This is a genomic window from Nitratireductor sp. GCM10026969 (genome assembly GCF_042660605.1).
In the GTDB taxonomy this organism is placed as follows: Bacteria; Pseudomonadota; Alphaproteobacteria; order Rhizobiales; family Rhizobiaceae; genus Chelativorans.
Genome location: NZ_JBHSUM010000007.1, coordinates 1 through 56,841, shown reverse-complemented (window position 1 = coordinate 56,841; position 56,841 = coordinate 1). Strand labels below are relative to the sequence as shown.

Genomic DNA, 56,841 nt, shown 5'->3' with positions numbered 1-56,841 from the left:
CCGCGGCCATCAAGCTCTTCGACAAGTCGGTGACGGAAGGCTGGTCGCCCGAGAATGGCGGCTTCTATTTCACGGTGGGCTGGGACGGAAAACCCGTCGACAAGGACCGCTACTGGTGGCCGTGCACCGAAGGCATCGGCGCCGCCGCCTTCCTCGCCGACATCACCGGGGAAGCCCGGTTCGAGGGATGGTACAGGCGTATATGGGATTGGTGCGAACAGCACCTGATCGATCGGCAGAACGGGAGTTGGCACCACCAACTCAATGACGATCTCAAGCCGACCAACGACCCCTGGTACGGAAAACCCGACCTTTACCATTCTTTGCAGGCGACATTGATCCCCTTGCTCCCGACATCGGGAAGCGTGGCGCATGGCCTGCTGCATTCCGGCCTGAAGCTTTAGGACGTACCAGATATGACGATCAAGATAGCTCCGCTTTCCAATCCGGACATCGACCTCGATGAGCTTGCCCGCCTCACCTACAGCGCGGTCCACTCCGATATATGCGACAAGCTCGGACACAGAAATCAGACCGCTGACCCCGGCATTCTCCCTTTGACGGGATCCGGTGTCCTTGTTGGATGGGCGCGCACTGCCATCAGCCGTCCCGTCGAGGCCCCGCCCGAACGCCATTACGGTGCAGAGATCGATTTCCTGGACAGTCTTCGTCCGGGTGACGTGCCCATTATCGATTGTTCCAAACGGCCTGCAGCTGCCTGGGGCGAACTGTTTTCGACGGCCTCCGTTGGACGCGGCGCAAGGGGCGCCCTGATCGACGGGTATATTCGCGACAGTGCCAAGATCGACGAGATGGGCTTTCTGGTGTTCGGACGCGGAAGCCGGCCCACCGACAGTCTGGGACGGGTTTCGACATGCTCGATCGATGAGGAGATCGAATTTGCCGGCGTTACCGTGCGCACTGGCGATCTTCTGATTGCCGATCAGGATGGCCTGACTGTTGTGCCCCGCGACCTGGCCGAGGAGGTCGTCGCACTCGCGATCGAGAAGGCTACGACGGAAACAAGTGCGCGCGGCCTGCTTCTGGCTGGCGGAACCATGGCGACCGTGTGGGAGAAATACCGCGTTCTCTAGCTACAGGTGAGGAAGATGAACGATCGTATTGAATGCGTCGTACCTGCAGGCGATACCTGCGGTGAAGGCGCCGTATGGTGCGGCGAGGAAAGCGCCGTCTACTGGACGGACATCAACCGGTTTCTCATCCACCGCTACGACACACGGACACAATCGACCAGAAGCTGGTTTTTCGATGAACCGGTGGTGGCCCTGTCTTTGACCAGCGAGCAAGGTCGCTGGCTTGTTGCGCTTGGCTCCCGACTGATCTGGTGGTGGCCTGCAGACGACAGTCGTCAGGATCACGGGTTCGTCTTGCCCGGTGCGCCGGCGGTACGGCTCAATGATGGGCGCGCCGACCCGCTTGGCAATTTCTGGGTCGGGTCCATGCGCAACAATGTCCTGCCGAACGGCGAAGCCTCAGAGGCGGGGGGCAATGAAGGCATTCTCTACCGGATCGCGCCCGATGGCGCGGTGACGGAGTGGATGCATGGCCTGGCGATCTCCAACACCATTTGCTGGAGCCCTGATGGCGGCACTTTCTATACAGCCGATACGCTAGCCAACGAGTTCTACGCCTGCGATTTCGACCCTGAAGATGCAAGTATTTCAAATCGCCGGACGATATTCTCTGGATTTGAAAAAGGCATGCCGGATGGCTCGGCGATCGATGCGGACGGCTATATCTGGAACTGCCGCTTTTTCGGCAGGTCGATTGTCAGGCTGGCACCTGACGGGACTGTCGACCGGGTTATCGACATGCCAGTCAAGAACATCACCACGGCGACTTTTGGCGGCTCCGATCTCAAGACACTTTACGTGACGTCAGCCTCCGCCGCGCGCGACGAGGGCGACCGGCTGGCCGGTTCGCTCTGGGCGATCAGAACCGAAGTTCCAGGTCTTCCGGAAAACAGGGTGCGCATTCCAGGCTGAAGTGGAGGCTGCTGTGTTTCCGCAGCCCCCTCACTTCAGGGCCTCTTGGCGACTCTACAGATCAGACGGCTTCTCCTGCTTCCGCATAGCGCAGAAGCGTCTCGCGGGTGCCGTGCATCCATATGCTGGAGAGGGCAGCGGAGAAAGCGTCCACATAGGCGGAGTAGGTGGCGACCTCGCCGAAAATGTCCGTCATTGAGAGAAAGATGCTCGGGTCGTCCCGGGCGGCAAGCGCGGTCTCGCGCATGCGCTCCCAATTTGGATCGTTGCTTTCGATCCGGGCGCCGCTTTCGGTCTCTCCGGCGCAATAGCGGCACCAGAATGCTGAAATAAGGGCCAAGCCCTCCACTGGACGTCCTTGCCGGAGCGCATCAAGCACGGTCGGCAGGACGTATTTTGGTTGCCGGTTGGAGCCGTCGAAGCATACCCGGCGATTGGTGTCGGCCATTCTCGCATTCCCGAAACGTTCCGAGATCTTGTCGACATAGGCGTTGATATCAGTGTCCGGTACGGGCGGGACCAGAGGCACGATCTCTTGCTTTTGGAGACGCCGAAAGTACTTGAGGATCAGTTCGTCGCCCATGGCCTGATGAACGAACTCCATATCGAGCAAGGCGGCCGGATAGGCGATGGCGGCGTGGCCGCCATTGAGGATGCGGATCTTCATCAATTCGAAGGGTGCCACGTCCTCCACAAGCGTCACGCCTGCCTCTTCCAGTGGCGGGCGACCTGCACTGAAATGGTCCTCCAGCACCCATTGCTTGAAGCCTTCGCAAAAGACGGGGCTCCCGTCATCGATGCCGTACGTCTCGCGCATCTGTGCGCGTTCCCGGTCTCCGGTCGCCGGGGTAATCCTGTCCACCATGCCATTTGGGCAAGCCAGGTTGTCCTGGAGCCAGTCGTGCAATTGCGCAGAAACCATCGCGGCGATGCCCAGGATCGTCGCTCTTGTCACTTCGCCGTTTGAAGGGATGTTGTCGCAGGACATCACGGTGAAGGGCTTAAGGTCTGCGCTGCGCCGCAGGTCAAGTGCCTTGACGATCATGCCGAAAACCGAGACTGGCGCGTCGAAATTGGCGACATCACGCACTACTTCGGGATCTGCGGGATTGAAGCGGCCGGATCCCGGATCGATGTTGTAGCCCCCTTCCGTCACGGTCAGCGAGACTATGCGAATGGACGGATCGGCGAGACGGGCGACAATCTGGTCCGGATGACTGGGATCGAGGAAATCTACCATCGAGCCGGTCACGCGCAGGCTGGTGCTGTCATTGCCCTGTTCTGCGACGGTAGTCAGAAAGTCCTGAGCTGCCAGGCGCTCTCTCATCGCGAGGTCGGTAGGCCGGGTGCCAGCGCCTACAATGGCCCAATCCAGCGCGAGTCCCTTATTGAACAAGGTGTCGAGATAGATCGCCATATGAGCCCGGTGAAAATTTCCTACGCCGAAATGGACGATGCCGGGGCTCAGCCTCGAACGATCGTAACAGGGAACCTTGGCCTTATCGGCCAAATCCGGCAGCGTACTGCTGCTTAGGGCAGTGGGCATAAAATAACCTCCGAGCGCTTGGAGGTGTCACAAATCGCCACCTCCCAAACATCTATTGTTTGTCATTAACAAACTTCTGACAACATCAACAAACGATAGAAATTGCGACTGGGCTCGTCAATGGCTTTAGCGACGGTCCACTTGACAGCAATGTCGCGCTTGTGTTTGTCTTTATCGAATATCGCTTGTTAATCTCAAACGAGCGTGAACATGGGAGGGCGGTATGCGACAGAATCGCGCGGCGGTTTTGACGGACCGCGAAGAAATAACCATCATGGATTGGCCCATGCCGGCGTGCGGTTCGGACCAGGTGGTCATCGAGGTTGCAGCATGCGGTGTGTGCGGTTCCGACATGCATTTCTTCCATCACGGCCGCATCGGCAGCCTGATTGTCACTGCGCCGTTGGTTCTGGGTCACGAAGCATCGGGGACAATCGTTGAGGCAGGCGAGAACGTCGATCCTTCGCGCCTCGGTCAGCGCGTGGCCATCGAACCCCAGATGACCTGTGGCACATGCGCGTCCTGCCTTTCCGGGCGTCAAAACCTTTGTCCCGACGTCCGGTATTTTTCCGCTTTCCCGGTCCATGGGGCCTTCCAGCGCTACGTCTCAATTCCAAGCCCCCTCGCCCATCCGCTGCCTGAAACCGAGTCCTTCGAGGCGGGCGGATTGATGGAGCCAGTTTCGGTGGTCCTATGGGCTGCCGAGCGCGCGCGGATCATGGCGGGCGATCGGGTTTTGATCACGGGTGCCGGGCCCATAGGCAATCTGGCGGTGCAGATTGCGCGGTTGAACGGGGCTGTCGAGATCACCGCTGTCGACATTGTCCGGTCAAGACTGGACTATGCCCTCTCGGTTGGCGCGAGTGCGGTTTGCGAAAACAGCAACAATGGTCTGACGGATCTCGATCGTGACTTCGATGTCTTGATCGAATGCACCGGACATCCAGCCACAGTCAGCGAAGCGCTGCTGCACGTGCGGCCGGCTGGGCGCGCCGTTCTAGTCGGCATGGCTCCGACCGAAACCCAGCAAATGCCACTCCCGGCCATTCAGGTCCGCGAGATCGAGATCAGCGGCACCTTCCGCTTTGCCAATTGCTACCTACGCGCCATCCGCATCGCCGCGTCCGGACGGCTGATGCTGGATGAAATCGTCAACGCCCGCTTCACCTTGGACGAGACTTCGGCCGCACTCAGTTCGCCGCGTACAAACGCGGCCACGCTCAAGCCGATGGTTTATCCGGACTGACTTTCGCACGCGACAAACTGGTCGCGTGCCGCACACCAGCCCGGGGCTGGTTCTCGCGGAACTCAAACCCCGGGATTTTTGAGGAGGAGTGATATGAGAACACTATTTTATGGCGCGACAGCCATAGCTGGCGTGGCGCTGGGGCTGGCCCCCGTTCAGGCGAGTGCCCAGGTTGGCGACAGCAGCACCTGTATCGGAGAAGTGCAGAACTTGCGCTTGCTGGTTCAGCCAACGTCTTCGGTAGGGCTTATGGAAGAGCTCAAAGGGGAGTTCGAGGCAGAATGGCAAACCCAAGTCGACTTCACGCGGCTGGGTGAAAACGAGCGCAGGGCGCAGCAGCGACTTGATGCCTCGACAGGTGCCGGTGCATACCACATCTACTATCTCGACGAAGCCAACGTCCCCGAGTTTGCGGCCGCAGGCTGGATCCTGCCCATTCTCGACTATTATCCTGAACACTATGATTTCGAGGACTTCCTCGGCAGCCGCCGAGCCGTCGGATCCTGGGAGGGCGTCGACTATTTCGCGCCCACCATGGGCGGCGGAGACATTCTGTTCTACCGCAAGGATCTGCTGGACGAAGCTGGCATCGACGTTCCAACCACGCTCGATGAAATGATCGCGGCGGCAGAGGCACTGAACAATCCGCCCGAATACTATGGCTGGGCAAATCGCGGCCAGCGCGGATCAGGCATGAATGTATGGACGTGGATTCCGTTCTTCCTCGCCAATGGCGGTGAATGGACTGATGATGACGGCGTTCCGCAGCTCAACTCCGCAGCAGCTGTAAAGGGCACAGAACAGTTTGTCGGTTTGTTTGACTATGCTCCTCCGGGTGGACGTACTGCCACCTTTGCCGAACAGGTCGAAGGCTTCCGTTCCGGCCATGTCGCGATGATCTACGCCAATGAGATCTTCGCGCCCCAGATGGAGGACGAGGATATCTCGTCTGTCGTGGGCAAGGTCGGCTATGCCGGGCCGCCCACGCCATTGCCCTCTGCAGGATTCGGCCATGGCCTTGGAATCGCGGCGGCAGGTGCAACCAGCGAATGCGAGCGTCTGATCGCAGGCGAGTTCATCGGCTGGGCCACCAGCAAGGAGATGGAACTGGAGCGCATCAACCGCAGCCTGACATCCGACTTCGGACGCCAAAGCTCTCTCGACAACCCGGATCTGACGGCATCAATGCCCCCCGATTTCCTGGAGGCCCTGCAAAGTTCATCCGAAGTGACCTCGGTTCTGTTCTGGCGTGTTCCGGAGTGGCCCACGATCGGCGACGAACTCGGACTGGCCATCGAGGAACTGACGACCGGCACGCGGGATGACGTCCAGTCAGCTCTGGACGAAGTCAACGAGTTCGCAAAGCAGTATCTGGCGCGCTCCAACCGCTAGTCTCAACCTCCCATGCCGGAGGGCTCAGTCCCTCCGGCACCCTCGCTGTGGACAGAGCGATGAACCGGAAACTCTTTGTTGCGGCGTGTCTTGCGCCAGCGATGATGCTGCTGCTCCTGCTGGCTCTGGCGCCCACGATCGGCGCCATCGACCTGGCCCTTCAGGACCGCACCCTTCGCTTTCCAGAACGCTACTATGTGGGGCTCGCAAATTTTGAACGCCTGTTTGCCGACCGCCGGTTCGCAAATGCCTTGCGCATATCCCTGGTCTGGGAAGTGATCACGGTCGCCGGCACCATGACATCCGCCGTATTGCTGGCCATGTTACTGCATGAAAAGACCAAGGGACATGGCCGCAACATAGCCTGCCTGCTCCTGTTGCTGCCCATCCTGTTACCCCGCGTTTCGGCTGGCCTGATCTGGCGATTCCTGCTGTCTCCCACGATGGGTCTCGTTAATTACCCCATCACCGTCGTGGGCCTGCCCCCGGTCGACTTCCTTGCCAATCCAGATACGGCCCTCTGGTCGGTGGCGTTCGTCGACATCTGGCAATGGGCACCATTCTTCGCTGTCATCATTCTCAAGCTCATGGAGACCCTGCCACAGAGCCCCCTGGAGGCCGCGCGGCTGGATCATGCCAAGGCCTGGGAAGTCCATTGGCACGTGGTCCTCCCCATGCTGCGAGGCCCGATCATCATGCTTGGATTTGTGAAGGCGGTGGAGTCGCTACGATCGTTCGATCTCATCTACACCATGACGAACGGTGGGCCTGGCACAACCACCGAAACGCTGGACATGTACGCCTACAAGCAGGGTATCGGCATTTCCGGTGAAACCTCATACGCCTCGGCGATGAGCGTGTTGCTGATGCTGGTCACGATCGTTGTCTTCTCCATCATCTGGAACAGGATGCGGCAATGGTCAGAATAATCTCACGCTTCACATCCACGGCGCTTCTCCTGCTGGTCCTGGCGCTCACCGTCCTGCCGATCGTCTGGACGCTCCTTGGATCCTTCAAGTCGATGCGCGACATCACGTCCCGCGTGCCGACGTTCTTCTTCACGCCGACGATGGAGCATTTCCAGGATGTGCTGAGCACGTCCTCGGTCCAGGCAGGGATCATCAACTCGCTCATAATCGTGGGCGCGGCACTGGCGATTGGCATCGTGCTCGGCATCCCTGCTGCTTACGCGCTGGCCAAATTCAATCCGCCGGGCAAGAACCACATCCAATTCTTTGTGCTGTCGCTGCGATTTCTTCCCCCGGTGGCGATCGCCATTCCTCTCATGGCGATCTTTTTGGACCTGCACCTCTACGACACGCATCTGGCGGTCATTCTGGTCTACTCGCTCATCACGACGTCGACGATCATCTGGTTGAGCGTGCCGGCCTTTCAGCAAGTCCCCCCTGAGCTTGCCGAAGCTGCGGCGCTCGAAGGATATTCCGACGCACAGGTCTTCACCAAGGTCGTGCTTCCGGTGGCGGCGCCGTCGCTCATCGGCGGCATTCTCTTTGCCTTCATTGTCAGCTGGAACGAATTGCTGATCGCTCTGACGCTCACATCGCGTAACAGCACGCTCCCGGTGGTCGCAGCCAGCTTCTCGACGCTCGGCATGGAAGTGCCGTGGGGATTGATCAACGCGTCGGCAATCCTTTTGGCGCTGCCCCCTCTGTTTCTGCTCGGCGCAATTCTCAGCTTCATGAATCGCATGCTGCGCCAGATGGCCAGCTGACAAGTTCGGAGAACAACACTGTGACGGCCATACAACTTCATTCGCTTGGAAAAGCCTATGGCGCCGCCGAGGTGATGCGCGACGTAAATCTGTCCATCGAGCCTGGTGAATTTGTCGTGCTTCTGGGACCTTCGGGCTGCGGGAAGTCAACGATCCTGCGCATGGTGGCCGGACTGGAATCCGTAAGTTCGGGCGAAATACGCATCGGCGATCGCGTTGTGAACGACCTGCCGCCGGGAGACCGCGAGATCGCGCTCGTGTTCCAGAACTACGCGCTCTATCCGCACATGACGGCATTCGAGAATATTGCCTTTGGACTCCGCCGACTGAAGGTGCCGAAACCCGAGATAGAGGAGCGGGTCGCAAAGGTCAGCGAGATCCTGGGCATAACGCCCTTGCTGCAGCGCAGGCCCCGGCAGATGTCAGGCGGACAGCAGCAACGCATTGCCATCGCACGCGCCATGATCAAGCAGCCCAAGGTGTTTCTCTTCGATGAGCCCCTGTCAAATCTCGACGCAAAGCTGCGAGATCAGATGCGGATCGAGCTGAAGAAGCTGCATCGGATGCAAACCGCCACGACTGTGTTCGTCACCCATGACCAGCTTGAGGCAATGACTCTTGCCGATCGCATCGTTATAATGAACGCCGGTATCATCGAACAAGTCGGAACCCCCGAGGAGATTTACTATTCTCCGCGCACCCTGTTCGTGGCCAAGTTCGTCGGTACGCCCAATATCAATCTCTTCCCGATGAACGTGGACTCCGCTGCAGACGGGTTGCGGCTCCGATCGGAAGGCTTTTCGATACCGCTCGGTTCCCAATGGAACGCAACGGTTTCAAAGGGTCAGAAGCTGATTGCCGCCTATCGGCCCAAGGACTTCGTACTCGCAAAGCCCGATACCCCCGACGTTCTCGCGATGACAGTGGAACTCACCGAAATGATGGGCGACGAAACGCTCATACAGGGGACTTTGGGAGGTCAGCAGATCCAGGTCCTGGTGCCGTATTCATCACAGATCAAAGAGGGTCAGACCGCGCACCTCACCCTGCGAGACGACAGGCTCAAACTTTTCGATGAAAAGACGGGTCTCGCGATGATGTTGCCTAGTGACCAACGCCATTCCCTATAACCGGGTTTAGCTCATATGGACGGCCTTGGCCGGCTACTACCCCCCAAGGTGATGTTGATGGCAAGGATAATGATCATCACCGCCGCGCCGGTCTCCTGCCCCGCGTCTAACAGCTTTTCGCAAGTCTTGAACAAACATAGGTCCTAGTCAGGATTTAACGTTCCCCTTTTTGCGGCGGGCGTCGGCGGCATGCTGATGGGCGCGGATAACGGTGGCATCGAGCCTCTCGAAGTCGGCATCCTCGTTCAACGCCTTGAAGATGGCGGCAAAGGACCCGCGCGCGAGACCCAATCATAGTACCGCTGCTTGACCGTCCCGGCCCGTCCGTACCGGGCCGGCAGATAGCTCCATTTGGCGCCCGAGCGCGCCATCCAGAGGACCGCATTCATGAAACGCCGGTTGTCTGTGCGCGGGCCGCGCTTTCCCTTGCAGCCGCCGGGGATTAAGGGCGCAAGGCGCGCCCATTGGGCATCGCTCAAAACATCGGCGCAGAACGAATCTGGAGGATTCTGTGAGATCCGCGTGCACGACGGAGCGGCCGGGCTGGTTGTCGGACCTCATTGCAAGCCGGATTGAACGGAGCCTCGGGCAGGACTGGCGCTATGGGGATTGTGGCTTGGCGGGGCGTTTGGGATCAACTTCGCCAGGTTGATGAAGAGCGTGTGTGATGCGGCGCCGGCGAAGGATGCCATGGTAGAAGGCGGAACCTTGATGGCGCGTGCCGTCGGACAGGCTGCTGTGTCTTCTATCACCCTGCTGGCTGCGACCAGCCTTGCGCGGCGGGTCGCGGGTTGGCGTGCCGGCGTACATGGCGCCGGATGGGGCCATTGGGTGATGTGGACGCGCCCGGCATGATCATGAGGTATCGTTCCAGAAGGGGCTCGGCGACGCTTGTCCGCACCGCCAGATGGCGAGCGTGATTATCGGCTCTCCGCGGAATGGGCAGCGATGTGTTGCCGCGAGGCGCTCGGCGATGACAGAAGCGCTTTCGGCCTCCGGTTCGATATCGTCTTGCTGCGGACTGGCCAGCAACCTGCGGCTGCAGAGGAGCAAGTGTTTGACGAAGGTGGATTCCGGGATGAGTGCTCCGTCATTCTCCGCCGTCAACATCGCCGGGCTTGGCGATATTGGGACGACGGCATGGAAAGGCCTCACTCGAGCGCGCACCGGCCGGCTCACCGAGGATCCCTGATCGTGCAATCGGTGCGATCACCTTGCGACCTTGACCTCCCGCGGATTACGCGATGGGCTCAAACGTCGAGTGTATGGTCGAGCTCCCACTGGGTGAAATGCGAGGCATAGGAGTTCCACTCCTCGCGCTTGAGCTTCAGATAGGCTGCGGAGACCTCCTTGCCCATGGCTTCCTTCAGCGCCTTGTCCTTGTCGTATTCGCGCAGCGCATCCAGAAGGTTGAGCGGCAGTTTCGGCGCGCCCCTTACCTTGTGGCCGTCCTGATACATGTCGATGTCATAGCGCCTGCCCGGCTCCGCCTTGTTTCGGATGCCGTTCAGGCCCGCGGCAATGATGACGGCCTGCATCAGATAGGGATTGGCCGCGCCATCGGGTAACCGGAGTTCGAAGCGGCCAGGCCCCGGCACGCGCACCATATGCGTGCGGTTGTTGCCGGTCCAGGTGACGCTGTTCGGCGCCCACGTGGCACCTGAAACCGTGCGCGGCGCGTTGATGCGCTTATAGGAATTCACCGTCGGGTTGGTGATGGCGGCGAGTGCGGAGGCGTGCTTCATGATGCCGCCGAGGAAGTGCCGGCCCTGTTCGGAGATGCCGAGTTCCATTCCGCTGTCGGCAAATGCGTTGGTTTTGCCGGTCTTGTCCCACACGGAAATATGCATATGGCAACCATTGCCGGTGAGGCCTGCAAAAGGCTTCGGCATGAAGGTCGCGCGAAGCCCGTGCTTCTCCGCGATCGACCGCACCATGAACTTGAAGAAGGAATGCTTGTCGGCTGTCGCCAACACGTCGTCGAAGGCCCAGTTCATCTCGAACTGGCCGTTCGCGTCCTCGTGGTCGTTCTGATAGGGGCCCCAGCCGAGGGCGAGCATGTGATCGCAGATCTCGGCGATAACGTCATAGCGACGCATCACCGCCTGCTGGTCATAACAGGGCTTTGCGGCGGTGTCGGCTTCGTCGGAGATTCGCCTGCCGTCTGGGGTTATCAGAAAGAACTCCGCCTCGACCCCGGTCTTGACGTGGTAGCCCTCGCTGGCGGCGTCGGCGACAAGCCGCTTCAGCGTGTTTCGCGGCGCTTGCGCCACCAGCTTTCCGTCCATGACGCAGTCGCTGGCAATCCAAGCCACCTCCGGTTTCCAGGGAAGCTGGATTACCGACGCCGGGTCCGGAACCGCAAGCATGTCGGGATGCGCCGGCGTCAAATCCAGCCAGGTGGCGAAGCCGGCAAACCCCGCGCCGTCCTTTTGCATATCACCGATCGCCTGGGCGGGCACCAGCTTCGCACGCTGCCCACCGAAGAGATCGGTATAAGAGATCATGAAGTATTTGACGTTCTTCTGCTTCGCGAACTCCACCAGATCGTCCCTGACCCGACGGTCCAACGCGCTCTCGAATACGGTCCCCATTTAGTTCTCCCATTCTGTCCTGCAGGTTCCGCCCTCGTTCTTGTTATTGATCAGAAGCTGCCTTTACCCGGTATCCAATCCGTTCCTGCCAGCGGAACGCCGGCCATAGCTGCCGCCTCGATCGTCAACGCGCAGAGGTCTTCCGGCTCGAGATTGTGAAGGTGCGACTTGCCGCAGGCGCGGGCAATCGTCTGCGCCTCGAGCGTCATCACCTTGAGGTAGTTCGCCAACCGCCTTCCGGCGGCGATCGGGTCGAGCCGCTTGGCGAGTTCCGGATCCTGTGTCGTGACGCCGGCCGGGTCCTTTCCTTCGTGCCAGTCGTCATAGGCGCCGGCGGTCGTTCCGAGCTTTCGGTATTCGTCTTCCCAGCGCGGATCGTTGTCGCCAAGCGCCACCAGTGCCGCCGTGCCGATCGAAACGGCGTCCGCGCCGAGGGCGAGCGCCTTGGCGACGTCGGCGCCGTTTCGGATCCCGCCCGAGACGATGAGCTGCACCTTGCGGTGCATGCCGAGATCCTGCAGCGCCTTCACGGCGGGGCGGATGCAGGCGAGCGTCGGCTGTCCGACATGCTCGATGAAGACCTCCTGGGTGGCCGCCGTGCCGCCCTGCATACCGTCCAGCACCAGGACGTCCGCTCCGGCCTTCACCGCCAGCGCGGCGTCGTAGTAGGGTCTGGCGCCGCCGACCTTGACGAAGATCGGCTTTTCCCAATCGGTAATCTCGCGCAGTTCGAGAATCTTGATCTCCAGGTCGTCCGGCCCCGTCCAATCCGGATGCCGGCAGGCGGAGCGCTGGTCGATGCCCTTGGGGAGCGTCCGCATCTCGGCCACGCGGTCGGATATCTTCTGGCCGAGCAGCATGCCCCCGCCGCCGGGCTTGGCACCCTGGCCGACAACCACCTCGATGGCGTCGGCGCGGCGCAGGTCGCGCGGGTTCATCCCGTAGCGGGAGGGCAGATACTGATAGACCAGGATCTTGGAATGCCCCCTCTCCTCTTCCGTCATGCCACCGTCGCCGGTGGTCGTCGAGGTCCCCGCGAGGGTGGCCCCGCGGCCGAGCGCCTCCTTGGCAGGTCCGGAGAGAGAGCCGAAGCTCATGCCGGCGATGGTGATCGGGATCTTGAGGTGGATCGGCTTCCTGGCGTTCCGCGCGCCGAGCACGACGCTCGTCTCGCATTTCTCACGATAGCCCTCCAGCGGGTATCGGGAAATGGAGGCGCCAAGGAACAGGAGATCGTCGAAATTGGGGACCTTGCGCTTCGCGCCGGCGCCGCGAATGTCATAGATGCCGGTCGCCGCGGCCCGGCGGATTTCCGACAGCGTGTACTCGTCGAAGGTGGCCGAGCGGCGGGGGGTCGTCGGAGGGTTGTGATATGTCATTGTTCGGCCCCCTCAATATGCATCGGCGTTGTCGATGTCGAAATTGTACAGCGTGCGCGCCGAGCCGTATCGCGTGAATTCTTCCGGCTTCACGCCCGTAACCCCCGCGCGGTCAAGCAGCCCCTGCAACAGCTTCAGGTGCTCCGGGCGCATTTCCTTGGCGACGCAGTCGGCACCGAGGCTTTTCACATTTCCGCGCACGAAGAGCCGCGCCTCGTAAATGGAATCGCCGAGCGCGTCCCCCGCGTCACCGAGCACGACGAGATTGCCCGATTGCGCCATGAAGGCCGACATATGGCCGACATTGCCGTGCACAACGATTTCGATTCCCTTCATCGAAATCCCGCATCGGGACGAGGCATTGCCTTCGATGACCAGCAATCCCCCGCGACCGGTTGCGCCGGCATACTGGCTGGCGTCGCCTTTGACCCTGATCGTCCCCGACATCATGTTCTCGCCGAGCCCGGGTCCCGCCGATCCGTGGATGGTGAGCGTGGCGTTCTGGTTCATGCCGCCACAGTAATACCCGACGCTGCCCCGCACATCGACGGTGACCGGTCTCTCGACCCCCACCGCGACCGCATGGCTGCCGGCGGGGTTGAGAATCTCCCAATTCGAACCGTCCGAGTCCGCTTCGATCTCGTGCAGCGCCTGATTGAGTTCGCGCAGAGGGACCTGCGCAAGGTCGACGACCTTTGCCGTCGATGCTTCGGCAAGATTCAATGCGTGCATGAATCAGTGCTCCCAGAAATAGACGGTGGAGGGTTCGGGCTCCCACACCTTGGCATCCTCGACCCCTGGCAGTTTCGCCAGGGCCCGGTACTCGGATCCGAAGGCGACATAGCGTTCGGTTTCGGCGAGCACGGCAGGCTTGCAGGCGATCGGATCACGCACGACGCCGAAGCCCGACTTGGTTCCAACGACGAAGGTGAAGAAACCGTCCAGTTCATCGAGGCTCGCTTCCAGTGCGCTGCCGAGATCCATTCCGCGGGCGATCCTCCAGGAGAGACAGGCCGCGGCGACCTCGGTGTCGTTCTCGGTCTCGAACGTCATTCCTTCACGCGTGAGCTCGCGGCGGAGATTGTTGTGGTTCGACAACGAGCCGTTGTGAACCAGGCACTGATCAGGCCCGGTCGAGAACGGGTGCGCGCCCAGCGTGGTGACGGCGGATTCCGTTGCCATCCGGGTATGGCCGATCCCGTGGGTCCCGCCCATGCCGGGAATTCCGAAGCGTTCGACGACCTTTTCAGGCAACCCGACCTCCTTGTAGATCTCCACGGCACCACCCGCGCCCATGAGGCGCATGCGGGGGCGAAGCCTGGCGATGGCCGCCTTTGCTTCCTCCATCTTGGTGAGGGGCACGGAAATGACGGCGTGAGTCGACCGTTCTGAAAGGTTGACGTCTCGACCGATCGCGGCCGCAAGCTCCCTGTCCAGTCCGGGAAAATCCTCGTCCGGCGCGGGAGACTGGACCGTTATCTTGCCCGCCTCCTCCTTAGCCGAGCCGTAGATCGCGATCCCCGCGCTGTCCGGTCCCCTGTCGCTGAGCGAAACGAGCATCTCAGAGAGCAACGAACCCAACTGGGGCTCCATCGAACGGTCTTTCAGGAAGAGACCAACAATGCCGCACATGGCGCTCACCTCACCACAATTGATGGTGGAGTGAGGCTAGCAGTCTCCCCATCGAAATTCAACTGGCATGAATGTTTTTTTCATCTCAGAGAACAAATGACCAAGCTGGCCCACGCTCCGTTGTGGGGTTGGCAGGGGCGTTGAGCGTCTCTTTCGCAGTGACTGTCGCGAGGCGTTCAGTCGGGAATGCTGCTTTGCGGATAGGAAATGATGGAGAGATAGCGGATGGGCCGGGAGGTGAGCTCCACGGGGCCATGAGGCGCATCCGCATCGAAGAAGAGGCTGTCCCCCGGCCTCATGGAAAACAGATTGTCGCCATGACGATAAGTGAGTTCGCCCTCCAGCATGTAAAGGAATTCAAGCCCGCCATGCTGAAAGGTCGGGAACACATCCGACTCCTCGGTGAGCGTTATAAGGTACGGCTCGACGACCACACCGCTCGTGTTGGCGCCGATGTGCCCGAGCAGGGTGTACTGATGGCCGGCGCGGGTGCCGCGGCGTTCGACGTCGACCCCTTCGCCGCGCCTGACGAACACGGCGTTTCGCTCTTCCTCGAACCGCCTCAGGAATGCGGTAAGAGGCATGCCGAGCGCGCGCGACAGCGCCTGCAGCGTCGTGAGCGAAGGCGAGGTGTTGCCGTTCTCGATCTTCGACAGCATCCCGAGCGAGATGTTCGTGGCCGAGGCAAGATCGGCCACCGTCAGGCCAAGCTGTTTCCGGCGGGCGCGAACTTCACGGCCGATTGCGATCTCGAGCACATTCTCCCGAGGTTCGCGGACGGCATGCGGATCCTGCTTCAGCACTGGCGAATGCGCATCGGCAGCGGTCTTCGCCCCCTCGGGCAGCCCGGATGAGCTACGCTCCGAAGCCCGCCTTTTCGGCCTCTTGCCAGCCGTTGCTTCGGATGACGACATTTTCTTTCCTCATGCTGCTTTGCTTCACTGCAAGTGAACATTCTAGTAGTGTAGGGAAAGAAAATCAAATTGCGCGTCCGGCGGAAACCGGCTGCCCGAATGGGCTTTTCTTTCACCGCGCGCACGCTCACAATTCCCGATTTCACTTCGGCCATGCTCCCCCTCCGGCCGGAAACTTGGTCCGTCCAAAGCGACGAGAACTTCAGATCCTTGCATCAAGCAGAGCAAGAGATTGTCTCTATTCAGGAAGGACAAGTGCATTCGAAGGCACCACTTTTTTGACCGAAAGCAGCAGAAGTATTGGTGCAGTGCAGCACAGCCTATTCTTGACATGCGCACCTTTTAGGCGATCATATTCCTCACAGGCAAATAGTTTGCCTAAAAAGCAACGCTAGACAGGTCTGGGAGGAGACATGGAAGCGACCATCCAGGAACGGGCCAGCCCGCCTACAATCGAACAGCGTATTGACAGGATGCACCACCGGGACCGCGTCGGCGCGGTCGCTTTTGTGGTCGCTCTATGGGCGGCGGTCCTCTTCGTGCTCTTCAACGTCTGGCCCGATATCGGGAACGGGGCCATTCGGGTAATCCTGATCGTCGCAGGTGGGCTGGTTCTTGCCTTCAACACTGCGGCCATTGCCGCCATGCTGCGTCACTACCACAACGACAAGACTTTCATCTACACGCTCGACATCACGCATCTGGACGAGATGCGCCGACGCCGCAGACGTTGAGGAGGAAGGAACATGGCTTATCGGCCTCCGAAACAAAGCTTCGTCGGGCAGATCTTCGACGTCCTGGTCCTCTTGGTCCTCACGATCGGCGCGCTTTATCTACCGCTTTATCTCGGGCTTGCGGGTGCCGACAAGGTGCCCGACCCGATCGAGAATCCGACCTGGGAGGCGCTTGGGCAGAATCCCGTCGAACAGCAGCAATGGGCAGCGCTTGGCGTTGTTGATCCGGCCGCTGCCAACGAGATCGTCACGGCACGTTTCGATTACAGTTTCAGTTGGCTTGCACTTATCACCATGGCGATCTTCGTGATCGGCTATTTCGTTCTCGTCGTCCGGCTTTCCGACAGGGAGTATCGGGAGGTCATTGAAGAGCGCTTCGGGCAGAAGCGCTAGGGAGAGCTTCATGGACATCTGGAACTATCTGGAATACGGCGCCTGGGCGCTGTCGATCTTCTTCGCCGCTCGAATGCTCATCGACCTCGCGCGCGTTGATTCCACCTATGACAACGAGCTCCTCACCTCCTCTCGCGAAGGCGAACTGGAGCTGACGCAAGAGAAGCACGAGCTCTGAGGAGGGCGAGATGAGCAACATTTCCACAACGTCGACTGAACGACTGAGCCTGCTGCGCGTGCTCGGGCCGGGCCATGTCTGGGCTCTCGGCGTGGGCATCGTCCTCGTCGGCGAGTATATGGGCTGGAACTTCTCCGTCGGAAAGGGCGGGATGATCGCCGGCCTGGTCGCCTGCTGGGTCGCCGGCCTGCTCTATACCTGCGTGGCCATGATCGATTCGGAAGTGACCTCCACGGTCGCGGCGGCGGGCGGGCAGTACGCCCAGGCCAAGCATATCGTCGGTCCACTGATGGCGTTCAATGTGGGCCTGTTCCTGGTCATGGCCTACACCATGCTGGAGGCGGCCAATGCGATCACGATCGGCTTCCTGCTGGAAACGGTCGCCGGCATGCAGGGGCACGAAGGACTGAACCAGCAGCCCTTCATCATCCTCACCATCCTGGCGCTCGCCTGGCTCAACTACCGTGGCGTCCTCGCCTCGCTCAGCTTCAACTTCGTCATCACCGCGGTCGCCTTCGCCGCGATCATCATGCTGTTCTTCTCGGTGCAGTTCGGAGCCTCGGCGGTACCGCTCGACTTTTCGGCGATCAACACCGAACCGCTGCCCTACGGCTGGCTCGGCATCGTCGCGGCGCTGCATTTCGGCCTCTGGTACTATCTGGGGATCGAGGGCACCTGCCAGGCGGCAGAGGAAGTCCGCTCTCCGGCACGTTCGCTACCCTACGGCACCATGGCGGGCATCATGACCCTGCTGATTGCGGCAACGCTCACCTGGTATGTCTGCTCGGGTCTGATCCCTTGGGAGTATCTGGGCGAATCGGGCACGCCGCTGTTCGACGCCGCTCGTGTCACCGGCAGCACGAGCCTGATGGTGCTGCTCTTCGTCGGCACCGCCTTCGCCACCACGGCATCTGCAAACGGCTGCATCAACGACGCCTCGCGCGCCTGGTTCTCGATGGGCCGCGACCGCTATCTGCCGAGCTGGTTCGGTGCGGTGCACCCGAAATACCGGACCCCCTACAGGTCGATCGTTTTTCTGGTCCCCATCGCGCTCATCTTCGCTCTTGGGGCACCACTCGACCAGGTGATCACATTCTCCATCCTGTCGGGTCTGCTCGGCTACACCTTCATGACCTTCAATATGCTGATGTTCCGGAAGAAGTGGCCGCTGGGCACGATCAAGCGTGGCTATGTTCATCCGTGGCATCCGCTGCCGGCGATCGTGCTGCTTCTGCTTTGCGGCACAACATACTTCGCCGTCTTTCTGGGCTATGGCACACAGCTGATCGCGATGATGAGCTTCTACATCATCGCTTCCTTGTGGTTCCATTTCTGGCGTTACCGCTTCGTCAAGCGCGGCGACCAGTTCACCATGCCCTGGCCGAGACCAATAGGCTATTGAAGAGGTGGATGGGCGGCGCCAAAAGGCGCCGCCGCCATCCCGCCCTGGAGCATCGATGACCCTTACGAACCTGGCCTTCTTGTTGTTCGTTGCAGCCGGATCAGGCGGGCTTTTTGCCAAGGCATGGTCGGACTATCGGGGCATGATGCGCCGGCGCTCCGGCCTGCTGGACGGCGCCGCAGGTCTCCTGTTCAATCCATCGATCACAATCGGCCAGGACGGCTTTCCTGTTTTGTCCGGCACCGTTTCCGACGGGCGTCGGGTCAGGATCGAGATCATTGCCGACACGCTGGTTCCGCGCAGGCTGCCTCAGCTCTGGCTCAAGGTGACGGTCCATGAGCCCTCCCCTTCCCCGAGACCTTCGCTCGGCGTTCTCGCGAGGCCGACGGGCGCCGAATTCTACTCTCTTGTGCCGGGCTTGCCGGAATGGGTCGCTCCGCCCTTCGAGGCCGAGATTCCGCTTCTGATGCGGGGGCGCTGCGCGAACGCGCGTGACGTCGAGCGCATGGGTGCGGCCTTCCGGAGCCTGTTCACGGACGTGACCCTGAAGGAAGCTACCATTACGCCGGGAGGCGTCCGCATAGTACGTCAGATCGCACAGGGCGACCGGGGCGCGCACATGCTCTACCGGCAGATCCGCTTTCCGGTGGAAGCGGTCCGGCCCGCGCTCGTGCGCAAAGCTCTTCAGGATGCGGAACTGCTGCGGTCGGCTATGGACTATGCATCCGAACACCACCTGCCGGAAGTTGCCTGAGACAAGCCCATGACGAGACGACCGCTCAACCCTTATTTCGTACTGGCGCTGGCAATCATGCTTCCGGGAGCCGGGCATGTGGCGATCGGCCGTGCCCCGCGCGGGCTCGTCTTCGCCTTCTTCACACTGCTCTTCATGGTGTTGACCTATATGACGACAACGCCTGACCAGTCCTTCATCGGCAGGCACGCGGGCGGGCTGTTCATCTGGGCCCTGTCTCTGCCGGACGTATACCGCCGTGCGCGGATGGATTATCTTGCGGCGACGTTCGCGCGCCGCTGAGCGAAGCGGGCATTCCGGCCGGGCGATGCACTCGGCGTCATCCCATTCGTTCCGAAGCATGGGAGCCCGGTGAGGCAGGGAAGACGACCGTTTTGTTTCCGTTGAGGACGACGCGGCGGTGGATATGCGCGTGGATGTCACGTGCGAGGACCTGACTTTCGACATCACGGCCGAGCGACACATAGTCGGAGGGACTCTGGGCGTGCGTCACGCGCACGAAATCCTGCTCGATGATCGGCCCCTTATCCAAGTCGGCGGTGACATAGTGCGACGTCGCACCGATCAGCTTCACCCCGCGCTCAAAAGCCTGCTTGTAGGGATTTGCCCCTTTGAACGAGGGCAGGAAAGAGTGATGGATGGATGTTGATGATGCGGCCGGACATTTTCCGGCACATGTCATCCGACAAGACCTGCATGTAGCGGGCGAGAACGATCAGTTCTGCGCCGGTCTCCTCGATGATGCGCATCTGCTGCGCCTCGGCTTCGGGCTTGGTCTCCTTCGTGACCTTGATGCCGTGAAAGCGAATGTCGTGGTTCACGACGAGTTTCTGATAATCCATATGGTTCGAGATAACGGCTACGATGTCGATCGGCAGAGCTCCGATGCGCCAACGATACAATACGTCGTTAAGACAATGGCCGAAGCGCGAGACCATGATGATGACCTTCATCTTTTTGCTTTCGTTATGGAAGGCGAAGTCCATCCCGAGCGCCTTGGCAGTATCGGCTATTGCGTAAAGACGACCGTGGTTAGCCCGTTCAGCATCACCCGGCCTTCCAAATGCAGCTTCACAGCCCTAGCGAGAACCCGGCTTTCGATGTCGCGCCCAGTCGCCACGAAATCGTCAGCACTCATGGCGTGACTGACACGCTCGGTCTCCTGCTCGATGATCGGCCCCTCGTCGAGGTCCGGCGTAACGTAGTGCGCCGTTGCACCAATAAGCTTGACCCCGCGCTCATGCGCCTGATGGTAGGGCTTGGCGCCCTTGAAGGATGGAAGAAACGAATGATGGATATTGATGACCTTGCCGTACAGGCGCTTTGATAGACCGTCTGACAGCACTTGCATGTAGCGTGCGAGCACAACGAGGTCCGCACCCGTTTCTCGGACCAGGTTGAGGAGTTTCTCTTCCTGCTCAGCCTTGTTCTCCTTCTCGACGGGCCAGCAATGATACTGGACACCCTCGAGTTCCGCGCTATGCCGGCTGTCCTCATGGTTCGAAACAATGGAGACAACCTCGGCATTGAGCCAGCCGACCTTGACCTGGTAAAGCAGATGAAGCATCGCGTGGTCAAACTTAGAGACCAAGATGATGATCTTCGGTTTACGTGATTGATCGGCAAGTGTCGTCTTCATGTCGAAGCGGTCGATCGCAGGTTTTAACGCCCGACCGATATCGTCCTTCGAGATGCCTGCGGAAACCGTAAAGGCAATGCGCATGAAGAATTTGCCGGTATGCCGATCCCAGAACTGGGCGCTCTCAGCGATATTGGCGCCTGATGCGGTGAGTTCAGTAGAAACGGCGGCGACGATTCCGGGCTTGTCCTCGCACGACAAGTTGAGCACGAAACCGCGATCGGTCATTTTTGCCTCAGGATAGTGGATCATGAAGGTCGCAGGCGCGTCAAAGCGCCTTCTGGAATTCCGGCAGGGCCTCGAAGAGGTCGGCGACGAGGCCGTAATCGGCGACCTGGAATATCGGCGCCTCTTCGTCCTTGTTGATGGCGACGATGACCTTCGAGTCCTTCATGCCGGCCAGATGCTGGATGGCGCCGGAAATGCCGCAGGCGATATAGAGTTCGGGCGCCACCACCTTACCGGTCTGCCCGACCTGCCAGTCGTTGGGCGCGTAGCCGGCGTCGACGGCGGCGCGCGAGGCGCCGACGGCCGCGCCCAGCTTGTCGGCGACAGGCAGGATGGCGTCGTCGAACTTCTCCTTCGAGCCGAGCGCCCGGCCGCCGGAGATGATGATCCTGGCGGAGGCGAGTTCCGGCCGGTCGCTTTCGGCTATTCTGTTCTCCACGAAGCTTGACACAGCCGGGTCTGCTGCCGTCGAGACAATCTCGACGGCAGCAGCATCGCCTTGGGAGGCTGGAGAAAAGGAAGCTGTACGCACCGTGATGACCTTTTTGGCGTCGGTAGCCTGCACGATCTGAATGGCGTTGCCGGCGTAGGTCGGCCGCTTGAAGGTGTCGGCCGATACCACCTCCACGATGTCAGAGACCTGCATGACGTCGAGCAGGGCGGCAACGCGGGGCATGATGTTCTTGCCGTCGGTGGTGGCCGGCGCGACCAGAGCGTCGTAGCCGTCGGCAAGCGAGACGACGAGTGCAGCTGTCGGCTCGGCCAGGCGCTGGGCGAGCTCGTCGGCTTCGGCGAGCAGCACCTTGCGCACGCCCTTGAGTTTGGCGGCGGCATCGGCCGTACCCTTGGCGACTTTGCCAGCGACGAGGACGTCAACATCCGAGCCGATCTGGAGCGCGGCAGTCAGCGCCCTGGCGGTCTGGTCGGAAAGGGTCGCATTGTCGTGCTCGGCAACGAGAAGAATGGCCATTGTTCTGTCTCCTGTTTCCAATCAGATGACGCCAGCTTCGTTTTTGAGCTTGTCGACCAGCTCTGCAACGTCCTTCACCTTGATGCCAGCTTTGCGGCCCTCCGGCTCCTCGGTCTTGAGCACCTTCAGCCGCGGCGCGATATCGACGCCGTAGTCGGAAACGCTCTTTTCATCGAGCGGCTTCTTCTTGGCCTTCATGATGTTGGGCAACGAAGCATAGCGCGGCTGGTTGAGGCGCAGGTCCGTCGTCACGATGGCTGGCATTTTCAGCTCGACGACCTGCAGGCCGCCGTCGATCTCCCGGCTGACCTTCGCCTTGCCGCCGTCGATCTCGATCTTCGAGATGAAAGTGCCCTGCGCCCAGCCCAGCAACGCCGCCAACATCTGGCCGGTCTGGTTGCTGTCGTCATCGATCGCCTGCTTGCCCAGGATCACCAGCGCCGGCTTCTCCTCGTCCACGACGCCCTTGAGCAGCTTGGCGACAGCGAGTGGCTCGACCGCTTCGTTGAACTTGATCAGGATACCGCGGTCGGCGCCCATGGCGAGCGCGGTGCGGATCGTTTCCTGCGCCTGCTGGGGACCGATCGAAACCACAACGACCTCGTCCGCTTTGCCGGCTTCCTTCGTCCGGATCGCCTCCTCCACCGCGATCTCGTCGAACGGGTTCATCGCCATCTTCACATTCGCAAGCTCGACACCCGTGCCGTCAGCCTTCACCCGAGGCTTCACATTGGCGTCGATCACCCGCTTCACTGGCACAAGGATTTTCATAGTTACAGACCCTCCAACCGGTTGCGTTCAAGCTGCCGCGAGTCCGGCTTCGATCGCCGCAACGACCTTGCCCACGTCGTCGGCCGTGATGACGAGCGGTGGCGACAGAATGATATTGTTACCCGAGACGCGAACCATGACGCCGGCCGCATAAGCCGTCTCGAAGACGAGGCTGATCAGTTTTTTGTCCACAGGCTGTTTCGTCGTACGGTCGGCGACAAGCTCTAAGGCTACCATCAGTCCCCTTCCGCGAACGTCTCCGACCAGATCATACCTCTTCTTCAAGCCGAGGCAGCCGGCCAGAAGCTCCTCGCCTCTTGCGGCGGCATTAGCGGCCACATCGGCTTTCTTAAACTCCGGCAGACATGCGAGTGCAGCCGCGGCTCCGACAGGATGCGCCGAATAGGTATAGCCGTGACCGATTGCGCCAAAGGCAGTCGCGTCGTTCTCGAACACCTCAGCCACCTTTTCCGAAATCAACACCGCCCCGAAAGGGAAATATCCGTTGGTGATGGCCTTCGCGGTACAGCTAAGATCGGGCTTCACCCCCCAAAGACGCGAACCCGTCCAAGCGCCGGTGCGGCCAAAAGCGGTGATCACCTCGTCGGCGATGAGCAGAATGCCGTGGCGGTCGCAGATCTCACGCACCTTTGGCATGAAGTTTTCATTCGGCGGGATTACGCCCCCCGCCCCCAGAACCGGCTCCATGATGAAGGCGGCAACTGTGTCGGCACCCTGAAAGGCGATCTCGTCCTCAAGCGCCGCGGCACAGAGCTCGGCCAGCCTCGCCGGATCCGTCTCGTTGAACGGATTGCGGTAGAGATAGGGTGAGGGAATTTGGAAGCAGCCCGGTAGCAGCGGTTCGTAGTTGCGCCGGAAATTCGCGTTTCCGTTTACCGACGCACCCCCGAAATGGGTGCCGTGATAGCCCTTCTTGATGCTGATGAACTTCGTGCGGTCGCGCTCTCCGCGGATCTTGTGATACTGGCGCGCCAGGCGCAACGCTGTCTCGACACTGTCAGAGCCGCCCGACGTGAAGAAGCTGCGCACCAGACCGTCTTCCTTGAACCATTGAGCCAGTTCATACGAGAGTTCGACCGCGGGTCCAGTGGACGTGCCGCGAAACGCGGAATAGTAGGGAAGTGCGCTGAGTTGGTCAGCGATTGCCTTCTTCACGGGATCGCAGGAATAGCCGAGATTCACGTTCCAGAGTCCGCCGACAGCATCGAGCGTTTTGTGGCCATCGGCATCGGTGAGCGTCACGCCCTCCGCCGCGATGAGCACTTTGGGCGGATGTGCGCGCATCTCTGCGGGATGGGCCATCGGATGCCACAGGTGCTTCGCGTTGTTCTCCTTCAGGAAGTTGTTGTCATGCAGCATCAGCCATTCTCCCTTGTTCGATGTACGCCCAGCAGATCCAGCGCGGCATCGTAGCTCTCACGCGGATTACGGACGTCGAAATGTACGGTTTGCATGCCGACGCAAACGGCACCGGCAATATTCTTCGCCTGATCGTCCACAAAGACGCAGTTCGCCGCTGGAATCCCCAACCCCTCGATGATGAAGACGAAAGCGCCGGAGGCGGGCTTGAGAATGCCGGTATGGGTAGCATCGACGATCAGGTCGAAATCGGCGAGTAAAGGCAGGCGCTTGCGGAAGTCCGCGCCATAGAAAAGGTCGAGCTCGTTGGAGAGGATAGCGAGCTTGCACCCGGCCCTTTTCGCCGCCGCGATCGCATCGAGCGCTTCCGGACGAATGACCGTTTCCGGATCGGCGCCGCGTGCTGCCGTGACGAACTCCTCCATGCGCGTCCAGGTCTGGCCGACCAGCGCAGCGGTTTCGCGCGTGCGCTCCAGCCAGTAGTCCCGCTCGGAGATGTCGCCGCTCTGCATGGACCGCCACAACGGGTCGCTGTCGGGATCGAACGGTCCCCGCCACGTCAGCGTGCCCGATTTCAGCCCAAGCACCTTCTCGGTAAGCGCATGCGTCTCAAACAGCGTCCTCGAGATCACGCCGCCGAAATCAAGGACCAGGGCTTTGCCGGAACAGATCACGTAGTCGTTTCCTCGACAAGAGCGGATTCAATGGGAGGTACGCCTCCAATTGCCGCTGTAACTTCATTCGCGGCGCGCCTCACAGCCGCAGCGATGGATGGCTCGATGTCCTGGCTAAAGCGGGACGCAACGGTGGCGACGGCGACTGTTCCGTAGACGTGACCCGTCGTGTCGAAAAACGGGGCGGCAATGCCCACGACTTCAGTCTCGAAGGTCCGTGCCGAAATGGCGAAGCCGCGCGTGCGCGTATCCGAGAGGACTTTGCGCAATTCGCCGGCATTGCGAACCGTCCGCTCGGTATGCTTCTCAAAAGTGCTGGAGAGCACACCCTCAACGGTCTGCTGATCTGCAAAGGCCAGGTAAGCAATGCCAGATGCCGTTGCGTGAAACGGAAGTGGCTGGGAGGGATCCACATAGACCCTCGTGGATCGCTGCGGCTCGGCAATGCCGATCGTGATCATCCCCGATCCCGAACCGAGCGCGGCATGCGCGGTCTCGCCGGTTTCTGCGGTCAGACCGTTCAACACCGGCTCGACCACAGTTGCAATCGGGAAACTCGCCTCGCGCACCCTGGCAAGTTTCAGGATGTTTCTGCCGAGCCGGAATTTCTTGCTTGCTGGATGCTGCTCGACGAAGCCGCCGCGCATCAGGCTATTCATGAGCCGCAGCGTGGTCGCCTTGTCGTGCCCGGCCCGGCGAGCCAACTCGCTCAATCCCCATTCTGGCTCCGCCACGGTAAAAAATTCCAACAAAATCAGAGCCTTGTCCACAGTTCCCATTGTCTGGGCCATTTCGCATTCACCCTCCGCAACGGATGCGCTCATGCTGCCGGCAAATGACTCTTGACAGAAGCGGCGCAAGCTTGCAACATATTTTCACCATCGGTGATAATAATGAACCGAATAGCCGATGTCAATATGGGAGTTTACGCAATGCGCGCAGAATGGATCGCGGGGCTGGCTGCAGCCCTCGCACTCTCGACCAGCATGTCCGCCGCTCCGGCCTTCGCCGACTATCCAGAGCGTCCTGTCACCTTCATCGTTCCCTGGCCTCCTGGAGATATCGAAGACCAACTGACCCGCGTCATCGCAGAGGAAATGTCCAAGGAGACCGGCGTGCCCGCCAAGGTCGTCAACCGGCCGGGAGGCGGTGCGGTAGAAGGCGCGACAGCGGTCGCTCAATCCGATCCGGACGGCTACACCATCGGCTCGTTCGTCATTGACGTACCGACGATGCATATCATCCGTGCCAATGCCACCTATACCCGCGAGTCGTTTGAGCCGATCGGCATATTCATGACCTATCCGTTCGCGTTGGTGACGCTGAAGGATAAGCCATATGAGACTCTGTCCGAGCTTGCTGAATACGCGAAGTCAAATCCGGTCACGCTCGCCCACTTCGGCTACGATCTCATTCCCTCCATGGCGACCTTCGCGGCGGCAAAGCAGCTTGGCTTCAGCTATTCCGCGGATGCGGCCTATGAAATGGTAGACTGCTCGACGCTCAAGAACGGCGATGCCGACGTGATGAACACGACGATGCAGTTGGTCCTGAGCTGTCTTGACGATCTCACGATCCTCGCTGCCTATACAGCGGAGCCATTGTCGATCGCCCCTGACGCTCCACTGCTTTCGAGCCAGGTTCCAGGAATGGACCTGACGCTTTGGAACGGTCTGTTCGTACCAAAGGGCACCCCCCAGGAGATCAAGGACAAGATCGCCGCCATCGCCGAAAAGGCAATCGGCTCGGATAAGGCCGAGACGATCGTGCGGCCCTCGGGCGCGCCAATCTACTGGCTTGATTCTGATGAGTCCGCGGCTCGTATCAACGCGGATTACGAGAAGGCCGAGGAAATCCTGAAGTTCCTCGAAAACTGAGGCCATTGCGTCGGCGCTTGAGACGGCGCCGGCCTCTCTTGGTGGAAACCTGAAATGACCAGAAGCGGCCCTCCCGGAACCGAACTCGAGATCGTCGAAGACGAGCTAGACGAAGTCGTGCCGGAAGAAGCCGAGGGCTTCTCCGCGCTGATCCTGACGGCAGCCTCGATGATCCTCATCGTGCTCGCACCCTTCGCGACAAGCGCGCAGCCCGCGGGCAAGGGGTGGTATCTGGCGCCAATCGTCTGGCCACTGGTCAGCCTTGGCATGGCAATCGTCGCCGGCGCGGCGCTGAGTTGGCAGTTTCTCAAGGCATTTCGCGGTGCCCGGGAGAGGAAAGCCTTTCGCACAAAGACACTGTGGGCGTTCGGCGGTTTGGTCGAGGCCTTCGAATACGCGCTCTATTTCTGCGTCTACATGGTCGCCGTAAGCTATTTCGGATTTGCCATCGCGACGCTGCTGTTCCTGGAATTCGTCATCTGGCGCGCCGGTTTGCGCGGCACGAAATGGGTGCTGGCGGGCCTTTTCACCACCGCTGCGATCGTCGTCATCTTCCGGGTCGGCATCGGCCTCTGGTTCCCGCTGGCACCCCTCTTCAAGCTGTTGCCCGACTGGGTCGGCAATACATTCGGGAGCTTTCTGTGATCGAATCCTTCCTTCTAGGGCTGGAGCACGTCACGCAATGGCAGGTGGTTCTCTGCCTGCTTCTGGGCGCGCTGCTCGGCATCATGGTGGGCGCCGTGCCAGGTCTGGAGCCAGCCGGCGCCATGGCGATCCTGTTACCCTTCAGCCTGCAACTCGACCCGCTGCCGGGTGTGACATTGCTGCTCGGGGCCTATGGCGGCGCCTGGTACGGGGGCGCGATACCGGCGATTCTGATCCGGGTGCCCGGCACGCCAGTCAACGTGCTGACCACTTATGACGGTTACCCGATGGCCAAGCGTGGTGAACCGCACAGGGCGCTGTCGATCGCCTATTCCTCCTCCTTCGTCGGCGGCACCATATCCGTGCTCGCGCTTGTATTGCTTGCGCCCTATCTCGCAAAGGTGGCGGAACGATTCGGCGCACCGGAATACGCGATGGTGGCAATCCTCGCCCTCGTTTCAGTCCTACTTGCGCATCAGAAGCACATCGTCGCGGCGGTTCTCTCGCTGGGGATCGGCATGTTCCTGGGATCGGTCGGGTTCGAATCCCCCTTTAACACGCAGCGTTACACTTTCGGTCAGCAATGGCTGCTCGGCGGCGTTCCCATGGTGCCGGTCGTCATCGGACTGTTCGCCATGTCCCAGGCTTTCGTACTGCTTGGCACCAGCAGCCGCCGGAAACCGGGAGAGGACTTTACCCAGCAGAGCCGCTTCCGAGGACTCGCTGAGGTCTTCCGATACCCGCGTACGCTCGCGCGGTCGTCGGGCCTCGGCGTGGTCATGGGGCTGTTGCCTGGCGTCGGCGAGTTCGGGGCACAGTTCCTCTCCTATTCGCTCGCGCGACGCTTTTCAAAAAAGCCGGAAGAATTTGGCAAAGGCTCGGCCGAGGGCCTCATTGCCTCGGAGACGTCCATCAGCGCCTGCACATCGACGGTGCTGGTGCCGCTCCTGTCTCTGGGCATTCCGGCCGATCCGCTGATGGCGATGCTGCTTGCCGTATTCATGATCCACAATATCATTCCGGGGCCACAGCTCTTCGCCCAGCACCCCGACTTCATATCCGGCCTCTACATATCGCTCTTTCTGCTTAACGTGCTGGTGCTTGTCTTTCTGCTTTTTTCGACGAAGCACATCGTCAGGCTCTCGAACCTCAACCCAAAAATCGTCGGCGCGACAATCCTCGTATTGGCGCTGATCGGCTCCTACACACAGAATTACCGGCTCTCCGACGCCCTGATCACCGTGATCTTCGCCGTCATCGGCCGTTTCATGTTGCGCAACGGCATCCCGGCTTTCCCGCTGGTCATCGGACTGGTGTTGGGACCGATGCTTGAGGTGCGGCTCAAGCAATCGCTCAGCCTCTCGAACGGCGATCCGGCGATTTTCCTGACCCGGCCGATCGCCGCCACACTGCTCGTATTTGCCGTTGCCGCCGTCGCCCTGTTCGTCGTCGCACAGCTGCGATCAGCACGGCGGGAACCTACACGATCCCTATCATCAAGCGAGGGCTGAGTCATGCAGCAGCAACAGATTGACGCGCTGCGCAACCTGCGGGTTCCGCCTCAAGACCTATTCATCGATGGCGCGCGGCAGGCTGCGGAAGCCGGCGGCACGCTCGACGTCGTGTCACCGATTGACGGCAGCCGGCTGACCACGATTGCCGATGCCGACGCCTTGGATGTGGACCGCGCCGTTGCCGCCGCCGGAGCGGCCTTCGACAAGGGCGCCTGGTCGCGCGCGGCGCCCCCCGAGCGCAAGAAGGTGCTGCACCGCATCGCCGATCTGATCGAGAAGCACGCGCTGGAACTTGCCGTGCTCGGCGTGCGCGACAACGGCACCGAGATCGCCATGGCGCTCAAGGCGGAGCCGGGAAGCTGCGCCGGCACCTTCCGCTACTACGCCGAGGCGGTCGACAAGGTCTATGGCGAGATCGCGCCGACGGCGGAGAACGTGCTCGGCCTCGTCCACCGCGAACCGGTCGGCGTAGTGGGCGCCATCGTGCCCTGGAACTTCCCGCTGATGATCGGCGCCTGGAAGATCGCGCCGGCCCTTGCCGCCGGCAACACCGTGGTGCTGAAGCCGGCGGAGTCGGCCTCGCTGACGCTTTTGCGCCTTGCCGAGCTCTGCACCGAGGCCGGGCTGCCGGACGGCGTCTTCAACGTCGTCACCGGCCGCGGCGCGGTCGCCGGCGAGGCGCTGGGGCTACATATGGATGTCGACGTGCTGGCCTTCACGGGTTCGGGCGGCGTCGGACGCCGGCTGCTTGAGTATTCGGCGCGCTCGAACCTGAAGCCCGTCTCGCTGGAACTCGGCGGAAAGTCGCCCAACATCGTCTTCGCCGACGCGCCGGACCTCGACCAGGCGGCCAGGACCGCCGCCTACGGCATCTTCCGCAATTCCGGCCAGGTCTGCGTGGCCGGCTCGCGCCTGCTGGTGGAGCGCTCCATCCACGAGGCCTTCGCCGAAAAGGTCGCCGCCATCGCCGCGACGATGAAGGTCGGCGATCCGCTAGACAGCGCCACCGAGGCGGGTGCGATCAACAGTGCCGAACAGCTGTCGAAGAACCTGTCCCACGTCGAAAAGGCCGCGTCGGAAAGCGCCGTCCTGAAGACCGGCGGTCGGCGCATCCTTGAAGAGACCGGCGGTTTCTACATGACCCCCACCGTCTTCGATGCCGTGCGACCCGACATCACGCTGGCGCGCGAGGAGGTGTTCGGCCCGGTGCTGGCGGTGATCCCCTTCGACGACGAGGCCGACGCCGTGCGAATCGCCAACGCCACGCCCTATGGCCTGGCCTCCGCCGTGTGGACCGCCAACCTTGCCCGCGCGCATCGCATGGTGCGCGCCGTGAAGGCCGGCGTCGTTCACGTTAACACCTATGGTGGCGCCGACATCACCGTGCCGCTCGGCGGCGTCAGGCAGTCCGGCAACGGCCACGACAAGTCGCTGCACGCGCTCGACAAATATGTCGACCTGAAAACGGCATGGATTCAGCTGTGAAAGAGTACCTTCGATGAACGCAAGACCCCTTCCTGACCATGCACCCGTCGTCGTCATCGGCGGTGGCGTTATCGGGACTTCGACGCTCTACCATTTGGCAAAGCGCGGCGTGGAAGGAGCCGTGCTGCTCGAACGCAAGCAGCTCGCCTCCGGCACGACATGGCATGCGGCCGGCATCGTTGGGCAGTTGCGCGAATCCGGAGCCCAGACGGAACTGTCGAAATATACCGCCCGGCTGTTCACGGAGCTTGAAGCAGAGACCGGGCAGGCGACCGGCTACAAGCAGAACGGCACCATTCACTTGGCGCTATCCGACGTCCGGCTGGAGCAGTTGCGCCGCAACCATGACCACGCCGCGCGTGTTGGCATCGAGAGCCATCTACTCGGGCTGGAAGAGTTGAAGGAAAAATGGCCCTGGGTCGAGTATGAAGGCGTCAAGGGCGGCTTCTTTGTCCCCTCGAACGGTCAGGTGAATCCGCTCGATGTCACGCAGGCCTTCGCCCGAGGCGCGCGCTCCAATGGTTGTCTGGTGTTCGAAAACACGGCCGCGACGAGGATTGTCACCCGTAACGGCCGCGTCGTCGGCGTGGAGACCGAGCGCGGCACCATCACCACCGAAAGGGTGCTGCTCGCCGGCGGCATGTGGACCGCGCGTTTCGCCAAGGCGCACGGCGTGACGGTGCCGCTGCACGCTGCAGAGCATTTCTACATCGTCACGGAGACGATCCCCAACCTACCGAAGGCGTTGCCGGGCCTGGTGGTGTTGGAGGAGCGCATCTACGCGAAGGAAGACGCCGGCAAGCTGCTTATTGGTGGTTTCGAGGCGCGCGGCAAAGCGTGGGGCCGCGATGGCATTCCCGAAAGCTTCGAGTTCGATGAGCTTCCCTTCGACATGGAACATCTGGAGCCGGTACTGGAGACGATCTTCGCACGCCTGCCGGGCCTCGCCGAATTCGGCGTACAGACCTTCTTTAACGGGCCTGAGAGCTTTACCCCGGATGGACGGCCCTATCTGGGCCCTGCGCCGGAGATGCCCGGTCTCTGCATTGCCGCCGGCATGAATTCCAACGGCATCCTGAATTCCGGTGGTGTGGGCCTGACCATGGCCGAGTGGCTGACCGATGGCCTGCCTTCAGGCGGTATGGGCTCCATGCTGGCCTCGCGCGCCCACCCATTCCAGGCGAACGCCGCCTACAACGCGGAGCGCGTGACGGAGGCAGTCGGGCTCCACTGGGGTCTCCATTGGCCCGGGCGCCAGATCGAGACCGCGCGCGGCGTGCGCCGGATTCCGCTGCATGATCGGCTGAAGGAAAAGGGTGCCGTGTTCGCCGAGCGCATCGGCTGGGAAGTGCCAATGTATTTCGACCCTTCCGGCAAGGGCTGGCCGACCGAGCCGTCGATCGGCAGGCAAGAATGGTTCCCGCTGGTGGAAGAAGAATGTCTTGCAGCGCGCGACACGGCTGCGCTCCTGGATCAATCGATGTACGGCAAGATCCTGGTTCAAGGACCAGACGCCGTGCGTGCGCTCAACCGGGTCTGCGGCGCTGAGATGGATGTGCCGGTGGGAACCTCGGTCTACGCGCAATTCCTCAATCAGCGCGGCGGCATTGAGGCTGACATCACGGCGATTCGGATTGGACCCCAGAAGTTTGTGATCGTCACCGGCCACCCGAGCCAGATCCGCGATCAGGCATGGCTCAGGGCCCGCGCAGACCCGGATTGGCGCTTTGAAATCTTCGACGCTACTTCCGCCTACGCGCTTCTTTCCCTGCACGGGCCGAAGTCCAGAGACATACTGGCAACCATTTCCGGCGACGATCTTTCGAACGAGTCCTTCCCCTTCGGGACAGCGCGCGAAATCGACCTTGCCTATGCCCGCGTTTGGGCGATCCGCCGCTCCTTTCTTGGCGAACTCGGATACGAACTGCTGATCCCGACGGAGTTCGTGGCCGGCGCTTACGAAGCGCTGCTGGAAGCGGGCGAACCGGTTGGCCTCCGCCATGTCGGCATGTTCGCCATGAACCATTGCCGTATGGAGAAGGCATTCCGTCATTTCGGCCACGATATTGGCGAGGATGACACCCCCTACGAGGCTGGCCTCGGCTTCGCGGTAAAGCTCGACAAGGCCGAGCCCTTCCTCGGACTCGAGGCACTGTCGAAGCAGAAGGCGGAAGGACCGGCGACCAAGCAACGCACGGTGGCGATCGCGGTAGACGGCGCGACCGCGCAGGATGGACCTTTCCTTGTCCACAATGAGCCGATCTGGCGCGAGGGCCGGTTGGTTGGACATGTGACCTCGGGCGCTTGGGGCTTCAGGCTCGGCAAGTCTCTGGGCATAGCGACGCTTCACAATCCCGACGGGGTGTCGAAGCAGTGGATCGAAGAAGGGGGCTTCACGGTGCGGATTGCCGGACAGGATTTCCCCGTAATCCCACAGCTCAAGCCATTTTATGACCCGGCCGGCGAACGCATGCGCGGCGGCATCGAGACGGCATCCACGAAAGTCAAATGGGAGGAGACCCATGAGCGAACAAAAGACGATCCTCGTCATAGGCACCTACGACACCAAGTCGGATGAGCTGCGGTTTCTGCAGGAGTGTATCGAGAAGCAGGGCGGCAAGGCCCTCACAATGGATGTGAGCGTACTGGGGAATACGCCGCAGCCGACAGACGTCTCGAAGCATCAGGTGGCCGAGGCGGCAGGGTCCTCGATCGAGAAGGCGGCCAACTCCGGTGACGAAAATTCCGCCATGCAGATTATGGCGATGGGCGCCTCCACGTTGACGGCCAAGCTCCATGCCGACGGCAATATCGACGGCATTATCGCCATGGGTGGAACCATGGGCACGGATCTCGCGCTCGACTGTGCGCGGGCGCTGCCTATCGGCGTACCCAAATACGTGATTTCCACGATCGCCTTCTCTCCGCTGATCCCGCCGGACAGGCTGTCCGCCGATATCCAGATGATCCTGTGGGCGGGCGGTCTCTACGGTCTGAACGACATCTGCAAGGCCACGCTCAGCCAGGCCGCGGGCGCGGTGCTGGGCGCGGTGCGTGCTGTGGTGAAGCCAGATCCCGACAGACCGGTAATCGGCATGATGAGCTTCGGATCGTCGGCCCTGAAGTACATGGTCCACCTTCGTCAGCCGCTGATCGATCGCGGCTTTTCGGTCGCCGTCTTTCACGGCACCGGCATGGGCGGCATGGCTATGGAAAGCCTCGCCGAACAGGGCTATTTCGCCGCCGTGCTGGAGCTGGCGGTGGCTGAGATCGGCAACCTCATGGTCGGCTCCATCATCAACGCCGGCAAGGATCGCATGACGGCCGCCGGGCGGCGCGGAACCCCGATCATCGCCGCGCCGGGATTCGGCGACATGATCGATTTCGCAACCTGGCAGCCAGTGCCCGAACGGTTCCGCGACCGGCCCTATCATGCCCACAACCGATTGCTGGCATCGGCCTCGCTGACTGGCCATGAGCGACGAGAGCTTGCGCGCGAGGTCGCCCGCCGACTGAAGGCAGCCAAAGGACCGGTGCATTTCGTGCTGCCCACCCAGGGCATCCACGCATGGGATACCGAGGGCATGCCCGCGCATGACCCGGCCGCGCTGGCCGAGATGGTGAATGAATACAGGAAGGTCATGACCGACCCGATCGAGCTTTCGGTCGTCGACTGCCACATCAACGATCTCGCCTTCTCGGAGAAGGTTCTTGAGATCATCGACGGCTGGATCGCCGACGGCACAATCAAGGTGACCAGAAGAAGCCAGAGCAATGCCGCGTGATCCGCGTTACGATATCCTGTTCGAGCCGCTGAAAATCGGCCCGGTCACGGCACCGAACCGCTTCGTGTCGATGCCCCATGCGATCGGCTTCTCCTATTTGATGCCCAACGGGGCCATCGGCATCCGCGAGATGCGGGCCGAGGGCGGCTGGGGCATCGTGGCAATGCAACTTTCCGAGATCGATCCGACATCGGATCTATCGGGCTTGCCCTACGAGCGGCTCTGGGACGAGGAGGACGTGAAGGCGCACGCGCGCTCGGTGGCGCGCATCCATGCGCACGGGGCTCTGGCTTCGATCGAGCTGGCGCATACCGGCATCCGCTCGCGCGGCATCTCCAATGGTTATCCGGCGATGGGGCCGTCGGTCGTACCGACGCTGAAAGCCGAAGCGCCGTTCATGGCGCGGGCCATGGACAAAGCCGACATCCGCACCTTGCGCGAAAATTATCGTGCTGCCGCGCGGCGGGCCAAGCAGGCGGGCTACGATATTGTCTATGTCTACGCCTCGCACGATGCCTCCGTGCTCTGGCACTTCCTGTCGCCTGCCTACAATCGGCGGAACGACGAATATGGCGGCAGTTTTGACAACCGCCTTCGGCTGTTTCGCGAGGTGCTGGAGGAAACCAAGGAGGAAGCCGGAGACGACATGGCCGTGGCGGTGCGCTTTGCCGTGCACGAGCTGTCGGGGCCCAAGCGCATCCTTAACACCGGCGAAGGCCGCGCTGTTGTCGAAGCGCTTGCGGAGCTTCCCGACCTCTGGGACGTGAACATCTCCGGTTGGAGCCGCGACAGCGGCACCTCACGCTACGATCCCGAGGGGTTCCAAGAGGAGTTCACGAGCTTCGTCAAGCAGGTGACGGGCAAACCCGTATTGGGAGTCGGCCGCTTCACCTCACCTGATGCGATGGTGAGCCAGATCCGGCGCGGTGTGCTGGATCTGATCGGGGGCGCACGCCCGTCTATCGCCGACCCGTTCCTGCCGGCGAAAGTCCGTGAAGGGCGGATCGAGGACATACGCGAGTGCATCGGCTGCAATTTCTGCGTCTCCGCCGAGACCCTGGGCGTCGAGCTGCGCTGCACCCAGAATCCGACGATCTCGGAAGAATGGCGCCGCGGCTGGCACCCCGAGCACGTGCCGCGGGCGGCAAAGGCGGAAACTGCGCTGATCGTGGGCAGCGGCCCGGCGGGGCTCGAAGCGGCGCTGGTGCTGGCGCACGCGGGTCATGCGGTGACGGTCGCGGAGCGCAGGGATGAACTGGGTGGCCGGGTCGCCCGCGAGGCCCGCATCAAGGGGCTCTCCGCCTGGGGGCGCGTAGCGGACTACCGCCTATATCTGCTCCGGCAAATGCCAAATGTGGAACTCTATCCCGGCAGCGACCTCGACGCCGACGCGATCGCGGAGTTCGGGGCGGACCACATCCTACTCGCAACGGGTGCGCCCTGGCGCGGCGACGGCGCCGGACGTACGCGGCTTGATGCGATTCCGGGCTTTAAGGGCGTCGCTCTGACGCCCGACGATTTGATGGACGGCGCGCGTGTCGAAGGCCCGGTCGTCATTTATGACGACGACCATTACTACATGGCAAACACACTCTCTGTGGACCTCGCAGCCAAGGGGCACGCGGTGCGGATCGTCACGCCGCTGCCCACGCTCGCCGCGTGGATGGCGCAGACGCTGGAGCAGCCGCGCATGCTGGGCGAGTTGAAGGCGGCTGGTGTGGAGATGTATCCCAACACCACTGCCATTGCGTGGAAAGGCAATGGCCTGTCCGTCTTCCGTTCCGACACGGGCGACGAACTGCCCCCGATCGAAGGACACACCCTGATCTCTGTCACGACGCGAATGCCCGATCCAGCCCTGTCGCAAAGCCTTACCGAGCGTGGCATCCCGCATCGCGTGATCGGCGACGCGGACTGCCCTGGCGTGATCCAGGCGGCGGTTTATTCCGGCCATCGGCACGCGCGGGAAATCCTTGGAACGGAACCGGCCGACCGCATCTTCCGGCGCGAACGCCCACAACTCTTCGTCTGATACAGGAACTTTCCTCATGACCGCAAAACGGACACCGCTCTACCATGCCTTTCTCGCCCGAAACGCCCAGATGGCGGAGAAGGCACATTTCCTGACCGCGAACGCCTTCACCGACGCAAAGGCCGAACACGAGGCCGTTCGCAGCGCTGCCGGCCTGTTCGAGATATTCGGCCAATTCCTCGTCGAGGTCGCCGGCAGGGAGGCGGAACGGTTCCTGAACGAGACTCTGGTCGCCGACTTCAGCAAGGTTGCGCCTGGACGCGGCGTCTATTGCGGCATCCTCAACGAGAATGGCGGCTTCATCGACGACGTCATCACCTTTCGCCCCGCGGACGACCTCTTCTGGGTCGTGCCGGCGCCGCACCGGGTGGACCGCGTCGAGGCCTATCTGCGCGAACGCGGAGCACCCTACGGTGTTCATGCGGTCTCATTGGGCTATCGCTATGTCTCATTGTCGCTGCAAGGGCCAAAGTCGCGTGACTGTCTCGCCGCAGTGACTGACGCTGACGTGTCGGGTGCAGCACTGCCGAGCTTCGGGCTGCTAACGGCGACGGTGGCGGGCGTTCCAGGCGTGATTGTCACACGCACCGGCTTCACTGGCGAACTTGGTTACGAGCTGTGGGTGCCGACCGAGCATATCGAAAACTTCTATGACGCGCTGTTGGAAGCCGGCAAATCCTATAGCCTCGTGCCCTGCGGTGCCGGCTCGATGGGATCGCTCAGGATCGAGAAGCGCTATCCCATCTGGGGCAGAGACATCGGCGAGGACACGACCCCCGTCGAAGCTGGGCTCGGCTGGACGGTGAAGCCGAAGGAGGCGGACTATCCCGGCAAAGCCGTCGTCGAGCGGCAGAAACGGGATGGCACCGAGCGGCTTCTGGTGCTGTTGGAACTGCCCGAAGGGGCTGCCCTACCGGAGATGGCCGCGACGGTCACGCATGAGGGCGATCCGGTCGGCAAAGTGACATCGGTCGCAATGGGTCACACGGTCGGCCGGCCTCTTGCCCTCGCCTATGTCCGGCGCGACCTTGCGAGCGACGGGCACACGGTCGGCCTGCCGGGCGACATTGCCGTCACCGTCCGGCGCGGCGCGGTGTACGACCCCAAGTCCACGCGCTCGCGCGCATGATGTGGGCAGATACATAGTCTCCGAAGAGAAATTGCGATGGAACTGACCAAGTACCGAGAGGAAATCCGCAAGGCCAGCGAGGGCGAGGTGATCGGGGAAGCACTGTTCCTGCGGCTCGCCCCGGCCTTCGCGCCGGAGCACCACGACAAGCTCATCGCCATGGCGAAGCTCGAAACCGTCACCGGTGGTTTGCTCGAAGCGCTAGTGGCCCGCCACGGGATCGAGGGCACCGATCGAACGACTCTGGCCGGAACGACCGAAAGCCTGGCGGCAAGCCTTGAGGGCGTATCCTGGCAGGAACTCATGACTCGCCTCAGCAATGGCTTTCGCCCCTATGTTGCGATCTACGATCGCCTTGAAGAACATGCCCGCCCCGAGGACAGGCATGCACTGGCTTTCCTTGCGCGCCACGAAAGGCTTCTGCTCGAATTCGTCGAAGCCGAGCTTGCAGGGGACGGCACAACAGTGCTCGAGAAGATCGATGCTCTAGTCGCCGGGAAGGCTTCGTCTGTCTCCCCTGGCGGCGAGTTTGGTCAAGAGTCCGAGAAGCCGTGAGCGGTCGGCCAGGTTGAACCTGTGTAGGCCCATCAATTCGAGCATCATAATCCCCCCGCACGCGGGCGAGGTCCATGTCCTTGGCCTTCTCTTCGATCATGCGTGCATAGTTCTGGCAGGCTTCCCGAACCGGCTGTATCAGTTCTGGATCTTCCGCCAGATTTCATTCCGCGTATTTTAATAATCTTCTCACATATAAATACAGATTAATTACATTATTTACATCATTATTATTTATTCTGAAAGTTTCTCTATCTTTGTGGCAACGGTTCTGCAATATAGAAATGGATTCGATAGTCGGTGCAAAAAACTAATAATAATCATCAAAATCTCTATGATCAGGATCAATATTTTTTCGCATCATTTTCAGATCTCGCACTTCCAGTTCTTTATTGACGAACGGCTTGTAATCACGTTTTCAATATCGATACTAATCCATGGCCCAGCGATCGTTAGTGACAGCAATATCGCCCGGAGTCGGGCTCGCATTTACCAAGAGCAGTGCGCTAACCAAAACGTTGCGTCCAGGCACATATGTGAATGGGATCGGCGTTCAATTACGACCAGTCAGGCTCGAACCCCAGCACCTCGGTTCCGGCCGGAAGCGCGGGATTGAACAGCCGGTTATGCGCGACGGTCGCCTTATACATAGGATCGCCCGGAGCGAGCCGCCGCACCTTGCAGGACAGCTCGAAGCGTTGTGCGAAGGCGTCGAATACGAGCCTTACTCTACCAGCGGTGTGGATCGCTGCGGCTCCCGGTGAATGCGCCGGGAAGGTCGCGGTCAGCATGTCACTAAATTCCGAAGCCTTCTGATAGTAGCTTGCCGACAGGTACTCGACCGCCTGATCGCGGCGCCGCGCCGGATCATTGGTCTTGGCACTCATATGCTCTAGCTCGGGCGTTGCGGAATGGACGGGTGCCTTGTTCAAGATGGTGATGATGTAACTCATCGGTTCCGGCTCACCGGGCAGATAGACCGCCGGCATGATACCGGCGTCGGGGCGACCCTCGTTGTCGCGCATGGCGATCTGGCGTACGCGGCACTGCCACTTCAGAAAGGCGTCGCGCAGCGGATTCGGCTGTGGCTCGATCGCGAATTGCTGTTGTTGCAGGGGGTTCATGGCCATTTCTCCTTCGGATGTCGCCGGCCCGGGGCCGGCGACGGTCTCATCGGAAATTCGGAGGCCTGGCCGCCTATTCCTGCGCTTCCTTGTCAAAGGCACGGGTCAGCAATTCCTTGCTGTGGGCGGCGGTCTCATCTTCCTGCGTATCAAAGGCGCGGGCAAGCCATTCCCTGCTGCGGGCAGCGGCTTCATCAGCCTCGAACTCCTCCTTCTCGATCCTGAACTGCAGGATGTGGAAGCCCAGCCAGAAGATGAGGCCGAGGATGAAGAAGGTGACTTCCGATCCCACCATAGGGTAGATCGGCCCGAGTTGGGTGAGGTCCGTGCCGGACCAGGTTTGGACGATCGTGTTTGACATCGTTCGGTCCTCCTTATGTCAACACTCCGAGGCGTTTGGCCTCGGCGATATCGGCTTCAGAAACCTCGATGGCATCGGCCTCTTTCGAGACTTCCTCGCTCATGTCGAGCCCGACAAGTTCCACCGCAGGCGGCACGCGCAGCATGCCCAGGCTCTGCAGGATCTTCGATACGATGAGCGCTGGGATGAAGCCCAATACGATGAACATGATGCAGGCGCCCAGGAACTGGCCCCAGGGAGTAATCACGGCGGCTTCGGCGTGATAGCCCGCCGTGGCCGGGTGGCCCCAAAGCACGAAACCCGCGATCACAAGCCCGATGAAGCCGGCATAGCCATGCACCGCGACGGCGCCGACCGGATCGTCGATCTTGAACCGGCGCTCGACCCAGAAGTGCAGCTTGTAGGCGCAGTACGCGCCCACCGCACCGATCAACATCGCCTGGATCGGGTGATAGAGGTCATTGCCCGCCGACGCAGTGATGACCCCGGCAAGGCCGGCCGAGTAGGTCCAGAATGCCTCGCCCTTCGATACGACATAGCCCATCAGCAACCCGCCCGACAGCGACATCAGGAAGTTGAACACGATGGCCGAAAGGGTGGTCGGGGTGAGGTAGATCGTGGTCGCGGTGTAGGTGCCTTCGGCTGCGCCGATGTCGCCCGAGCCAATGATCGGCACATTGCAGGCCACGTAGAAGCCCCAGAAGCCGGTATAGATCAGGAACAACCCGATCGTCACCAGCCACTTGTTATGCGGGTTGATGTTGCGCGGCGTGCCGTCGGGGGCGAACTTGCCGATCCGCGAGCCCAGCACGCAGATCACGCCAAGCGCGAAGCCGCCCGCGATGGCATGGATCACACCCGAGGCATAGGCGTCGTGATAGCCCAGTTGCGTGACCATCCAGCCGTCCGGATGCCAGCCCCATGACGCGTCGATGATCCACATAAACGAGCCGATGACCACGGCAAGAATCCAGAAGGCAGACGGCCGGATCCGCTCGATCGTGGCACCCGAGACGATTGAGGCCGCCGTCCAGGAGAACAGCAGGAACGCTGCCCAGAACACGCCGTTGAGACGTGCCCAGAACTCGTTACCGAGTTCTGCACCATAGCCCTGCGCCTGCGGATCGTTGACGCCAGGCCCGCCCAGGTGCGTGCCCATCAGTTCGCCCCACGGCACCGCGTTGTCGCTTTGGGTGATGCCGCCGGTGATGCCGGGGCCGTTGGGGAATGCGAAGTAGATCCACCAGCCGAAGAAGAAGAACGTCACTGTGACCAGCGGGATCAGCATGGTGTTCTTCATAAGAGTGTGGATGTGGTTCTTGTAACGAGTCGCGCCGACCTCATACATGCAGAACCCGACGTGGATCAGGAACATTAGCGGTATGGTGACCCAATAGTAGAACTCGGTGAATATCACCGTCAGTGCACCGATTTCGGTATCCATGACGAATGTCCTCCCATTCGAACATTATTGCTGCAATTTCATTCAGATAACCCAGAAGGGTCGCCGCGATGCCGCCAATCGAGAACAGCACTGGCGCCGGCACACCGCTGGCCAACCAGAACGCCTGCTACCAGCCGATGGCCCGGTGCAGGGTACCTTCCTGTATGTCCGGCGTGGCCGAAGCTATTCGATCTGTGGACATAATCTTCTCCCATTGTCCCCGTCGTTTATGGTGTCTAGTCGGCACGTCCTCCGTCGCGGTGCACCGGAAGGCACGGTTATGTGTCAGGCTCGGAATGCGCTTGGAGATCGCTTCAACGAGATCGAGATCCAGGCGTGCATGGACGACACCGGCCTGCGTGCCGCCGTCCGCGATGACCTCTCCCCAGGGGTCCACGACCAGCGAATGGCCATAGCTCTCGCCGCCGCCGGGAATCGGCCCGACCGCGCAGGGCGAGACGATAAAACAGGTGTTCTCGATGGCGCGTGCGCGGTTCAGCACCTGCCAGTGCGCCTCGCCCGTCCGGCGGATGAAGGCCGCGGGACAGCAGATGACCTCGGCGCCGGCGGTCGCCAGCGCCCGAAAGAGCATCGGAAAGCGCAGGTCGTAGCAGATCGTGTGCCCGATCCGGGCGAATGGTGTATCGTGGATAACCGCGCGGTCGCCGGGAGCGACCGTCGCGCTTTCGTGGTAGCACTCGGCCTGGGATAGGGAGACGTCGAATAGGTGGATCTTGTCATAGCGGCCTCGGATACCGCCAGTGTCGTCGATCATATATCCTCGGTTGAGGATCCTGCCGTCGGGCCCGTCTACTGCGATCGAGCCAATAATGATCCAGACGCGCCGTTCGGCCGCAAACGCACGCAATCCAGACAGGACCGGATGCGCTGCCTCGGATTCCGATGGGGGCGCGAATGACGGGCCTTGGGATCGCAGCCCTCCGCAGTATTCAGGAAGGAAGAGCACCTCCGCGCCCGCCTGGACCGCTGCCTCAGCCAGCGGCAGCGCCTCGTTCAGCGCAGCCTTGAAATCCGGCATCGGCCGGGTCTGAAGGCAGGCTATGTCCAGCGGGCGCGGCATGTCAGAACTTCATGTACGCCCTTCTGAGCGTCGTCAGCGGATGCCGGTCAGACATCTGGAACTTGACGAGCAGCTCGCGGGCGATCATGTCGCGATCCTGCTGATTGTCGGGCAGGTCGATCGTTTCGGGGACGCGGACCCAGCCGTTGTTGTTGCGATCGAAAACGGCTGCCATCCCTTCCTCGTAGCCCATGTGCACGTCTTCCAGCCAGTTGAGGTCGTCCCAGCCCATGAATTCGATGTACTTCTTCAGGAATGGGGTCAGGCGGTCGTAATCGGGCACCAGGTTCACGTCGTAGCGGTAGCCGATATGCTGGCCGATTTCCTTTTCGCGCTCCGACTCCAGGCCCGCCGCGTCCTTGAGAAACTGGTCGACATCCTTGATCTGCGACCCGCGGTATTGCGTTCCAGCCATGGCGCCCTCCTTAAAGGTGATGATAATCGGCGACGCCGACCGTGTGGTTAGTGCCGGCGAGCGGAACGCCCGCCATCGCGCTGGCCTCCATCGTCAGCGCGGCAAGGTCCTCGGGCTCCAGCGAATGGAGGTTGGTCTTGCCGCAGGCGCGGGCGAAGAGCTGCGCCTCAATCGTCAGCGTGTGGAGGAAGTTGTAGACCCGCTCGGCCGCCTCGTCCGGATCGAGCCGCGCGCGGAGTTTGGGATCCTGCGTCGCCACGCCGACCGGGCAGCGGCCCGTGTGGCAGTGGTAGCAGTAGCCGGGCTCGGCGCCGATTTCCTCGGGGTAATTGGCCTCGGGGATGTCCTTGTTGCAGTTCAGCGCCATCATTGCCGAATGGCCGATTGCGATGGCGTCCGCGCCGAGCGCGATAGCCTTTGCGACGTCGGCGCCGTTGCGGATGCCGCCGGCATAGACCAAGCTGATCTCACCCCGCTTGCCCAGATCATCGATCGCCTTGCGGGCCTGACGGATCGCGGCAATACCGGGTACTCCGGTATCCTCGGTCGCAAGGTGAGGGCCAGCGCCGGTGCCACCCTCCATCCCGTCGATATAGATCGAATCTGGATCGCATTTGACCGCCATGCGCACGTCATCATAGGCGCGCGCCGCGCCAAGCTTCAGCTGAATCGGAACCTGCCAATCGGTGGCCTCGCGGATCTCCTGGATCTTCAGCGCCAGGTCGTCGGGCCCGAGCCAGTCGGGATGGCGCGCCGGCGAGCGCTGGTCGATACCCGCGGGCAAGCTGCGCATCTCCGCCACCTGGTCGGTGACCTTTTGGCCCATGAGGTGACCGCCGAGGCCCACCTTGCAGCCCTGGCCGATGAAGAACTCCACCCCATCGGCTAGCACCAGATGATGCGGGTTGAAGCCGTAGCGCGACTGGATGCACTGATAGAACCACTTGGAGCTATAGCGGCGCTCGTCGGGGATCATTCCACCCTCGCCCGAGCAAGTCGCAGTACCGGCCATCGTGGCTCCGCGCGCGAGCGCCGTCTTGGCCTCGTAGCTCAGGGCGCCGAAGCTCATGCCGGTGATGTAGACGGGGATATCCAGCGCCAGCGGCCGCTTGGCCCGCGGGCCGATCAGGGTCCTGGTCTCGCATTTCTCGCGGTAGCCTTCGATCACGAAGCGCGTCAACGTGCCGGGCAGGAAGGTCAAATCGTCCCAATGGGGGATTTTCTTGAACAGAGAGAAGCCCCGCATCCGGTAACGGCCGAGCTCGGCCTTCACATGGATGTCGTCGATCACACGAGGCGGAAAGACAAAACTGTCACCGATGCGGTTCACATCGCGGGCGAGCGCTTTCTTTTCCGGCAAGTTACCGTCTGCCATGTTGATCTCCTGAACTTGGAGGAACGTGGGGACTCATCCGCCTTGCGACACTGTGCAGGGCGGGTGCCAACCCATCGCTACAGAATGAGTTTCTTTTCGTTCGGTTCGAGATTGTCGTAGTTCCAGAGCTGCTTGCCCGCGACGATCTTGGTGAAGTGATCGACGCCCTTTTCAGGCATAAGCTCGTATTGAGACAGCTTGCGGGTCAGCCATTTGCGGTCCAGATCGGTCAGTTCCGCCTCGACCGCATCGACCCCCAGCGACTGAATCTCGCCGCCAACATAGATCGTGCCGTCATACATCGAGTCGCCGAGGTTCTTTCCGGCATTGCCACAGACGACCATCCGACCCCGCTGCATCATAAAGCCCGAAAGCGCCCCAGTGTCGCCGCCGACAATGATCGTGCCGCCCTTCTGATCGATACCCGTCCGCGATCCGACGGAGCCCTTGCAGACCAGATCGCCGCCGCGGATCGCAGCACCGAACGTCGAGCCTGCGTTCTTCTCGATGACGACGGTGCCCGACATCATGTTCTCGCCACAGGACCAGCCCACACGACCGATGACCCGTACATTAGGGCCATCGATCAGGCCGATGGCGAAGTATCCGCACGATCCCTCGATGACGAGGTTCAGCCGAGACAAGATGCCAACGCCAACCGAGTGCTTGCCGCGCGGGTTCCTCAGCACGATCGTACCGTAACCCTCGCGCATCAACTCGCGGATCCGCGCGTTGACCTCGGTCGTGGTCATCTTGTCGGTGTCGATCTCAGTCCGCCTGTTGAAATCGACATCCGGTGCCCAGGGATAGGCGAAGCGCTCGGTCGCTTCCGGGTCGAACTCGATATAGAGCGACTTGCCGGTGAGCTGTTCCGTCATCATACCGAGCGCCCTGGCGCGCTCGTCCTGCGTCATGCCGCGCAGGTCGGCGTCACTCGGGACCGAGCGCGTTTCGGGCGCCGCGGTCTCCTTCGGCGCAACCATCGTGCTCACGCTTGCCATACCCGGACCTCCTCGTCGTAGGGATCGTAAGTGTCGATTTCTTCAGGAAGGATCGCCCGGATCGCTACCTCTTCAGAAGCCATGGCGATCAGGTCGTCACTTTCGTAGAGGACCAGCGGTTTCGCCGCCATCGTGTCCTTGGCCATACCGAGCTGATCCTTCGTCGCCACCAGATAGGTGAAGACGCCATCGATCTCCTGGATCGACTTGCGCAGGCTGTTCTCCAGGCTGATGCCATTGGCCAGGTCGTGCGCGACATAGACCGCCAGCAGTTCGCTGTCGCAGTTCGACATGAAGCGGTGGCCCCTGCGCTCCATCTCGCGGCGGAGAATCCAGTAATTGGTGATCTGGCCGTTATGCACGACCGCAACATCGTTGTAGGGAAACGCCCAGTAGGGATGGGCCGACTTGATGTCGACGTCGGACTCGGTCGCCATCCGCGTGTGGCCGATCCCGTGGGTGCCGCTGAACTCGCCCAACCCGTAGGCCGAGGCCACGGCCGCCGCGTCGCCCAGGTCCTTGATGAGCTCCAACCCGTTGCCCAGCGACAAAATCTCAACGCCCGCGGTCTCCTCGATATGTGCCGCCATGTCAGCGGTCTCGCCGTCGTGGCTCAGCACGTAACGAAGCGCATAGGGCCGTACTCTGTCCTTGACCTTCACCTTGGCGCCATGCTCCGCTAGGATCGCATCGACCGTGTCGATGCGGCTCTCCAGCAATTCCCGGACGCCGCGGCCTCTGGCCATGTCCTCGGCCTCGGCGACCTTGAGGCGCATCACGTAGTCGCCGGGATTTCCGGCACCGTAGACTGCGTAGCCGGTGCTGTCCGGCCCGCGGTGTTTCAGAGCCTGCAACATCGAGGTCATCTCGCCCCCGACATTCGAGCTCTTGCCCTTGTGAATCAGTCCAGCAATTCCGCACATCTGGAACGCATCTCCTTTGTAGGGTGGTGGCGCGGGAGCGGGGCCCGCCGCAATCGGGGCTTAGGGAAGGCACTCGAGATAGGTGTCCTTGTCCCACTCGGTGACGGTAGACATGAAGCGGGCCCATTCGTCGGACTTGTACTCGTCGTAGAGCCGGTACATCTCGCCCGGCAGGCCGCGTTGGACGACCTCGTTGTTACGCAGATGCTCCAGCGCTTCGCCCAGCGACATCGGCAGCCTCTTGACCTTCTTGCCGGCCTTCATCGCCTCGTAAATGTTGCGTTCCTCGGGCTGGCCGGGGTCGAGGTCGTTGTCGAGACCGTCATCCATCGCCGCCAGCAGGGTCGATCCCATGAGATAGGGGTTCACCATTGAGTCGACCGAGCGGTACTCGAATCGCCCCGGCGCAGAGACGCGCAGGCCGGTGGTGCGATTCTGGAAGCCCCAGTCCGAGAAGACGGGCGCCCAAAAGCCGGTGTCCCAGAGCCGGCGGTAGGAGTTGACCGTCGAGCAGCCGATCGCCGTCAGTGCCTGCAGATGGTGCACCACGCCGCCGATCGCCTTCAGCCCTTCCCTGCCGGGCATCTGCGGATCGTCGGTATCGGGCATGAAGGTGTTCTCCCCGCCCCTCACATACATGTAATTGTCGGCGATCCCCGGCAGGTGATCCGGATCGTTGCCGGTGCGGACGAATGCGTCCTCGCCGCCACGCCAGAGCGACATGTTGTGATGACAGCCCGAGGCAGAGACACCCATGAACGGCTTGGTCATGAAGCAGGCGAATATTTCGTTCTCGCGCGCCACCTGCGCGCAGATCTGGCGATAGGTGGTCAGCCTGTCTGCATTGCGCAGGACGTCGTCGAACATCCAGTTGAGCTCAAGCTGGCCGGGCGCATCCTCGTGGTCGCCCTGGACCATGTCGAACCCCATCTTTCGGGCGTATTTGATGACTTGCAGCGCTACGGGCCGGAGGCGCTCGAACTGGTCGATGTGGTAGCAATAGGGCTTTGAGTATCCCTCGCGCGGCTTGCCGTCCTCGTCGTATTTCAGCCACATCATCTCGGGCTCGGTCCCGATCCTGAGCTGCACACCGTGCTTTTCCCGGAATTGCTCGTGCAGCCGACGCAGGTTGCCGCGGCAATCCGCGGACAGGTAGGCGCCAGGCGCCTCGCGCTCCTCGCGGTTGCGGAAGAGCGTGCAGAAGAGCCGCCCGACCTGCGGCGCCCACGGAAGCTGCATGAAGGTCTCGGGCTCGGGGACGCCGACCAGCTCCGCCGCCTCCGGGCCGTAGCCCAGATACTCGCCGGCGCGATTGGTGAAGAGGTTCATCGTCGAGCCGTAGACAAGCTGGAAGCCTTTCTTGGCCACGCCTTCCCAATGGTCCGCGGGGATGCCCTTGCCCATGATCTTGCCGGTCACGGAGACGAATTGCATGTAGAGGTACTCCACCCCCAGCTCGTCGATTTTCTCGCGAACCTGCTTGATCTTCTCGTCGCGGCCCTCGGCCTCGACGAACGCCTCGATATCCATTGGCGGTCGGCCGCGTCTCCCGGGCTTGGCGTCCGACTTCTTCGCGTCGCCAGCTATCTCCTTCAGCATGTCAACTCCTCCCTGATGTAGTTCTTGCGGCGCCACGCGCCGTCAGCTCCACGGATATGGGCTGTGCGAAACCGGGTGCAGCTCCCCCTTCTCGAACCGGCTGAAGCGGAACGGCTCCAGAAGCTCCTGCGGCGTTCCCAGCACCTCATCCGCGATCAGGTGCCCCACGCCGATCATCTTCCAGCCGTGGTTGCTGTCGGCGATCACGGTCGCGTTCTCGCGAAAATGGTCGAAGACGGGGAAGCTGTCTGCGGTAAAACACCCGATCCCGCCGGAGGCCTCGCGGTGATATTTGGGCATCTGACCCTCGTAGCGCTTCTGGCAATGAGCCAGAGCGGACACCCACATATGCGCAAATTCCATGGAGGCGACGAATTCGGGGCTCGACGGGCCATAGGGATCGATCTGCACGGCCTCTGCGGGCGTGTCGACTTTGTAGGGCGACGCCCCGCCTTGGATGCCGCCGAAATGCCAGTCGGGCTTGTAGTAGATACCCCACATCTCCTCGGTGATAGTCGATCCATCCACGGTCGAGATCAGCGGCGCGTCGGTATCAACATGGATCACCGGCGGCACCGACCCGTCATTCGCCCGGCCGAGATCGGGATCGAGAAGCAGCACACCCTCCTCGAGCTGCCAATAGCGCCACATGTCGATACCATCCTGCATCTCGCCATTGGCCTTGACCCTGATCTTGGCCGGCAGGTCCAGCATGGACCAGAAGTCGCGCACCCAGGGGCCCGCAGCGATGATGACGCGTTCGCAGGTGATCCGGCCCTTAGTGGTCTCCACGGTCCGCACTGCGCCGGAGCCGTTCTCGGACACAAACTCTTTCACCTCGACGCCCGTCACGATCCGCACGCCCAGCTTCTCGACCTTGTCGGCCAGCGCGTACATCGTCCGTGTCTGATTTGAGTAGCCGCCGCGCTTTTCGTGTAGGACGCTGGTAATGTTCTGCGCCTGCCAGTCGTCAAAGAATCCGCGCATGTATTTCGTGGAAGCGTTGGCGCCCTCGATGAAGACGCTTTCGTAGCCGATCTCCCGCTGCTGGGCGTAGATTTGGCCGACGTCCTCGCGCATCGCCTCGCAGCTGATCTGCATGTAGCCGACGGGGTGGTAGGAGAGCCCTTCGGGATCGCTTTCCCATATATCAACCGAATGCGCCATCAGCCGCCGCATGGCCGGCTGGAAGTAGTTGTTGCGCACCACGCCGCAGGCGATGCCTGACGCACCAGCCGCGATGCCGGCCTTGTCCAGGACCACGATCCGGCCCTCGACCTCCTCGCCCCGCTCTTTCAGGCGCTCGGCGAGTTTCCACGCAGTCGAAACGCCGTGAATACCAGCGCCGATGATTACGAAGTCCGCGTGTTCGGGGAATGCCATGTCGTTCCTTTCGTGCTGGGCCGGCTTCGATTGAACAGACCGTCCTGGCGGGGCCATAAAAATCCGACCGCGAAAGTTGGTTTACCCACTATGTCCCAATTAAGCTCCAATGATCAACCCTTTTTGAAACAAAATACTGGAAATTGCCTCGTTTCATGGTATATTGGATTAAAAGTGGATCACCTCAGGTAGGCAACAATGAATGAAATCAATAGGATGGGCTCTGCGGAGATTGCCGCAGCCATGCGTCGGGAGATCGTGAAGGGCACCTACGGGCTGCATGACCGCTTGCCCGCTTCGCGGCAGTTGGCCGAATCCTTCGGCGTCGCGCGCAACACCCTGCGCGATGCGCTGGCGCAACTCGAAGCCGAGGGGCTACTGGAGACGAGACCCGGCAGTGGCACGTACATCACCTATCAGAAAGATGACTCGGGGGCCGCCGCCATTGAGAGCGCGAATCCGCTGGAGCTTATGGATGCGCGCTTCGCGCTGGAGCCTCATATCAGCCGCCTCTGCGTGCTGCATGGCCGACGCGAGGATTTCGAAAGGCTCGAGGCGCTCTGCGATCAGATGGAATTTTATGCCGACGATCCGGTCGCCTTCGCCGATACGGACACGAAGTTTCACCTCGCGCTGGCGGCAGCCACCGGCAACGGCCTGCTCAAGTGGATCATGGGTCAGATCAACAGGGTTCGGTCGATGGAAGAGTGGACCCGCATGCGGCATCTCACCCTCGATCGCCAGATCATCCAGACATACAACGCCCAGCATCGGCAGATCGTAAGCGCGATCCGCTCGCGCGATCCGGAACGCGCCGCGACACACATGAAGGAGCATCTCGAGACCGCGCGCCTGTCGCTGACGAGGGCGGCGGACACCTGAACTGGGTTCAGCTCCGCGCCCGAGAGGGCGACAAACCATATTGCGCCGAAAAGGCGCGGGAGAAATGCGCCGAACCGGCGAATCCGGTGACCAGCGCGATGTCGGTCAGGGGCAACGGCGAGCTGCCCAGCAGGTGCCGCGCCACATCCAGCCGGACGCTGCGATAGTAGCTCATCGTACTTTGACCGAAGCGGTCGCGGAACAACCGGTTCAACTGCCGGGGCGAGACCCCGGCGATTGCGGCCAGTTGCGGCAGCGTCAGCGGATCGGCAACGTGATCCTCCATCGCCGCAACTGCATCGATGATCGGTGGGGAGCTCGTACCCAGCCGCTCGACAAGACCCGCGCGCTGCGGATCGGCGGAAGCGCGGATATCCGTGTGAAGGAACCAGTCGCTGACCAGACGGGCGAAGACACCGCCGTGATGCTCGGAGATCAGCGCATGCATCAGATCGAGCGGCGCCGTCCCGCCGCCGCAGGTCACGCGGTCGCGGTCGATGACATAGAGCCGCCGTTCAACGATAAGGGCGGGAGAGATCTCGGCCAGTACGGGTGCGTGCTCCCAGTGAACGGTCATGCGCCGCCCTTCCATGAGGCCCGCCTTCGCCAGAATCACCGGCCCGCCCGAGACGCCGCCCAACTGCACACCGCGCCGGGCCACGCGCTGCAGCCAGTTCAGCGCGGCTGCATCGTCGAAGCTCGCAGGATCGCCCCCGGCGATAACCATCAACAAGTCCAGATCGGGCGTCTCCCCGACACGGCATTCAGCGCTGACACTGGCCGCGCCGGAACTCTCCGCAAGGCCGTCTACGGCGAAATGCACGACGTCGTAGAGCGTGCCGTGGCCCAGTAGATTCGCGGCCCTCAGCGGCTCAACCGTGCACGCGTAGGACATGAGCGCAAATCCGGGAACTGGAAAGATACCGATCCGAAAAGGACGCACATCTGTACCAATCTTGTCCATAATATGAAAGTACATGTCTATTTCAGAAAAGTCGAGGTCGACTCTCCAGTGGAATACTGGTGGAGCTAACAAGGGTGACGACATGCACTACTCGGCTCTCAGGATCTTCCTCGAAGGCATCACCGGCAACAAGGGATGGCGTCCCGTCTGGCGCGAGCCCGAGCCGAAGGCGGAATACGACATCATCATCATCGGGGGCGGCGGGCACGGGCTATCCACGGCCTATTACCTCGCCAAGGAGTTCGGCATCACCAATGTGGCGGTGCTGGAAAAAGGTTGGCTCGGTTCCGGAAATGTCGGCCGTAACACGACGATCATCCGGTCCAACTACCTCCTCGAAGGAAACCAGCCCTTCTACGAGTTGTCGATGAAGCTTTGGGAGGGGCTGGAGCAGGACTTCAACTACAACGCTATGGTCAGCCAGCGCGGTATCCTGAATCTGTTCCACAGCGACCCGCAGCGTGATGCTTTTGCCCGGCGGGGGAACGCCATGCGCCTCTCCGGCGCCGATGCCGAAATTCTGGACGAAGCGGACCTCCGCAGGATGTGCCCGTTCCTGGATTTCGACAACGCGCGCTTCCCGATCAAGGGCGCGCTATGGCAGCCGCGCGGCGGGACGGTGCGCCATGACGCGGTTGCTTGGGGCTATGCCCGCGGCGCGGACAGCCGCGGGGTGGACATCATCCAGAATTGCGAGGTCACCGGCTTCAGCATCGAGGGCGGTCGCTGCCTCGGAGTCGAGACGACGCGCGGCGCGATCCGGGCGAAAAAGGTGGCGGTCTGCGTCGCCGGTTCGTCGAGCCGCGTGATGGCGATGGCCGGGATGCGCCTGCCGATCGAAAGCCATGTCCTGCAAGCCTTCGTCAGCGAAGGGCTGAAGCCCGTCATCCCCGGCGTCATCACTTTCGGTGCCGGACATTTCTATGTCAGTCAGTCCGACAAGGGCGGTCTGGTCTTCGGCGGCGATATCGACGGCTATAACACCTATGCGCAGCGCGGCAACCTACCGGTCGTCGAGGATGTCTGCGAGGGCGGTATGGCGATCATGCCGATGATCGGCCGCGCCCGGCTTCTGCGCATGTGGGGCGGGCTCATGGACATGTCCATGGATGGCTCGCCCTTCATCGACCGAACCCATATCGACGGGCTCTATTTCAACGGCGGCTGGTGCTACGGCGGCTTCAAGGCCACACCGGCCAGCGGCTTCTGCTACGCCCACCTGCTGGCCACCGAACGCCCTCACCAAACAGCGCGGCATTACCGGCTCGACCGGTTCCGCCGCGGAGCGCCGATCGACGAAAAGGGCCAGGGCGCCCAGCCGAACCTTCACTGACAGGGGAGGACCCGCATGATCATTGACCACCCCCTTCTCGGACCCCGCGACGCAGCGGAATTCGTCTACAAGGGCGATGCCAGCCTGATCGATCGCCCCGACGGCATGGCGGAAGGCGTCGAAGACGCATTCCACGACTACGCCTATCTGCGCACCAACCCTGCCGGAGAGCATCAGGAACTCTGGTACCATGAACAAGGCGACCGTTCCTGGCTGGTGGTGACACGAAACACGCTCACCCACGAAATCATCAAGGTCGAGTTGGCCCGCGATGTGGCCCGCGCAAGGGGACGGTCAAGATGAACGAACAATCTCTCATCCGAGACGACGCAAGTGACATCGGCCTCACCCGGCCCGCCAACCGCGAAGCCAGCGTCAGCCAACCCAATCGTATCAAAGGCGGCCTCATCGAACGCCGCAGGACGCTGAGCTTCACCTGGAACGGCAGGACGCTCACCGGCCACCCCGGCGACACGCTGGCCTCGGCGCTCCTGGCCAATGGCGAGCGGCTGGTCGGCCGTTCCTTCAAATACCACCGCCCCCGAGGCATCTTCACCGCCGGTTCCGAAGAACCCAACGCGCTCGTCCAGCTCCGCCGCGGCGCAGCGCAGGAACCCAACACACGGGCCACCACGGTCGAGCTTTTCGACGGTCTCTATGCCACAAGTCAGAACCACCGCGGTTCGCTGGAACGGGATTTGTTGGCGGTGAACGACCTGATGGCACCGTTCTTCGGAGCAGGATTCTACTATAAGACCTTCATGTGGCCCGCCAAGTTTTGGGAAAAGGTCTACGAACCCGCGATCCGCGCCTCCGCGGGGCTCGGGCGCCTATCGGGCGAGCCCGATCCCGACATCTACGATCACGGTTTCCTGCATTGCGACCTGCTCGTGATCGGGGCTGGTTCTGCCGGGCTGGCGGCCGCCCACGCGGCCGCGCGGGCGGGCCTGCGCGTGATCCTTGCTGACGAAGATTTCGTCATGGGCGGCCGGCTCAATGCCGAAGTCTGTGAGGTCGACGGAATGTCCGGCGAGGATTGGGCCGCTGGCACAGTGGCCGCACTCGCCGCAATGGAAAACGTCCGCCTCATGCCGCGCACGACCATCTATGGCGCCTTCGACCACGGCATCTACGGCGCGGTGGAATGCAAGACCGATCACCTGCCGAGCGCAGACAGTAAGCCCCGACAGGTCCTGTGGCGCGTCTACTCCCAACGCGCCCTATTGACTGCCGGGGCCACGGAACGCCCCATCGCCTTCGGCAACAATGACCGTCCCGGCGTGATGCTCGCGGGCGCGGTACGCACGTACGTCAACCGCTTCGGCGTGGCGCCGGGCCGGCGCGTCGCTGTTTTCACCAACAACGATGACGGACTGCGTACAGCCCGCGACCTCACGGCCAAGGGTATCGAGGTCACTGCCGTCATCGACACGCGGAAGGACGGCGATAACCTGGCGGATCTACGGATGGAACGTGGTCGGCGTGTCATCGACACCTCCGGGCGCAAGGGTCTCAGAAGCATCACGCTCGACAACGGCACGAAGATCGAGGCCGATTGCCTCGCCGTCTCCGGCGGCTGGTCGCCGAACGTGCACCTTACCTGCCATATGCGCTGCCGTCCGGTCTGGCGCGACGATATCGCCGCCTTTATCCCCGGGGACGAGTTGCCGCCCGGCATGGCCGTGGCCGGCGCGGCGAACGGCACCTTGACCCTCTCCGCCGCTCTCAGGGGAGGCCACGGGGCCGCCGCGCGGATCGCCGGCGATCTCGGTCGCAAAGCCAATACGGACCCGGGGCCGAAAGCCAACGATGAGCATTTCGCCATCACCCCCTTCTGGCATGTGGGAGAGAGCCGCGGCCGCGCCTGGGTCGACCTGCAGAACGATGTGACAGTCAAGGACATCCGTCTCTCCCACAAGGACGGCTTCCGCTCGGTGGAGCATCTGAAGCGCTATACCACTCTTGGCATGGCTACGGATCAGGGCAAGACCGCCAATGTTCTCGGCCTGGCGATCATGGCCGAGATTACCGGCAAGACCATCCCGGAGACCGGCACCACCATCTTCCGCCCGCCCTATACGCCGGTTGCTATCGGCACCTTCGCAGGGCGCGCCCGCGGCAAGCACTTCCGCGCCTACCGACTGACGCCCAGCCACAAATGGGCCGAGGAGATGGGCGCCACCTTCGTTGAGACCGGCGCTTGGCTGCGCGCACAATGGTTCGCGCGGCCAGGCGAGAATGGCTGGCGCGACAGTGTCGACCGCGAGGTCTCGATGACCCGCTCTTCGGTCGGCATCTGCGACGTGACGACGCTCGGCAAGGTCGATATCCAGGGCCAGGACGCGGCGGAGTTCCTCAACCGCGTCTATGCCAATGCCTTCCTGAAACTGCCGGTAGGAAAAGTCCGCTACGGGCTCATGCTGCGCGAGGACGGCTTCGCCTATGACGACGGCACCACTGCCCGCCTCTCCGAGACGCATTACGTGATGACCACCACCACCGCGAACGCGGTGACGGTGTTCCGCAATCTCGAGTTCGCGCGGCAATGTCTATGGCCCGACCTCGACGTGCATCTCATTTCCACCACGGACGGGTGGGCGCAATATGCCGTCGCGGGCCCCAATAGCCGCAAGCTCCTTCAGAAGGTGGTGGACGATCTCGATCTCTCGAACGAGACGTTCCCCTTCATGGCCTGCGCCGAATGCACCGTCTTCGGCGGCACGCCCGCAAGACTCTTCCGCATCTCCTTCTCGGGCGAGCTCGCCTACGAGGTCGCGGTGCCCGCCCGATACGGCGACGCTATGATCCGCGCGCTCATGCAGGCAGGCGAGGAATTCGACGTCGTTCCATATGGCACAGAAGCACTCGGCGTCATGCGGATCGAAAAGGGCCATTCGGCCGGCAATGAGATCAACGGTCAGACCACGGCGGTAATGCTGGGTCTTGGCGGGCTGGTATCCAAGAAAAAGGACGCCATCGGTTCGAAACTGAGCAAGCGGCCGGAGATGAACCGCGAGGACGGCATGCGCCTCGTCGGCTTTCAGCCGGTCGACCGTTCGGTCCTCCTGCAGGCCGGAGCGCATTTCCTAGATAGGGGCGCGCCCGCCGACATGGAACATGACCAGGGCTGGATGAGCTCGGTCGCCTTTTCACCCGAACTCGGCCATTCCGTGGGCCTGGGCTTTCTGAAGCGCGGAACGGAACGTATGGGCGAAGTCGTCCGTGCCTACGATCCCGTACGCGGTCACGACTGTGAAGTCGAAGTCGTCTCACCCCATCATGTCGATCCGGAAGGAGGACGCCAGCGTGCCTGAAATCCGTCTCGCCGCCACCCCGGCCCTGGCTGGAACCGATATCCGCATCGGCGCGAACCGTGTTCGCGCGCGCACCGACCTCGCCCTCGTTTCCATCGCCGTCTCCCTTGGCGGCGAAGCCGCCCTTGCGGCAGCCTTCCGCAAGGCATGGAATCTGGAACTGCCCGATGCGAGGCTCTCGCGCGGGAAGGACCAGATGCGTGCCTTACGCACGGCGCCCGACCAGATGATGCTGGTCTTTCCGCATGCCATGCCGGATGCCGACCCCGTGGTACGGGCCGTGCTGGAAGGCGCCGCTTACACCACCGACCAGACAGATGTCTGGGCAATCCTGGAGATCTCCGGCCCGGAAACCCTGGCGGCACTGGAACGGCTCTGCCCACTCGATCTGTCCCGGGATGTCTTTCCGGTAGACGCCTTCGCACGCACCGTGATGGAACATATGGGTGCGATCATCCTGCGCACCGGCGACGAGACCTTCCTTCTCATGTCTGCCAGTTCCTCCGCGGGGTCGTTTCTTGAGGCGGTGGAAACCGCCTACAAATTCGTCGAAGAACCCATGTGACAGCCGCGGCGCCGAGCCGAGACGGATGTTGGCGAGGGTTGGATGGCCCCCCGGACAATACTGTCCGCCGCGCACCGAACGTCCGAACGAAAACGACAACAGAACCCGACCTGACTTTTTTGCGGAGGATTCTTTATGCCACTCAACGACCAGAAACCCGTCGGTTTTTCCGACATCGAAATCGCCCGTGGGGCGGAGAAGAGGCCGATCCAGGAGGTTGGCGCCAGGCTGAACATTCCGCCGGAGCATCTCCTGCCATTCGGTCACGACAAGGCGAAGGTGTCGGCCGAGTTTATCGCGCAAGCCCGGGGGAACGGCGACGGCAAGCTCATCCTGGTCACCGCCATCAACCCGACGCCGGCGGGCGAGGGAAAGACCACGACAACGGTCGGGCTCGGCGACGGTTTGAACCGCATCGGCAAAAGAGCCGCGGTGTGCATTCGCGAAGCCTCCCTCGGTCCGTGCTTCGGCATGAAGGGCGGGGCGGCCGGCGGCGGCTACGCCCAGGTCGTGCCCATGGAGGACATGAACCTGCATTTCACCGGCGATTTCCACGCCATCACGTCGGCCCACAACCTTTTGTCCGCCCTCATCGACAACCACATCTACTGGGGCAACGCCGAGGACATCGACATCCGCCGTGTCACCTGGCGCCGGGTCATGGACATGAACGACCGGGCGCTCAGGCAGATCGTCGGCTCGCTGGGGGGCGTGGCCAACGGGTTCCCGCGCGAGACCGGCTTCGACATCACCGTGGCCTCCGAGGTGATGGCGATCCTGTGCCTGGCGACCGATCTGCGCGACCTGGAAAGGCGGCTCGGCGCCATCATCATCGGCTACCGCCGCGACCGCAGCCCGGTCTTCGCCCGCGACATCAAGGCGGACGGTGCCATGGCGGTGCTGCTCAAGGACGCGCTGCAGCCCAATCTCGTGCAGACGCTGGAGAACAATCCCGCCTTCGTGCATGGCGGCCCCTTCGCCAACATCGCCCATGGCTGCAACTCCGTCATGGCCACGACCACCGCGCTGAAGCTGGCCGATTACGTGGTGACGGAGGCCGGGTTCGGCGCCGATCTGGGGGCCGAGAAGTTCTTCGACATCAAGTGCCGCAAGGCCGGGCTGAAGCCGGCCGCCGCCGTCATCGTGGCCACCGTGCGTGCCCTGAAGATGAACGGCGGCGTCAAGAAGGAGGATCTCGGCACGGAAGACGTCGCGGCGGTGAAGAAGGGCTGCGCCAATCTCGGCCGCCATATCGAGAACGTGAAGCAGTTCGGCGTGCCGGCCATCGTCGCCATCAACCATTTTCATACCGATACCCCGGCCGAGCTCGAAGCCGTGCAGGCCTATGTGGCGGGGGAAGG

The 56,841-nt window shown here is 61.9% G+C and carries 54 protein-coding genes and 1 pseudogene (1 of these 55 only partly in view); 29 read left to right on the top strand and 26 right to left on the bottom strand.

All coding sequences use genetic code 11. The features are described 5' to 3' along the window. The 3 genes in view from ACFP9U_RS03460 to ACFP9U_RS03450 are tightly spaced (at most 15 nt apart) and all read left to right on the top strand, a layout consistent with a single transcriptional unit that may run on beyond the window. Window positions 1-404, top strand: partial view of an AGE family epimerase/isomerase gene (locus ACFP9U_RS03460; protein WP_378619043.1) — the 3' end only. Its footprint begins 868 nt before the window's first position; the window shows 404 of its 1,272 coding nt (coding positions 869-1,272); the start codon falls outside the window, past its left edge; the stop codon is at window positions 402-404. A 12-nt stretch (window positions 405-416) separates the two neighbouring features. After that, a complete protein-coding gene (locus ACFP9U_RS03455) occupies window positions 417-1,094 on the top strand; it encodes an RraA family protein (protein ID WP_378619042.1) in 678 nt (225 codons plus the stop codon). Between the two features lie 15 nt (window positions 1,095-1,109). Further along, window positions 1,110-2,006 (top strand): SMP-30/gluconolactonase/LRE family protein, encoded by an 897-nt coding sequence (locus ACFP9U_RS03450; RefSeq protein ID WP_378619077.1) that lies wholly within the window; start codon window positions 1,110-1,112, stop codon window positions 2,004-2,006. Between the two features lie 61 nt (window positions 2,007-2,067). Here the strand turns inward: ACFP9U_RS03450 and ACFP9U_RS03445 are convergent, their stop codons facing one another. Continuing rightward, window positions 2,068-3,552, bottom strand: coding sequence for a mannitol dehydrogenase family protein (locus tag ACFP9U_RS03445; RefSeq protein WP_378619040.1), 1,485 nt, complete (start codon window positions 3,550-3,552; stop codon window positions 2,068-2,070). Between the two features lie 223 nt (window positions 3,553-3,775). Between ACFP9U_RS03445 and ACFP9U_RS03440 the strand changes: the two genes are divergently transcribed. From ACFP9U_RS03440 to ACFP9U_RS03420, 5 genes are all read left to right on the top strand, one after another. Continuing rightward, on the top strand, window positions 3,776-4,798 hold the full coding sequence (locus tag ACFP9U_RS03440; protein ID WP_378619039.1) for an NAD(P)-dependent alcohol dehydrogenase: 1,023 nt from the start codon (window positions 3,776-3,778) through the stop codon (window positions 4,796-4,798). A 93-nt stretch (window positions 4,799-4,891) separates the two neighbouring features. Next, the gene (locus tag ACFP9U_RS03435; protein ID WP_378619037.1) at window positions 4,892-6,190 is read left to right on the top strand and encodes an ABC transporter substrate-binding protein; all 1,299 of its coding nucleotides are present in this window, start codon (window positions 4,892-4,894) and stop codon (window positions 6,188-6,190) included. Between the two features lie 59 nt (window positions 6,191-6,249). After that, window positions 6,250-7,119, top strand: coding sequence for a carbohydrate ABC transporter permease (locus ACFP9U_RS03430; protein ID WP_378619035.1), 870 nt, complete (start codon window positions 6,250-6,252; stop codon window positions 7,117-7,119). 92 nt (window positions 7,120-7,211) lie between these two features. Then, a complete protein-coding gene (locus ACFP9U_RS03425) occupies window positions 7,212-7,922 on the top strand; it encodes a carbohydrate ABC transporter permease (RefSeq protein ID WP_378619034.1) in 711 nt (236 codons plus the stop codon). Between the two features lie 20 nt (window positions 7,923-7,942). Next, window positions 7,943-9,052, top strand: coding sequence for an ABC transporter ATP-binding protein (locus tag ACFP9U_RS03420; RefSeq protein ID WP_378619032.1), 1,110 nt, complete (start codon window positions 7,943-7,945; stop codon window positions 9,050-9,052). A gap of 147 nt (window positions 9,053-9,199) precedes the next feature. Here the strand turns inward: ACFP9U_RS03420 and ACFP9U_RS03415 are convergent, their stop codons facing one another. The 7 genes from ACFP9U_RS03415 to ACFP9U_RS03385 all read right to left on the bottom strand — a co-directional run bounded on the left by ACFP9U_RS03415 (window position 9,200) and on the right by ACFP9U_RS03385 (window position 15,571). Then, window positions 9,200-9,343: a hypothetical protein gene (locus tag ACFP9U_RS03415; protein WP_378619079.1), complete on the bottom strand. Its 144-nt coding sequence runs from the start codon at window positions 9,341-9,343 to the stop codon at window positions 9,200-9,202. Beyond that, window positions 9,298-9,531 (bottom strand): transposase, encoded by a 234-nt coding sequence (locus ACFP9U_RS03410; protein ID WP_378619030.1) that lies wholly within the window; start codon window positions 9,529-9,531, stop codon window positions 9,298-9,300. The genes ACFP9U_RS03415 and ACFP9U_RS03410 overlap by 46 nt, the downstream gene beginning before the upstream one ends. Before the next feature lie 771 nt (window positions 9,532-10,302). Then, window positions 10,303-11,646: a type III glutamate--ammonia ligase gene (glnT, locus tag ACFP9U_RS03405; RefSeq protein ID WP_378619029.1), complete on the bottom strand. Its 1,344-nt coding sequence runs from the start codon at window positions 11,644-11,646 to the stop codon at window positions 10,303-10,305. A gap of 50 nt (window positions 11,647-11,696) precedes the next feature. Continuing rightward, window positions 11,697-13,025, bottom strand: a complete 1,329-nt coding sequence (locus ACFP9U_RS03400) for an FMN-binding glutamate synthase family protein (RefSeq protein ID WP_378619027.1) — start codon at window positions 13,023-13,025, stop codon at window positions 11,697-11,699. Between the two features lie 12 nt (window positions 13,026-13,037). Further along, window positions 13,038-13,757, bottom strand: a complete 720-nt coding sequence (locus ACFP9U_RS03395) for a protein GlxC (protein ID WP_378619026.1) — start codon at window positions 13,755-13,757, stop codon at window positions 13,038-13,040. Between the two features lie 3 nt (window positions 13,758-13,760). Next, complete coding sequence (locus ACFP9U_RS03390) at window positions 13,761-14,657, bottom strand: class II glutamine amidotransferase (protein WP_378619024.1); 897 nt, start codon at window positions 14,655-14,657, stop codon at window positions 13,761-13,763. A 176-nt stretch (window positions 14,658-14,833) separates the two neighbouring features. Next, complete coding sequence (locus ACFP9U_RS03385) at window positions 14,834-15,571, bottom strand: helix-turn-helix domain-containing protein (RefSeq protein ID WP_378619023.1); 738 nt, start codon at window positions 15,569-15,571, stop codon at window positions 14,834-14,836. A gap of 413 nt (window positions 15,572-15,984) precedes the next feature. Between ACFP9U_RS03385 and ACFP9U_RS03380 the strand changes: the two genes are divergently transcribed. From ACFP9U_RS03380 to ACFP9U_RS03355, 6 genes are read left to right on the top strand one after another with little or no spacing between them, the layout of a single operon-like run. After that, window positions 15,985-16,305: a hypothetical protein gene (locus ACFP9U_RS03380; protein WP_378619021.1), complete on the top strand. Its 321-nt coding sequence runs from the start codon at window positions 15,985-15,987 to the stop codon at window positions 16,303-16,305. Window positions 16,306-16,317: 12 nt separating this feature from the next. Beyond that, window positions 16,318-16,698, top strand: a complete 381-nt coding sequence (locus ACFP9U_RS03375) for a hypothetical protein (RefSeq protein WP_378619019.1) — start codon at window positions 16,318-16,320, stop codon at window positions 16,696-16,698. Window positions 16,699-16,708: 10 nt separating this feature from the next. Beyond that, entirely contained in the window at window positions 16,709-16,876 is a 168-nt protein-coding gene (locus ACFP9U_RS03370) for a hypothetical protein (protein ID WP_378619078.1), read from the top strand. Window positions 16,877-16,886: 10 nt separating this feature from the next. After that, window positions 16,887-18,278: an APC family permease gene (locus tag ACFP9U_RS03365; RefSeq protein ID WP_378619017.1), complete on the top strand. Its 1,392-nt coding sequence runs from the start codon at window positions 16,887-16,889 to the stop codon at window positions 18,276-18,278. A gap of 55 nt (window positions 18,279-18,333) precedes the next feature. Further along, the gene (locus tag ACFP9U_RS03360) at window positions 18,334-19,032 is read left to right on the top strand and encodes a hypothetical protein (RefSeq protein WP_378619015.1); all 699 of its coding nucleotides are present in this window, start codon (window positions 18,334-18,336) and stop codon (window positions 19,030-19,032) included. Window positions 19,033-19,041: 9 nt separating this feature from the next. After that, a complete protein-coding gene (locus ACFP9U_RS03355) occupies window positions 19,042-19,314 on the top strand; it encodes a hypothetical protein (RefSeq protein WP_378619013.1) in 273 nt (90 codons plus the stop codon). A gap of 37 nt (window positions 19,315-19,351) precedes the next feature. Here ACFP9U_RS03355 and ACFP9U_RS03350 read toward each other — a convergent pair. The 7 genes and pseudogenes from ACFP9U_RS03350 to ACFP9U_RS03320 all read right to left on the bottom strand — a co-directional run. Further along, window positions 19,352-19,988, bottom strand: a pseudogene (locus ACFP9U_RS03350) (formyltetrahydrofolate deformylase); the annotation flags it as partial. Between the two features lie 53 nt (window positions 19,989-20,041). Then, complete coding sequence (gene purU, locus ACFP9U_RS03345) at window positions 20,042-20,899, bottom strand: formyltetrahydrofolate deformylase (RefSeq protein WP_378619076.1); 858 nt, start codon at window positions 20,897-20,899, stop codon at window positions 20,042-20,044. A gap of 40 nt (window positions 20,900-20,939) precedes the next feature. Continuing rightward, window positions 20,940-21,869, bottom strand: coding sequence for an electron transfer flavoprotein subunit alpha/FixB family protein (locus ACFP9U_RS03340; RefSeq protein ID WP_378619011.1), 930 nt, complete (start codon window positions 21,867-21,869; stop codon window positions 20,940-20,942). A gap of 21 nt (window positions 21,870-21,890) precedes the next feature. Further along, a complete protein-coding gene (locus ACFP9U_RS03335) occupies window positions 21,891-22,640 on the bottom strand; it encodes an electron transfer flavoprotein subunit beta/FixA family protein (protein WP_378619009.1) in 750 nt (249 codons plus the stop codon). A gap of 27 nt (window positions 22,641-22,667) precedes the next feature. Next, complete coding sequence (locus ACFP9U_RS03330) at window positions 22,668-24,017, bottom strand: aspartate aminotransferase family protein (protein WP_378619075.1); 1,350 nt, start codon at window positions 24,015-24,017, stop codon at window positions 22,668-22,670. Between the two features lie 2 nt (window positions 24,018-24,019). Beyond that, window positions 24,020-24,691, bottom strand: a complete 672-nt coding sequence (locus ACFP9U_RS03325) for an HAD family hydrolase (protein WP_378619073.1) — start codon at window positions 24,689-24,691, stop codon at window positions 24,020-24,022. Next, the gene (locus ACFP9U_RS03320) at window positions 24,691-25,485 is read right to left on the bottom strand and encodes an IclR family transcriptional regulator (RefSeq protein WP_378619008.1); all 795 of its coding nucleotides are present in this window, start codon (window positions 25,483-25,485) and stop codon (window positions 24,691-24,693) included. Before ACFP9U_RS03320 ends, ACFP9U_RS03325 begins: the two co-directional genes overlap by 1 nt. Window positions 25,486-25,587: 102 nt before the next feature. Between ACFP9U_RS03320 and ACFP9U_RS03315 the strand changes: the two genes are divergently transcribed. The 9 genes from ACFP9U_RS03315 to ACFP9U_RS03275 are packed head-to-tail and all read left to right on the top strand — an operon-like array spanning window position 25,588 to window position 37,716. Beyond that, window positions 25,588-26,571 (top strand): tripartite tricarboxylate transporter substrate binding protein, encoded by a 984-nt coding sequence (locus ACFP9U_RS03315; protein ID WP_378619006.1) that lies wholly within the window; start codon window positions 25,588-25,590, stop codon window positions 26,569-26,571. Between the two features lie 54 nt (window positions 26,572-26,625). Continuing rightward, entirely contained in the window at window positions 26,626-27,216 is a 591-nt protein-coding gene (locus ACFP9U_RS03310; RefSeq protein ID WP_378619004.1) for a tripartite tricarboxylate transporter TctB family protein, read from the top strand. Beyond that, entirely contained in the window at window positions 27,213-28,727 is a 1,515-nt protein-coding gene (locus tag ACFP9U_RS03305) for a tripartite tricarboxylate transporter permease (RefSeq protein WP_378619003.1), read from the top strand. Before ACFP9U_RS03310 ends, ACFP9U_RS03305 begins: the two co-directional genes overlap by 4 nt. A gap of 3 nt (window positions 28,728-28,730) precedes the next feature. After that, window positions 28,731-30,215, top strand: a complete 1,485-nt coding sequence (locus ACFP9U_RS03300) for an aldehyde dehydrogenase (RefSeq protein ID WP_378619001.1) — start codon at window positions 28,731-28,733, stop codon at window positions 30,213-30,215. A 13-nt stretch (window positions 30,216-30,228) separates the two neighbouring features. Next, window positions 30,229-32,793 carry an FAD-dependent oxidoreductase gene (locus ACFP9U_RS03295; protein ID WP_378619000.1) on the top strand — a complete coding sequence of 855 codons (2,565 nt, stop codon included), beginning with the start codon at window positions 30,229-30,231 and terminating at the stop codon, window positions 32,791-32,793. Then, the gene (locus tag ACFP9U_RS03290) at window positions 32,738-34,000 is read left to right on the top strand and encodes a Tm-1-like ATP-binding domain-containing protein (protein WP_378618998.1); all 1,263 of its coding nucleotides are present in this window, start codon (window positions 32,738-32,740) and stop codon (window positions 33,998-34,000) included. Before ACFP9U_RS03295 ends, ACFP9U_RS03290 begins: the two co-directional genes overlap by 56 nt. Beyond that, complete coding sequence (locus tag ACFP9U_RS03285; protein ID WP_378618997.1) at window positions 33,990-36,032, top strand: NAD-binding protein; 2,043 nt, start codon at window positions 33,990-33,992, stop codon at window positions 36,030-36,032. The genes ACFP9U_RS03290 and ACFP9U_RS03285 overlap by 11 nt, the downstream gene beginning before the upstream one ends. 16 nt (window positions 36,033-36,048) lie before the next feature. Beyond that, on the top strand, window positions 36,049-37,161 hold the full coding sequence (locus ACFP9U_RS03280; RefSeq protein ID WP_378618995.1) for an aminomethyltransferase family protein: 1,113 nt from the start codon (window positions 36,049-36,051) through the stop codon (window positions 37,159-37,161). 36 nt (window positions 37,162-37,197) lie between these two features. Continuing rightward, window positions 37,198-37,716 (top strand): hypothetical protein, encoded by a 519-nt coding sequence (locus tag ACFP9U_RS03275; RefSeq protein WP_378618994.1) that lies wholly within the window; start codon window positions 37,198-37,200, stop codon window positions 37,714-37,716. 557 nt (window positions 37,717-38,273) lie between these two features. On the opposite strand, the gene ACFP9U_RS03270 is transcribed toward ACFP9U_RS03275, so the two are convergent. From ACFP9U_RS03270 to ACFP9U_RS03225, 10 genes are all read right to left on the bottom strand, one after another. Further along, on the bottom strand, window positions 38,274-38,840 hold the full coding sequence (locus tag ACFP9U_RS03270; protein WP_378618993.1) for a hypothetical protein: 567 nt from the start codon (window positions 38,838-38,840) through the stop codon (window positions 38,274-38,276). Between the two features lie 73 nt (window positions 38,841-38,913). Further along, window positions 38,914-39,201: a hypothetical protein gene (locus ACFP9U_RS03265; protein WP_378618991.1), complete on the bottom strand. Its 288-nt coding sequence runs from the start codon at window positions 39,199-39,201 to the stop codon at window positions 38,914-38,916. A 13-nt stretch (window positions 39,202-39,214) separates the two neighbouring features. Continuing rightward, entirely contained in the window at window positions 39,215-40,645 is a 1,431-nt protein-coding gene (locus tag ACFP9U_RS03260) for an ammonium transporter (protein ID WP_378618990.1), read from the bottom strand. A gap of 127 nt (window positions 40,646-40,772) precedes the next feature. Next, window positions 40,773-41,726: a carbon-nitrogen hydrolase family protein gene (locus ACFP9U_RS03255; protein WP_378618989.1), complete on the bottom strand. Its 954-nt coding sequence runs from the start codon at window positions 41,724-41,726 to the stop codon at window positions 40,773-40,775. A 1-nt stretch (window position 41,727) separates the two neighbouring features. After that, window positions 41,728-42,141, bottom strand: a complete 414-nt coding sequence (locus ACFP9U_RS03250) for a hypothetical protein (RefSeq protein WP_378618988.1) — start codon at window positions 42,139-42,141, stop codon at window positions 41,728-41,730. A 10-nt stretch (window positions 42,142-42,151) separates the two neighbouring features. Continuing rightward, on the bottom strand, window positions 42,152-43,516 hold the full coding sequence (locus tag ACFP9U_RS03245; protein WP_378618987.1) for an FMN-binding glutamate synthase family protein: 1,365 nt from the start codon (window positions 43,514-43,516) through the stop codon (window positions 42,152-42,154). 77 nt (window positions 43,517-43,593) lie between these two features. After that, window positions 43,594-44,517: a GXGXG motif-containing protein gene (locus ACFP9U_RS03240; protein WP_378618986.1), complete on the bottom strand. Its 924-nt coding sequence runs from the start codon at window positions 44,515-44,517 to the stop codon at window positions 43,594-43,596. Further along, the gene (locus ACFP9U_RS03235; protein WP_378618985.1) at window positions 44,505-45,440 is read right to left on the bottom strand and encodes a glutamine amidotransferase; all 936 of its coding nucleotides are present in this window, start codon (window positions 45,438-45,440) and stop codon (window positions 44,505-44,507) included. Before ACFP9U_RS03235 ends, ACFP9U_RS03240 begins: the two co-directional genes overlap by 13 nt. A gap of 60 nt (window positions 45,441-45,500) precedes the next feature. Then, on the bottom strand, window positions 45,501-47,039 hold the full coding sequence (locus tag ACFP9U_RS03230) for a glutamine synthetase family protein (RefSeq protein WP_378618984.1): 1,539 nt from the start codon (window positions 47,037-47,039) through the stop codon (window positions 45,501-45,503). A gap of 42 nt (window positions 47,040-47,081) precedes the next feature. Further along, on the bottom strand, window positions 47,082-48,422 hold the full coding sequence (locus tag ACFP9U_RS03225; RefSeq protein ID WP_378618982.1) for an NAD(P)/FAD-dependent oxidoreductase: 1,341 nt from the start codon (window positions 48,420-48,422) through the stop codon (window positions 47,082-47,084). A gap of 198 nt (window positions 48,423-48,620) precedes the next feature. Between ACFP9U_RS03225 and ACFP9U_RS03220 the strand changes: the two genes are divergently transcribed. Then, the gene (locus ACFP9U_RS03220; RefSeq protein WP_378618981.1) at window positions 48,621-49,304 is read left to right on the top strand and encodes a FadR/GntR family transcriptional regulator; all 684 of its coding nucleotides are present in this window, start codon (window positions 48,621-48,623) and stop codon (window positions 49,302-49,304) included. Window positions 49,305-49,311: 7 nt separating this feature from the next. Here the strand turns inward: ACFP9U_RS03220 and ACFP9U_RS03215 are convergent, their stop codons facing one another. Further along, entirely contained in the window at window positions 49,312-50,352 is a 1,041-nt protein-coding gene (locus tag ACFP9U_RS03215; protein ID WP_378618979.1) for a GlxA family transcriptional regulator, read from the bottom strand. Here ACFP9U_RS03215 and ACFP9U_RS03210 point away from each other — a divergent pair. The 5 genes from ACFP9U_RS03210 to ACFP9U_RS03190 all read left to right on the top strand — a co-directional run. Continuing rightward, window positions 50,351-51,601 (top strand): sarcosine oxidase subunit beta family protein, encoded by a 1,251-nt coding sequence (locus ACFP9U_RS03210; RefSeq protein WP_378618978.1) that lies wholly within the window; start codon window positions 50,351-50,353, stop codon window positions 51,599-51,601. The genes ACFP9U_RS03215 and ACFP9U_RS03210 overlap by 2 nt on opposite strands. 15 nt (window positions 51,602-51,616) lie before the next feature. After that, window positions 51,617-51,904, top strand: coding sequence for a sarcosine oxidase subunit delta (locus ACFP9U_RS03205; RefSeq protein WP_378618977.1), 288 nt, complete (start codon window positions 51,617-51,619; stop codon window positions 51,902-51,904). Continuing rightward, window positions 51,901-54,915: a sarcosine oxidase subunit alpha family protein gene (locus tag ACFP9U_RS03200; protein ID WP_378618975.1), complete on the top strand. Its 3,015-nt coding sequence runs from the start codon at window positions 51,901-51,903 to the stop codon at window positions 54,913-54,915. The genes ACFP9U_RS03205 and ACFP9U_RS03200 overlap by 4 nt, the downstream gene beginning before the upstream one ends. Beyond that, window positions 54,908-55,480: a sarcosine oxidase subunit gamma gene (locus ACFP9U_RS03195; protein WP_378618974.1), complete on the top strand. Its 573-nt coding sequence runs from the start codon at window positions 54,908-54,910 to the stop codon at window positions 55,478-55,480. The genes ACFP9U_RS03200 and ACFP9U_RS03195 overlap by 8 nt, the downstream gene beginning before the upstream one ends. A 135-nt stretch (window positions 55,481-55,615) precedes the next feature. After that, the coding region (locus ACFP9U_RS03190; protein ID WP_378618972.1) for a formate--tetrahydrofolate ligase at window positions 55,616-56,841 on the top strand (1,226 nt) is incomplete at its 3' end.

Excerpts from the sequence above, each read along its gene's own strand:
- ACFP9U_RS03455 (WP_378619042.1), top strand. The coding sequence starts at position 417 with ATGACGATCAAGATAGCTCCGCTTTCCAATCCGGACATCGACCTCGAT.
- ACFP9U_RS03450 (WP_378619077.1), top strand. The coding sequence starts at position 1,110 with ATGAACGATCGTATTGAATGCGTCGTACCTGCAGGCGATACCTGCGGT.
- ACFP9U_RS03445 (WP_378619040.1), bottom strand. The coding sequence starts at position 3,552 with ATGCCCACTGCCCTAAGCAGCAGTACGCTGCCGGATTTGGCCGATAAG.
- ACFP9U_RS03440 (WP_378619039.1), top strand. The coding sequence starts at position 3,776 with ATGCGACAGAATCGCGCGGCGGTTTTGACGGACCGCGAAGAAATAACC.
- ACFP9U_RS03435 (WP_378619037.1), top strand. The coding sequence starts at position 4,892 with ATGAGAACACTATTTTATGGCGCGACAGCCATAGCTGGCGTGGCGCTG.
- ACFP9U_RS03430 (WP_378619035.1), top strand. The coding sequence starts at position 6,250 with ATGAACCGGAAACTCTTTGTTGCGGCGTGTCTTGCGCCAGCGATGATG.
- ACFP9U_RS03425 (WP_378619034.1), top strand. The coding sequence starts at position 7,212 with ATGCGCGACATCACGTCCCGCGTGCCGACGTTCTTCTTCACGCCGACG.
- glnT (WP_378619029.1), bottom strand. The coding sequence starts at position 11,646 with ATGGGGACCGTATTCGAGAGCGCGTTGGACCGTCGGGTCAGGGACGAT.
- ACFP9U_RS03400 (WP_378619027.1), bottom strand. The coding sequence starts at position 13,025 with ATGACATATCACAACCCTCCGACGACCCCCCGCCGCTCGGCCACCTTC.
- ACFP9U_RS03395 (WP_378619026.1), bottom strand. The coding sequence starts at position 13,757 with ATGCACGCATTGAATCTTGCCGAAGCATCGACGGCAAAGGTCGTCGAC.
- ACFP9U_RS03390 (WP_378619024.1), bottom strand. The coding sequence starts at position 14,657 with ATGTGCGGCATTGTTGGTCTCTTCCTGAAAGACCGTTCGATGGAGCCC.
- ACFP9U_RS03385 (WP_378619023.1), bottom strand. The coding sequence starts at position 15,571 with ATGTCGTCATCCGAAGCAACGGCTGGCAAGAGGCCGAAAAGGCGGGCT.
- ACFP9U_RS03380 (WP_378619021.1), top strand. The coding sequence starts at position 15,985 with ATGGAAGCGACCATCCAGGAACGGGCCAGCCCGCCTACAATCGAACAG.
- ACFP9U_RS03375 (WP_378619019.1), top strand. The coding sequence starts at position 16,318 with ATGGCTTATCGGCCTCCGAAACAAAGCTTCGTCGGGCAGATCTTCGAC.
- ACFP9U_RS03370 (WP_378619078.1), top strand. The coding sequence starts at position 16,709 with ATGGACATCTGGAACTATCTGGAATACGGCGCCTGGGCGCTGTCGATC.
- ACFP9U_RS03365 (WP_378619017.1), top strand. The coding sequence starts at position 16,887 with ATGAGCAACATTTCCACAACGTCGACTGAACGACTGAGCCTGCTGCGC.
- ACFP9U_RS03360 (WP_378619015.1), top strand. The coding sequence starts at position 18,334 with ATGACCCTTACGAACCTGGCCTTCTTGTTGTTCGTTGCAGCCGGATCA.
- ACFP9U_RS03355 (WP_378619013.1), top strand. The coding sequence starts at position 19,042 with ATGACGAGACGACCGCTCAACCCTTATTTCGTACTGGCGCTGGCAATC.
- purU (WP_378619076.1), bottom strand. The coding sequence starts at position 20,899 with ATGACCGATCGCGGTTTCGTGCTCAACTTGTCGTGCGAGGACAAGCCC.
- ACFP9U_RS03340 (WP_378619011.1), bottom strand. The coding sequence starts at position 21,869 with ATGGCCATTCTTCTCGTTGCCGAGCACGACAATGCGACCCTTTCCGAC.
- ACFP9U_RS03335 (WP_378619009.1), bottom strand. The coding sequence starts at position 22,640 with ATGAAAATCCTTGTGCCAGTGAAGCGGGTGATCGACGCCAATGTGAAG.
- ACFP9U_RS03320 (WP_378619008.1), bottom strand. The coding sequence starts at position 25,485 with ATGGCCCAGACAATGGGAACTGTGGACAAGGCTCTGATTTTGTTGGAA.
- ACFP9U_RS03315 (WP_378619006.1), top strand. The coding sequence starts at position 25,588 with ATGAACCGAATAGCCGATGTCAATATGGGAGTTTACGCAATGCGCGCA.
- ACFP9U_RS03310 (WP_378619004.1), top strand. The coding sequence starts at position 26,626 with ATGACCAGAAGCGGCCCTCCCGGAACCGAACTCGAGATCGTCGAAGAC.
- ACFP9U_RS03300 (WP_378619001.1), top strand. The coding sequence starts at position 28,731 with ATGCAGCAGCAACAGATTGACGCGCTGCGCAACCTGCGGGTTCCGCCT.
- ACFP9U_RS03295 (WP_378619000.1), top strand. The coding sequence starts at position 30,229 with ATGAACGCAAGACCCCTTCCTGACCATGCACCCGTCGTCGTCATCGGC.
- ACFP9U_RS03290 (WP_378618998.1), top strand. The coding sequence starts at position 32,738 with ATGAGCGAACAAAAGACGATCCTCGTCATAGGCACCTACGACACCAAG.
- ACFP9U_RS03285 (WP_378618997.1), top strand. The coding sequence starts at position 33,990 with ATGCCGCGTGATCCGCGTTACGATATCCTGTTCGAGCCGCTGAAAATC.
- ACFP9U_RS03280 (WP_378618995.1), top strand. The coding sequence starts at position 36,049 with ATGACCGCAAAACGGACACCGCTCTACCATGCCTTTCTCGCCCGAAAC.
- ACFP9U_RS03275 (WP_378618994.1), top strand. The coding sequence starts at position 37,198 with ATGGAACTGACCAAGTACCGAGAGGAAATCCGCAAGGCCAGCGAGGGC.
- ACFP9U_RS03270 (WP_378618993.1), bottom strand. The coding sequence starts at position 38,840 with ATGAACCCCCTGCAACAACAGCAATTCGCGATCGAGCCACAGCCGAAT.
- ACFP9U_RS03265 (WP_378618991.1), bottom strand. The coding sequence starts at position 39,201 with ATGTCAAACACGATCGTCCAAACCTGGTCCGGCACGGACCTCACCCAA.
- ACFP9U_RS03260 (WP_378618990.1), bottom strand. The coding sequence starts at position 40,645 with ATGGATACCGAAATCGGTGCACTGACGGTGATATTCACCGAGTTCTAC.
- ACFP9U_RS03255 (WP_378618989.1), bottom strand. The coding sequence starts at position 41,726 with ATGCCGCGCCCGCTGGACATAGCCTGCCTTCAGACCCGGCCGATGCCG.
- ACFP9U_RS03250 (WP_378618988.1), bottom strand. The coding sequence starts at position 42,141 with ATGGCTGGAACGCAATACCGCGGGTCGCAGATCAAGGATGTCGACCAG.
- ACFP9U_RS03245 (WP_378618987.1), bottom strand. The coding sequence starts at position 43,516 with ATGGCAGACGGTAACTTGCCGGAAAAGAAAGCGCTCGCCCGCGATGTG.
- ACFP9U_RS03240 (WP_378618986.1), bottom strand. The coding sequence starts at position 44,517 with ATGGCAAGCGTGAGCACGATGGTTGCGCCGAAGGAGACCGCGGCGCCC.
- ACFP9U_RS03235 (WP_378618985.1), bottom strand. The coding sequence starts at position 45,440 with ATGTGCGGAATTGCTGGACTGATTCACAAGGGCAAGAGCTCGAATGTC.
- ACFP9U_RS03230 (WP_378618984.1), bottom strand. The coding sequence starts at position 47,039 with ATGCTGAAGGAGATAGCTGGCGACGCGAAGAAGTCGGACGCCAAGCCC.
- ACFP9U_RS03225 (WP_378618982.1), bottom strand. The coding sequence starts at position 48,422 with ATGGCATTCCCCGAACACGCGGACTTCGTAATCATCGGCGCTGGTATT.
- ACFP9U_RS03220 (WP_378618981.1), top strand. The coding sequence starts at position 48,621 with ATGAATGAAATCAATAGGATGGGCTCTGCGGAGATTGCCGCAGCCATG.
- ACFP9U_RS03210 (WP_378618978.1), top strand. The coding sequence starts at position 50,351 with ATGCACTACTCGGCTCTCAGGATCTTCCTCGAAGGCATCACCGGCAAC.
- ACFP9U_RS03215 (WP_378618979.1), bottom strand. The coding sequence starts at position 50,352 with ATGTCGTCACCCTTGTTAGCTCCACCAGTATTCCACTGGAGAGTCGAC.
- ACFP9U_RS03205 (WP_378618977.1), top strand. The coding sequence starts at position 51,617 with ATGATCATTGACCACCCCCTTCTCGGACCCCGCGACGCAGCGGAATTC.
- ACFP9U_RS03200 (WP_378618975.1), top strand. The coding sequence starts at position 51,901 with ATGAACGAACAATCTCTCATCCGAGACGACGCAAGTGACATCGGCCTC.